Source organism: Brasilonema angustatum, assembly GCF_059505445.1.
Genome location: NZ_JCACKO010000022.1, coordinates 1 through 57,671, shown reverse-complemented (window position 1 = coordinate 57,671; position 57,671 = coordinate 1). Strand labels below are relative to the sequence as shown.

At 41.1% G+C, this 57,671-nt stretch carries 42 protein-coding genes and 1 pseudogene (1 of these 43 running past the window's edge); 27 read left to right on the top strand and 16 right to left on the bottom strand.

Features of this window, described 5'->3' with window-relative positions:
• From AC5JM2_RS05760 to AC5JM2_RS05745, 4 genes are all read left to right on the top strand, one after another.
• Window positions 1-981 carry the 3' portion of a SpoIIE family protein phosphatase gene (locus tag AC5JM2_RS05760; protein ID WP_495833951.1) on the top strand. Its footprint begins 336 nt before the window's first position, so the window shows 981 of its 1,317 coding nt (coding positions 337-1,317); its start codon lies off the left edge, out of view; the stop codon is at window positions 979-981.
• A 73-nt stretch (window positions 982-1,054) separates the two neighbouring features.
• Complete coding sequence (locus AC5JM2_RS05755) at window positions 1,055-1,672, top strand: slr1658 family protein (protein WP_495833950.1); 618 nt, start codon at window positions 1,055-1,057, stop codon at window positions 1,670-1,672.
• A 52-nt stretch (window positions 1,673-1,724) separates the two neighbouring features.
• Window positions 1,725-2,078 (top strand): slr1659 superfamily regulator, encoded by a 354-nt coding sequence (locus tag AC5JM2_RS05750; protein WP_495833949.1) that lies wholly within the window; start codon window positions 1,725-1,727, stop codon window positions 2,076-2,078.
• Window positions 2,079-2,113: 35 nt separating this feature from the next.
• Window positions 2,114-3,784, top strand: coding sequence for a mechanosensitive ion channel family protein (locus AC5JM2_RS05745; protein WP_495833948.1), 1,671 nt, complete (start codon window positions 2,114-2,116; stop codon window positions 3,782-3,784).
• Window positions 3,785-3,791: 7 nt separating this feature from the next.
• On the opposite strand, the gene AC5JM2_RS05740 is transcribed toward AC5JM2_RS05745, so the two are convergent.
• The 3 genes from AC5JM2_RS05740 to AC5JM2_RS05730 form a co-directional block, all read right to left on the bottom strand.
• Window positions 3,792-4,289, bottom strand: a complete 498-nt coding sequence (locus AC5JM2_RS05740; RefSeq protein ID WP_495833947.1) for a chemotaxis protein CheW — start codon at window positions 4,287-4,289, stop codon at window positions 3,792-3,794.
• Window positions 4,290-5,091: 802 nt separating this feature from the next.
• Complete coding sequence (locus AC5JM2_RS05735) at window positions 5,092-6,861, bottom strand: serine/threonine protein kinase (protein ID WP_495833946.1); 1,770 nt, start codon at window positions 6,859-6,861, stop codon at window positions 5,092-5,094.
• Between the two features lie 200 nt (window positions 6,862-7,061).
• On the bottom strand, window positions 7,062-9,122 hold the full coding sequence (locus tag AC5JM2_RS05730; protein WP_495833945.1) for a BamA/TamA family outer membrane protein: 2,061 nt from the start codon (window positions 9,120-9,122) through the stop codon (window positions 7,062-7,064).
• Window positions 9,123-9,281: 159 nt separating this feature from the next.
• Between AC5JM2_RS05730 and AC5JM2_RS05725 the strand changes: the two genes are divergently transcribed.
• The gene (locus AC5JM2_RS05725; protein ID WP_495833944.1) at window positions 9,282-10,652 is read left to right on the top strand and encodes a lipid-A-disaccharide synthase-related protein; all 1,371 of its coding nucleotides are present in this window, start codon (window positions 9,282-9,284) and stop codon (window positions 10,650-10,652) included.
• Window positions 10,653-11,359: 707 nt separating this feature from the next.
• Here the strand turns inward: AC5JM2_RS05725 and AC5JM2_RS05720 are convergent.
• On the bottom strand, window positions 11,360-12,346 hold the full coding sequence (locus AC5JM2_RS05720) for a nucleoside hydrolase (RefSeq protein WP_495833943.1): 987 nt from the start codon (window positions 12,344-12,346) through the stop codon (window positions 11,360-11,362).
• A 64-nt stretch (window positions 12,347-12,410) separates the two neighbouring features.
• Here AC5JM2_RS05720 and AC5JM2_RS05715 point away from each other — a divergent pair, with 64 nt between their 5' ends.
• The 3 genes from AC5JM2_RS05715 to AC5JM2_RS05705 all read left to right on the top strand — a co-directional run bounded on the left by AC5JM2_RS05715 (window position 12,411) and on the right by AC5JM2_RS05705 (window position 15,912).
• Window positions 12,411-12,536 carry a hypothetical protein gene (locus AC5JM2_RS05715; protein ID WP_495833942.1) on the top strand — a complete coding sequence of 42 codons (126 nt, stop codon included), beginning with the start codon at window positions 12,411-12,413 and terminating at the stop codon, window positions 12,534-12,536.
• Window positions 12,537-12,606: 70 nt separating this feature from the next.
• Window positions 12,607-14,133: a ferredoxin:protochlorophyllide reductase (ATP-dependent) subunit B gene (gene bchB / locus AC5JM2_RS05710; RefSeq protein WP_495833941.1), complete on the top strand. Its 1,527-nt coding sequence runs from the start codon at window positions 12,607-12,609 to the stop codon at window positions 14,131-14,133.
• A gap of 525 nt (window positions 14,134-14,658) precedes the next feature.
• Window positions 14,659-15,912: a DUF4336 domain-containing protein gene (locus AC5JM2_RS05705; protein WP_495833940.1), complete on the top strand. Its 1,254-nt coding sequence runs from the start codon at window positions 14,659-14,661 to the stop codon at window positions 15,910-15,912.
• A 92-nt stretch (window positions 15,913-16,004) separates the two neighbouring features.
• Here AC5JM2_RS05705 and AC5JM2_RS05700 read toward each other — a convergent pair whose 3' ends face one another.
• The 3 genes from AC5JM2_RS05700 to AC5JM2_RS05690 all read right to left on the bottom strand — a co-directional run bounded on the left by AC5JM2_RS05700 (window position 16,005) and on the right by AC5JM2_RS05690 (window position 18,178).
• Window positions 16,005-16,430 (bottom strand): HNH endonuclease, encoded by a 426-nt coding sequence (locus AC5JM2_RS05700; RefSeq protein WP_495833939.1) that lies wholly within the window; start codon window positions 16,428-16,430, stop codon window positions 16,005-16,007.
• Between the two features lie 6 nt (window positions 16,431-16,436).
• Window positions 16,437-16,841 carry a hypothetical protein gene (locus AC5JM2_RS05695; protein ID WP_495833938.1) on the bottom strand — a complete coding sequence of 135 codons (405 nt, stop codon included), beginning with the start codon at window positions 16,839-16,841 and terminating at the stop codon, window positions 16,437-16,439.
• 197 nt (window positions 16,842-17,038) lie between these two features.
• Window positions 17,039-18,178, bottom strand: a complete 1,140-nt coding sequence (locus AC5JM2_RS05690; RefSeq protein ID WP_495833937.1) for an acyltransferase family protein — start codon at window positions 18,176-18,178, stop codon at window positions 17,039-17,041.
• Window positions 18,179-18,647: 469 nt separating this feature from the next.
• Here AC5JM2_RS05690 and AC5JM2_RS05685 point away from each other — a divergent pair, with 469 nt between their 5' ends.
• On the top strand, window positions 18,648-20,954 hold the full coding sequence (locus AC5JM2_RS05685; RefSeq protein ID WP_495833936.1) for a TOMM precursor leader peptide-binding protein: 2,307 nt from the start codon (window positions 18,648-18,650) through the stop codon (window positions 20,952-20,954).
• Between the two features lie 28 nt (window positions 20,955-20,982).
• On the opposite strand, the gene AC5JM2_RS05680 is transcribed toward AC5JM2_RS05685, so the two are convergent.
• On the bottom strand, window positions 20,983-21,834 hold the full coding sequence (locus AC5JM2_RS05680; protein ID WP_495833935.1) for an SAM-dependent methyltransferase: 852 nt from the start codon (window positions 21,832-21,834) through the stop codon (window positions 20,983-20,985).
• 434 nt (window positions 21,835-22,268) lie between these two features.
• On the opposite strand from AC5JM2_RS05680, the gene AC5JM2_RS05675 reads away from it, so the two are divergent.
• From AC5JM2_RS05675 to AC5JM2_RS05660, 4 genes are all read left to right on the top strand, one after another.
• Window positions 22,269-22,934, top strand: coding sequence for a hypothetical protein (locus AC5JM2_RS05675; RefSeq protein ID WP_495833934.1), 666 nt, complete (start codon window positions 22,269-22,271; stop codon window positions 22,932-22,934).
• Between the two features lie 203 nt (window positions 22,935-23,137).
• Window positions 23,138-23,794, top strand: coding sequence for a hypothetical protein (locus tag AC5JM2_RS05670; protein WP_495833933.1), 657 nt, complete (start codon window positions 23,138-23,140; stop codon window positions 23,792-23,794).
• A 253-nt stretch (window positions 23,795-24,047) separates the two neighbouring features.
• Window positions 24,048-25,478, top strand: coding sequence for a radical SAM/SPASM domain-containing protein (locus AC5JM2_RS05665; protein WP_495833932.1), 1,431 nt, complete (start codon window positions 24,048-24,050; stop codon window positions 25,476-25,478).
• A 96-nt stretch (window positions 25,479-25,574) separates the two neighbouring features.
• A complete protein-coding gene (locus tag AC5JM2_RS05660; protein WP_495833931.1) occupies window positions 25,575-31,343 on the top strand; it encodes an AAA family ATPase in 5,769 nt (1,922 codons plus the stop codon).
• A gap of 370 nt (window positions 31,344-31,713) precedes the next feature.
• Here AC5JM2_RS05660 and AC5JM2_RS05655 read toward each other — a convergent pair whose 3' ends face one another.
• Window positions 31,714-32,169, bottom strand: coding sequence for a hypothetical protein (locus AC5JM2_RS05655; RefSeq protein ID WP_495833930.1), 456 nt, complete (start codon window positions 32,167-32,169; stop codon window positions 31,714-31,716).
• Window positions 32,170-32,184: 15 nt separating this feature from the next.
• On the opposite strand from AC5JM2_RS05655, the gene AC5JM2_RS05650 reads away from it, so the two are divergent.
• Window positions 32,185-33,540 carry an AAA-like domain-containing protein gene (locus AC5JM2_RS05650; protein WP_495833929.1) on the top strand — a complete coding sequence of 452 codons (1,356 nt, stop codon included), beginning with the start codon at window positions 32,185-32,187 and terminating at the stop codon, window positions 33,538-33,540.
• A 57-nt stretch (window positions 33,541-33,597) separates the two neighbouring features.
• Here AC5JM2_RS05650 and AC5JM2_RS05645 read toward each other — a convergent pair whose 3' ends face one another.
• Together AC5JM2_RS05645 and AC5JM2_RS05640 are read right to left on the bottom strand one after the other, a co-directional pair.
• On the bottom strand, window positions 33,598-35,160 hold the full coding sequence (locus AC5JM2_RS05645; RefSeq protein ID WP_495833928.1) for a hypothetical protein: 1,563 nt from the start codon (window positions 35,158-35,160) through the stop codon (window positions 33,598-33,600).
• Between the two features lie 1,358 nt (window positions 35,161-36,518).
• Window positions 36,519-36,713: pseudogene (locus AC5JM2_RS05640) on the bottom strand (transposase); the annotation flags it as partial.
• A 68-nt stretch (window positions 36,714-36,781) separates the two neighbouring features.
• Here AC5JM2_RS05640 and AC5JM2_RS05635 point away from each other — a divergent pair.
• Window positions 36,782-37,243, top strand: coding sequence for a peroxiredoxin (locus AC5JM2_RS05635; protein ID WP_495833927.1), 462 nt, complete (start codon window positions 36,782-36,784; stop codon window positions 37,241-37,243).
• Between the two features lie 90 nt (window positions 37,244-37,333).
• On the opposite strand, the gene hpf is transcribed toward AC5JM2_RS05635, so the two are convergent.
• Complete coding sequence (gene hpf / locus AC5JM2_RS05630) at window positions 37,334-37,990, bottom strand: ribosome hibernation-promoting factor, HPF/YfiA family (RefSeq protein WP_495833926.1); 657 nt, start codon at window positions 37,988-37,990, stop codon at window positions 37,334-37,336.
• Window positions 37,991-38,528: 538 nt separating this feature from the next.
• On the opposite strand from hpf, the gene lipB reads away from it, so the two are divergent.
• The 7 genes from lipB to AC5JM2_RS05595 all read left to right on the top strand — a co-directional run bounded on the left by lipB (window position 38,529) and on the right by AC5JM2_RS05595 (window position 44,929).
• A complete protein-coding gene (gene lipB, locus AC5JM2_RS05625) occupies window positions 38,529-39,215 on the top strand; it encodes a lipoyl(octanoyl) transferase LipB (protein ID WP_495833925.1) in 687 nt (228 codons plus the stop codon).
• A gap of 417 nt (window positions 39,216-39,632) precedes the next feature.
• On the top strand, window positions 39,633-40,826 hold the full coding sequence (gene speB / locus AC5JM2_RS05620) for an agmatinase (protein ID WP_495833924.1): 1,194 nt from the start codon (window positions 39,633-39,635) through the stop codon (window positions 40,824-40,826).
• 3 nt (window positions 40,827-40,829) lie between these two features.
• Window positions 40,830-41,192: a hydrogenase maturation nickel metallochaperone HypA gene (gene hypA, locus AC5JM2_RS05615; protein ID WP_495833923.1), complete on the top strand. Its 363-nt coding sequence runs from the start codon at window positions 40,830-40,832 to the stop codon at window positions 41,190-41,192.
• Window positions 41,176-41,916, top strand: a complete 741-nt coding sequence (gene hypB / locus AC5JM2_RS05610; protein ID WP_495833922.1) for a hydrogenase nickel incorporation protein HypB — start codon at window positions 41,176-41,178, stop codon at window positions 41,914-41,916. Before hypA ends, hypB begins: the two co-directional genes overlap by 17 nt.
• A 246-nt stretch (window positions 41,917-42,162) precedes the next feature.
• Window positions 42,163-43,200, top strand: coding sequence for an ABC transporter substrate-binding protein (locus AC5JM2_RS05605; RefSeq protein ID WP_495833921.1), 1,038 nt, complete (start codon window positions 42,163-42,165; stop codon window positions 43,198-43,200).
• Window positions 43,197-44,051, top strand: coding sequence for an ABC transporter permease (locus tag AC5JM2_RS05600; protein ID WP_495833920.1), 855 nt, complete (start codon window positions 43,197-43,199; stop codon window positions 44,049-44,051). Before AC5JM2_RS05605 ends, AC5JM2_RS05600 begins: the two co-directional genes overlap by 4 nt.
• A 107-nt stretch (window positions 44,052-44,158) precedes the next feature.
• Window positions 44,159-44,929 carry an ABC transporter ATP-binding protein gene (locus tag AC5JM2_RS05595; RefSeq protein ID WP_495833919.1) on the top strand — a complete coding sequence of 257 codons (771 nt, stop codon included), beginning with the start codon at window positions 44,159-44,161 and terminating at the stop codon, window positions 44,927-44,929.
• A gap of 74 nt (window positions 44,930-45,003) precedes the next feature.
• Here the strand turns inward: AC5JM2_RS05595 and ligA are convergent, their stop codons facing one another.
• Both ligA and AC5JM2_RS05585 read right to left on the bottom strand, forming a co-directional pair.
• Window positions 45,004-47,058 (bottom strand): NAD-dependent DNA ligase LigA, encoded by a 2,055-nt coding sequence (ligA, locus tag AC5JM2_RS05590; RefSeq protein WP_495833956.1) that lies wholly within the window; start codon window positions 47,056-47,058, stop codon window positions 45,004-45,006.
• 457 nt (window positions 47,059-47,515) lie between these two features.
• Window positions 47,516-48,334, bottom strand: a complete 819-nt coding sequence (locus AC5JM2_RS05585) for a class I SAM-dependent methyltransferase (protein ID WP_495833918.1) — start codon at window positions 48,332-48,334, stop codon at window positions 47,516-47,518.
• A 256-nt stretch (window positions 48,335-48,590) separates the two neighbouring features.
• On the opposite strand from AC5JM2_RS05585, the gene AC5JM2_RS05580 reads away from it, so the two are divergent.
• The 4 genes from AC5JM2_RS05580 (at window position 48,591) to AC5JM2_RS05565 (ending at window position 54,806) form a co-directional block, all read left to right on the top strand.
• Window positions 48,591-49,280, top strand: coding sequence for a Mo-dependent nitrogenase C-terminal domain-containing protein (locus tag AC5JM2_RS05580; protein ID WP_495833917.1), 690 nt, complete (start codon window positions 48,591-48,593; stop codon window positions 49,278-49,280).
• 47 nt (window positions 49,281-49,327) lie between these two features.
• Window positions 49,328-49,699: a four helix bundle protein gene (locus tag AC5JM2_RS05575; RefSeq protein WP_495833916.1), complete on the top strand. Its 372-nt coding sequence runs from the start codon at window positions 49,328-49,330 to the stop codon at window positions 49,697-49,699.
• Between the two features lie 55 nt (window positions 49,700-49,754).
• Window positions 49,755-50,789, top strand: a complete 1,035-nt coding sequence (obgE, locus tag AC5JM2_RS05570; RefSeq protein WP_495833915.1) for a GTPase ObgE — start codon at window positions 49,755-49,757, stop codon at window positions 50,787-50,789.
• Window positions 50,790-51,056: 267 nt separating this feature from the next.
• Entirely contained in the window at window positions 51,057-54,806 is a 3,750-nt protein-coding gene (locus AC5JM2_RS05565) for an MHYT domain-containing protein (protein ID WP_495833914.1), read from the top strand.
• Between the two features lie 56 nt (window positions 54,807-54,862).
• On the opposite strand, the gene AC5JM2_RS05560 is transcribed toward AC5JM2_RS05565, so the two are convergent.
• Both AC5JM2_RS05560 and AC5JM2_RS05555 read right to left on the bottom strand, forming a co-directional pair.
• Window positions 54,863-55,993 carry an aldo/keto reductase gene (locus AC5JM2_RS05560; RefSeq protein ID WP_495833955.1) on the bottom strand — a complete coding sequence of 377 codons (1,131 nt, stop codon included), beginning with the start codon at window positions 55,991-55,993 and terminating at the stop codon, window positions 54,863-54,865.
• A 57-nt stretch (window positions 55,994-56,050) separates the two neighbouring features.
• On the bottom strand, window positions 56,051-56,548 hold the full coding sequence (locus AC5JM2_RS05555) for a bifunctional nuclease family protein (protein WP_495833913.1): 498 nt from the start codon (window positions 56,546-56,548) through the stop codon (window positions 56,051-56,053).
• A 340-nt stretch (window positions 56,549-56,888) separates the two neighbouring features.
• On the opposite strand from AC5JM2_RS05555, the gene AC5JM2_RS05550 reads away from it, so the two are divergent.
• Entirely contained in the window at window positions 56,889-57,569 is a 681-nt protein-coding gene (locus AC5JM2_RS05550) for a riboflavin synthase (protein ID WP_495833912.1), read from the top strand.
• The last annotated feature ends 102 nt before the right edge of the window (window positions 57,570-57,671 follow it).

Sequence of the window (57,671 nt, the reverse complement as noted above, 5' to 3'; positions counted from 1 at the left end):
GACAAGGCAGAACTAATCGCTCGCATCCGCTACCATTCTAAAGCATACGCCAACCTTCTCAAGCGACAAGAAGCGGAAGCCATCCTCCAGGCTGATAACCTCCGCATGCGTAAAGAACTGGAGATGTTGCGCCAAATGCAACGGATGATTCTGCCTACATCCGAAGAACTAAATGCCATAGAAGGTTTAGAAATTGCCGGCTATATGGAACCAGCCGACGAAGTAGGCGGCGACTACTATGACGTTCTGTACACAGATGGTCTCGTCACAATTGCCATCGGTGATGTCACTGGTCACGGTCTTGAAAGTGGCATCGTCATGGTAATGACGCAAACAGCAGTCCGTACTCTTAAAGAAATTCGAGAACTCGATCCAGTTAAATTTTTAGATGCGCTCAATCGGACTATTTATAAAAATGTCCGACGGATGAATTCTGAGAAGAATTTGACGTTAGTGGTTCTTACTTATTCAGAAGGCAAAATCAGTATCAGTGGTCAGCATGAAGAAATAATTGTAGTGCGCAATGGGGGTGATATTGAGCGCGTTAACACAATCAATCTGGGGTTCCCGATTGGGTTAGATGAGGAAATTACTGATTTTATTGATCATACCATGATCGAATTAAATTCGGGTGATGGAGTTGTGCTTTATACCGATGGAATTCCGGAAGCGTACAATATTGAGAAAAAACAATATGGAATTGAGCGATTATGCGAAGTTATTAGTCAAAACTGGCATGATTCTGCCGAACAAATTAAGCAAGCGATCGTTGATGATGTGAAGCAATTTATTGGTACACAAAAGGTTTTTGATGACATTACTTTAGTAGTTATTAAACAGAAAAAAATTGAAAATAAGCAAATGTTTGAAAATCAGGAATCATTTGAGGAGGAAGAACCGTTTGAAGAAGAAGAACTATTTGAGGAAATTAAGCAGAATGTGAATAAAAGGAAAAAGTTGGGGTTTTTTCGTCGCAAATGATCTGCTAATAAAATTTACTATTAATAGTAAAAACTCAAAAAAAATGATTGCGTTAATGAGATAACTTTAAGAAATGACAAACATGAACCAAGTTTTTGGAGAATTTCTTGAGGACTTAAGCCGAGAACATAATTCTTTAGAACTGAGCTTTACCTCTCCTTCTCAAATAATTAAACAACAATGGCGCAATATCCGTTTATCAGCTTATTTTGTTGCTGACTATTTTTCGACTTTTCTACCTGATGAACCGGATAGCGATGTCTTACGACAAGCCGCTTCGCGTCTACGCATTAAAGCAATTAAAAACAATGTGAGTTATATCAGCAACGAACTTTTAGAAAATGCCATTAAATTTAACGAAAAAATCAATAATTATCCAGTTAAGTTTGGAATTCATTTTCTGGAAGACATTGAGAAAGTCACTGCAGTAATTTTTACTCAGAACAGTATGACTACTCAAAAAGTTGATAAATTTCAAGCCTTGATTAAGGAACTACTCTCTGCTGATACTTATGAGTTATATATTCAGCAGATTGAAAAAACATCTGAAGACGAACAAAGTGAAGCCTCTGGCTTAGGTTTACTGACCATAATCAATGATTATTCAGCAAAATTAGGCTGGAAATTTGAGTCTGATCCCAGTCATCCACAAATTATCACTGTGACTACAATGGCTCAAGTCGTTGTATAATTTATCTATAATTAATGATTTGGATAACTGAATAAAAAAGTACGAATAACCTATGACAGGTCAAGAAGTTAAAAGCGATGACTATCAGGTTCAATACGATCCAGCATCCACAACAGTTTATTTTAAAGGGCAAATCGCGCTAGGAGGTCCCAAAGATTACGCTCCTATTGTTAATTTGCTCAATGAAGTGGCTGGTTTAGAACCTAAAACCATCACAATAAATGTGAAAGAATTAGCATTCCTCAACAGTTCGGGCATTAGTATGTTATCTAAGTTTGTTCTTGGAATGCGGAAAAAGAAAGGAGTTCAATTGGTAGTGTTAGGTTCAAAAAAAATACCTTGGCAAGGAAAATCATTGAAAAATTTAGAGCGATTGCTTCCAGGTTTAAAACTAGTAGTGCAATAAGCTAAAAATGTGATTGATTTCATGGAGAAAGTAATATGTTAGAAAACCTATTGCATCAATTTCATAAAATGAATACAGGGGGCTTGATCCTAACAAGTTTGCTAATTACGGCTTTAGGAACTGGGTTGTTATATTTATTTTTCTCTTATATCTTGCGCCCCATATTTCGCAAGTTTGAACGGGACATCGCAATCGTTACCTTAAAAGTTTCCACTTATCCTGTCCTAATTATCTTCGCTATCCTCAGCTTAAAAATCACTTTTTGGAAGTTAGCCAAGATTCACATTCTTCCAGTGATAGAACATATCTTGATAGCAAGTATAGTTATAGTTATTACTTATTGGTCTGTCCAAATATTTACCCAAGTTTTCATCTATTACCTTAAAGAGTACACTCAACAAAGCGAAGCGATGTGGGATGACGTACTTCTTCCCATTCTCTCAGGCGTTGTTCCTTTGCTTCTGTTCACACTTGGTGGAGTTGTTGTTATCAGTTCCTTTGGGGTTGATTTAACTGGAATTTGGGTAACGCTAGGTGGTGCTACTTTTGTGCTTGGTTTTGCACTTCAGGATATTTTGGCTAATTTCTTTAGTGGGATTGTTTTACTCATTGATACTCCTTTTCGATTTGGTGACATCCTGCTGCTTGAAGATGGTTCAATCGGAATGCTACGCCGAATAGGTATTAGAGTGACTGAGCTATATATATTTAGTACTCATTGTGATGTTTATATTCCTAACAGTCTATTACAAGGTCAGAAAATCACTAATTTGAGCCGTCCCACCTCTTTATACTATCACTCGATTTCGCTAGAAATACCCTCTGAATGTAATATTGATGAATCTAATAAACTCATAGAAGAAATCGTGTTAGCTCATCCCGATACTCTCGGGGATATGGATATTAAATTGGAAGTGATAGATGAATACTATAATTCGGAAGAAAGTGACCTTAATCTCATTAAACAACAAAAAATTGGTAAATTACGATTACTAGCTGAACAAGAGGTCATTTTAAAACTAGAGGAAGTTGAACAAGCCCTTGAAGCTTTAGTTGTGACAATGCAGTTTGTAGAAAAAGGAGGGATGACGCCAGAAGAAATAGAAAATGTTCAACAGGAATATCAAGGTGTTTTAGAACTCATAGGTTTCCAAGTAATTGAGGATAGTAATAATAATAACCGCACTGTAGTTAATTTTGAGGAAACCAATCAAGAGGGACTGATTGAGTTAATTAGGGAGTGGTATCGATTTGGGATTAAAGATCCTAATTTGCTGGATGAAGATGAATCCTTCATTTCGGATGAGTGGGAGCGAAAGATTAATTTGTTAAAGCGAAGGGTGCAACGTTTGTCTCAAAAAATATCTAATCCTCAAGTTGACGAAACTCGTTTAGATGATGATGTCATGGACTTGCTTAAGTGGGTGAAACATAAGTTAAAAGCGCCGCGCAAGAAGTGGCAAGAACCGCAAATCAAGATGATAGGAATGAAACATGATGGCTCTGACTATTATATTGAATTGGAACTGACATTTTTTGTGGATGAGATAAAATTGGAAGATGGAAAACGAGGCGATCGCGTCAGGAGCCAAATTTATCAAGAAATCTTCCGCCACTTCAAAAACACCTATCTTGATTGGGATGGCATTAAACAGAAAGAAGCGGGAGATAATATTGGAAATACCCTTGATGTCAGCATTAATTAAAATCCTGTCAATAACTTTGCTGTTCAGGTAACAAGAATATTCGCTCTCGTTCTGGCAAAATGTAGTCTAACTGAAGGCATTGAATCATTCCTTGTCCATCAGTAATCATTTCTCCCAAATAAGGAGCAGTATCGACTTTCATTCCTGGAACAAAATGCTGTGTTTCTTGCTTGCGGAATGTGTCGGTAACACGTTCTGCCATCAATCCTAAAATATGCGATTTTGGTTGAGAACCAAAGCTATTTCCCGTAGGTGAATCATCATTGTGAATTTGGTAATTCACCAAGATAATCCGACTACTAAATAGAGGACGACAAGGAGTACCCTGAATTAAACGGCATAAATCAATTACTGGTACAAGACGATTTCGGTAGTTAAATAAACCAGCGATCAAATCAGGTCCATGATGTAGAGTTTTCAGTGCTACCTTAGGCACTACTTCTACAACTCGCTTAGTTTCCAAGGCATAACGCTCATTGTTTACATAGAAAAGCAACATTAACATATAGGAATCCGGTTTTATTAATGAACTTACTCGTTAGGGCGCTTAACAGGCAACAGGGAACAGTCAACAGTTACCAGTTACCAGTGATATCGTGTTCGGTTAAAGACTTATCATTAAGACCGCAGGGGGGGCAGAGGTGCAGAGGGGCAGAGGGGAAGGGTTTTTAAGCTTAATGCATAGATTCGGGAATTATAACTAATTAGCCGAACTTGATATGAACAATTGATCACTGGTAACTGGTAACTGGTAACTGATAACTGATAAAAGTCTACCTAGCTTCGTCAAAAATCAAATATGAGTCCTATAGAATAGATAAAAAATCGTATTTAATTCTAGTCAAGACTGGATTTGCGTTCCCGTGTCAATTTTCAGGTTTTCCGCAAATTGGTATTTTTTGTAATACCAAGTTGCGTTCTGTTGTAGTAATTTGTGGTTGGGGGAGATTGCTGAGTCCCAAGGGGACACGCTGCGCGAACGCTCCACTTCGTTTCGTATGCCCTTCGGGCACGCTACGCTAACGCAATGACAGATGCTACGTTTGATTGCAACTTGGTATAAGATAGATTTTTGTCCAGTATCCTTTGTCCAAAGCACTACAAATGACAGATGACAAATGATAAGTAGATAGGTGGAAATAAACAGAACTATGTTAATAAATGTAAAAACAGCTCAAACCCTTACTAATGACTAATGACCAATGACTAATGACTGCCTTTACTAGTTAACTTTATTTGTACCGACCTACTTAAAAGACTAGTTTCACAAGTTTGCAGTGCATTTTGAATGCACCGCAGCCTATGAGCTAATTATTACCAGTTTCTGAATTATCCAAAGCCTTGTCTTGTGTAGGAACAACAATATCAGGAGAATCAAATTGCTTTGGTTGCGCAATTGATGGCTGTTCTGGTACAACAACAGGAGAATTCTTTGACTGGTTAACTGGTTGCGATGATTCAGACGCACCATGATAAGATGGTCGGTTATTTCCTGAAGATTGTGAAGAGGTATTGCGAGACTCGCGGATTGCTCGTAGTCTCTCTCTGAGTGAAGGTGATGAACTAGTCTTAGGCTCAGTTTTAGTAGATCCAGAAGCTTCCTGCTGTGAGTCTTGTTGGTATCGGCGACGTTGGGATTTTCTTGAGTCGGTTTGAGGCGATTCTTTGCTCGCATCGCTGTTATCGTCCGATTCGTTTGTGACATTCCTCCTATAGGATCTCCTATAAGATTCTCTTGTCACATTGCTGTTATCAGGAGTATCGTCAGTTGAAACGCGACGCAGACGCCGACGGCGTGTTGAAGTTGAAGTTGAAGTAGATGCAGATTTCACTTGCGAGGAAGTATTATCTTCTTTCTGTTGAGTATTAGTTTCTTTTGTAGTAGTGTTAGTTTCTTTAATAACAGGCGATGGTGTTAGGATGACTGTAGGTTTTGCCTCGTTAGGATCATTCTTTTCGACAACAGATTGTGGTTGTGGGACTGATGAGGTTGGTCGGGTTTTAGTCAACAAACTTGTGATACCAAAACCACCTGTAACACCCAAAAGAGCTATACCCGTTGCTATCAGTGCTTTAGGTGATGAGATAATTTTCTTGAATATGGTATTACCTGAAGGTGGTGCGGTTGGCGTGCTCACAGATCGTACTTGTTGTGGCACATTTGGCACATTTGGCACATTTGGCACATCTGGCACGTCTGGGTATGGCTGATTAGATAAATTGATAGTTGGCACTACTGATGTCACAAGTAATTGCTGTGCACCACTTTGAATGTCAGGTAATAGCAGTAACCATTCTCCTACTGTTTGCGGACGAAAGCGAGCGTCAGTAGCCATACCACGAATGATTGCTTGATTGACAGCAGCACTCAAATGGGGTTGTAAGTCTCGGGGGGAAGGCATTTGCTCGCGATCGCGCAGAAGTGCTGGTATAGGCACTTGTGCTGTCAATAAGGCATACAGTGTTGCTGCTAAACCATAAACATCAGTTGCAGGACTACGGGTTGCTTGCGACAGATACTGCTCAATTGGTGAATAACCCTCAGAAACAATACCCGTGTGAGTTTGCCTGACGCCATTGTGAAATTCCCGTGCAATCCCAAAATCGATCAGTATTACCTCTTGCGTTCCTTCACGAAGAATGATGTTATCTGGTTTCACATCCCTATGAAGCAAACCATTTTGGTGTACGACCTGCAATGCACCTGCTATTTGCCTAATGTAATGAATTGCTTTATCCTCTGGCAAAGGTATCCCTGGCATGACATATGCCTCAGCCAAAGTTTCACCAGGAATATATTCCATCACCATGTAGGGTAGTCTGTCTTCGACAAAAAAGTCGCTTACCCGGACAATATTCGGATGGATACAAGTAGCTAATCGTCTTGCTTCGTCTTGAAATTGACGCTCAAACTTAACATAATCAGGATGCTGTCGCAGCTTTTCATTGAGAGTTTTAATCACCACGACCTGATTGAGGAAATTGTGAGTTGCTTTGAACGTAATGCCAAAGCCACCTCGACCGATTTCCTGGTTAATGGTGTACTTACCACTCTGCAAAGTTTTAGTAACTAGCATAGAGAGTCCTGATTAGTAAATATGATTAGTACTACTTTTTTTAAAGATAACCGGGAACTGTAAAAGCTCTGGTTTTGAATCCTGAGTCTAACCCGAATTTTGAGGAATATCAAACCATGTTCAATACTTAACCCACGCAACAGTTTTATTTTTCTTTCGTTATTCCTTATAGTATACTTATCACTTCAAATTATCCACTTTTAAAAGCGCTGACCAATACCAAAATGAACGCGGCTTTCTCCCTGGTCATTCAGCCCAAAGTCAGCCCTAATTAAGCCTAGAGGTGAGTCAAAGCGGACTCCCGCACCGTAACCGAAACCAGTTCCAGGTTTATCACGAACTCCTGCAGGGTTACCCAACACAGACTCACCAGAACCTAAGTCTGAGGCAAAATCAGCAAAGAAAACTCCTCCCAATGCTTGGACAATCGGAAAGCGATATTCTGCCGACGCTAACACATAAGTGCGACCACTACCAACATCACCCTCACCATAACCGCGTACTGAATTGACACCACCCAAGTTGAAACTTTCATAAGGTGGTAAATCACCAAGGACTGTACCAGCTTGGACATTCAAGGCGAAGACTTGTGGTTTTTTGGATTCAAATAACTTTACGGGCATAAACTGGCTATAGTCTGCCTTTATGCGGTTCATAGAAATTTGTCCTTCCCCAAGAGGGATGGATTGTTCGGCACTGAGTTTAAGAATAGAACCATTGGTTGGATTGAAGGGATTATCTCGCTGGTCTTTGGTGGCAGTTAAGGATACAGTCGTCAGGTCATCAATACCAGTCCCGCTAAAAGATAGAGGATTTCCCTTTTCATCAGTAGGGGTCACTTTACCATCGCGATCGCGAAGACTAACACGAGTATAGTTTAAGCCTAAAGAAGTATTCCAACCATCAATCGGGCGCTGCAAGCTAACACCACCCCCAACTCGACCTTCCCGGATTCTATCGCCATTTGCAAATTTGACGTCACCATCAAAAGTTTCAGAAAGTCCCCGCTTGCGGAACGCACTCACACTATAACCAAAGGCGTCTGGATTAGTTTCCCGGTAGGGACTTGTAAATTTAGTATCAAATTGAAAGTCACGCGCACCAACTTCAAGATTAAAACCGAAAATATCGTTAACGCCACCAACATTTTGATCTCGGTAAGTTAATGTACCAACTATCCCTTGATCGGCGTTATAATTACCGCCCACATTAATAGAACGCGCCCCTATTTCCTTAAGTTCGTAAACGACATCCAGTTTTGTCGCATCTCCTTCAAAAGCAACATTGACATTCTGAAATAACCCTGTCTTATAAAGTTGCTGTAAATCTTGTTTAACTAAGTTTTCTTGATAAACTTGTCCTGGCTTAAACTTAAGCTGTTGCTGCAAGAAATCTGTTTTTGTACGTCCTTGGACTGGTTTACCCTTGTTATCAACTGTTTTGCCTTCTTCGTTCACAAAACGAAACTTGATATTGTTGACAACACCTTCAGCAACATTCAAAGTCAGGATTCCTTCAGCACTGGGTCTAATCGATATAACTCTTGCAACTTTATAACCTTTGTCAGCGTACCATTTATTAATATCTTGGACTACTTGTTTGAGACCACTGGGACTGATAACTTTTCCTATTTGAGGTTGAAAGCGTTCCCTGGCGACTTCATAACTCAACACGTTTGCCCCGGAAAGTTGTAGAGAACGCACAACAACTGGTTGTACTTGGTATTCTACATTTAAGCCAGTTGGCGTAGAACGGCTATTAACACGAGCATCCGTAAATAAACCAGTCTCCAAAATTGCTTTAACATCTTTTTGTAACTGACTTTGACTGGTTTTTGCACCGACTTGAGTGTTGATGACACTGCGAATCGCCTGCTGCAATTCCTCATTAGCCCCGACTATGTTCACTTGTGTAGCAGTGACTTTATCACCATTACCACTAGCTGGAGATGAGCCAGATGAGGGAGATGAAAAAGTTATTTCCTTTGTCTGGTCCTCCTTTTCAGTAGTTATCACCACCGGTTTACCACCAGTACTACTTTGCACGCTGCCAGATTTCTGAGAGAATTGTCCAATAACTACTGTCTCTGGGGGTGCGATCGTTTCTATCTTAGCTGGCGCTTCTTCGGTCACTGGCACCACTACGTTATCAGGTTTTTCAGCTTGCTCAGAAGTATTAGAGGGTGCAGCAAATGCTTGCTGATTAGCATTGCCAGCTGCCAAAGTCACTAGAGTAAAAATTGCCGCAGAAGAAACTCGCATAATGATAGTAGCCTTATAAACTGGGAGTTAGTTCGTACTTTCGTACTGAGGTTTAGTAATGGGGACAGTACTAACTTCCAGCTGCATCGCCGATTTATTTATACCCCCATTCAATTCCTCTTGCGGCAAACGACAGTTATTTTGAAGTTTTTGTTTCTCATGAGTGATTTATCACCATCATCGCTAACCTCTGATATCGAAAAAAATACTCCAGGCTTACGGTTACTTGTTTTAAGCAACGGACATGGCGAGGATATTATTGCAGTCCGTATTTTGCAAGAACTTCAGCAACAACCCAACCCACCCGAAATCTTTGCTTTGCCCTTGGTGGGACAAGGATACGCTTACCACGGGTTGGATATTCGCCTCATCGGTTCGGTACGCACAATGCCTTCGGGCGGTTTTATTTACATGGATGGACGCCAATTTGTACGCGATGTACAAGGTGGTTTGTTACAACTCACCGCCAGTCAAATGAACTCCATACGTCATTGGGTAAATACTCAGAAAAAATCAGGCCACAAGATAGCTATATTAGCAGTGGGCGATATTGTACCACTGATATTTGCGCGGTTGAGTGGTGCTAACTACGGCTTCGTAGGCACAGCGAAATCTGAGTATTATGTGCGAGATGACGTGAATTTCTTAAAACGCAAAAATAAAGGAGCATGGTGGGAAAGTTTTTCTGGCTCAATTTACCATCCTTGGGAACGTTGGTTGATGAATCAGCAGCGTTGCAAAGCTGTGTTTCCCAGAGACTCGTTAACAGCAGAGATATTGAAAAAGTGGGCGATTCCGGCTTTTGATTTGGGTAACCCGATGATGGATGCTTTGGAACCAACAATTCCACGTCCAAGATTTTATGGTACTCATATAGAAAAGCAAGAATTAGCTCGACCTTTAGTTGTCACTCTGCTTCCCGGTTCTCGTCCGCCAGAAGCATACGCTAACTGGCAGCAAATGATGATTGCTGTCTCTGCATTGATGGCGCTTTGGGAAGAAGAAAAGTTTGTGGGATATACTTGTGAAACTGTTGTGTTCTTGGGTGCGATCGCCCCCAGTTTACACTTTGACAGTATACGCTTAATTCTCGAATCTCAAGGCTGGCAGCCCCACGCTCAACCTCCAATCAAAATCCCCGACAAAGATTGCTTGACATTTAAGCAGAAAAATGCATTTTTTATTTTATCGCAGAATGCTTATAACGACTGTTTGGATCAGGGAGATTTGGCGATCGCAATGGCAGGGACAGCAACAGAGCAATTTGTGGGTTTAGGCAAACCTGCGATTACTATCCCTGGACATGGTCCCCAATTTACCTATACCTTTGCTGAAGCACAAAGCCGTCACTTGGGGTCATCTGTAATTTTAGTAGAAGAACCAGCAGAAGTTGCTAAGGTGGTGAAGTCACTGTTTGCCAATCCAGACAAATTGCAAGCAATAGCAGAAAATGGCGTACGACGAATGGGTAAACCAGGTGCAGCCAAACGAATCGCTGAGTATTCGATGAAGCTGTTGTGGCAAGAATGAACTCGCTTGTTGGAAGTGAGTTCATTTCTACATGGTGCTGCACAATAAAGTACCGCTCGTTATGCCTGTACAACCCGACGGACGATGGATGGAGCCAACTTTATTGTTAACGTTAAGCGTTTGCGTAGCGCCCCCTTAGGGGCTAGCTCTGCCGTAGGCAATCGCCTACATCAATGTTTCGGTTCGATACACATCTACTTCTCCATGTCAACTCCTACAACTGGACTCTTCCTTTACAACCCTACTCCCACCTGCTTTCGGTGAAATGTTAAGAAAGATCCGGGTAATGGATAGCTCTGGGACGGGGGAGGCTAACGCCAATGGAGAGAATGTAAGACCAACTCGGGGGCGCAAGCTTAAGATGAGGTAATATCATGTCCGGTTGATTACTTATAATTCCTGCTTGACCTCACCCCAACCCTCTCCTTATTAAGGAGAGCCAGTGCGTTGGGCGGCTTTGCCGACTTGAAGCACCTGGCGTGAGGGTGCCGGAGGCGGGTGAGGTTCCTCGTTTTTATAAGTGTTTATCCGGACATGATATAAGACCAGCGCAGCAGGAGGGTTTCCCTCCGCAGGCGACTGGCGTTAGCGCAGCGAGACCGGAGGTCTTCCTTCCCCGGAGGGCATTCCTCCGTGAAGTTGGAAGCCCCCACCATACCCACAAGGGTTGGTGGTGGGTAGTTCACAGCCGATTCCTATATCACTGATCAAACTAGTTGATCGAATAGCCGTAAAAACCGTTCGGTATCCACCTCTAAGCAAGCCTCTACGTTGGGCGGATTGGTTTTCTCATTTGTGCGATCGCGCCGATCAGCTAGTGACATTCCAGTGGTGAATCTTCCTTCGGTTTCAACCATCATATATAGCGATTTTGTAGTTACCAAACTCGGATCAATCGCAACCGCCATAGCTAAAGGATCGTGTAGATAACATCCGTGAAAGTTTTCGTTGTCACGGTGGAAAGCCATATACATTCCAGTGCAATCGGCAATAAACTGGGTAACTTTAGAAGGACGACGCTGTAAATTATCTTCAACAACTTGACGTGCTAGAGGGGCTTTCATCGTCACATCTAAACCAACCAGGGTGAGGGGAATTCCTGATTCCATCACAATCCCCGCTGCATGGGGATCGACAAAAAAGTTAAATTCAGCAGCAGCTGTAATATTTCCGGGTACAGTCACAGCCCCACCCATGATCACAATCCGTCCGATTTTTTTCATGGTTGCGCCATCTTTCTGAATCGCTGTTGCCAGATTCGTGAGTGGTCCTAAAGCAATAATGATCAAACTATCGCCGTATTCTTGAGCTGTTTTGAGAAGCAGCTCAATTGCATTCTCTGTAGATGGCTCAATAGTAAGTTTAGGATAGCGAGGTGTACCATCAGCTTCCAAGAACCGATCTAATTCACCCAAACCGTCTGCACCATGAATCCCCGCTGCATTGAACGGAGGTTTCACCAATGGTTTTTCACAGCCTTTGGCAACGATGGGCGAAGTATCGGGTTCAACAATACTCAGTACACGCAACACATTATTAGTAGCCAGATCTACGTTAACATTGCCAGCGACAACGGTGACTGCTTTCAGGTCTAATTGAGGTGAATTCAATGCCATAATCAGAGCTAAGGCATCATCAACACCACCGTCTGTATCTACTATTACTGGGACGGGCTGATTTGCAAGGGCTATCATGTGAATTGTTGCTCCATAAGAAATTTGCTTAAAAGTTAAGATTCGTATCACTTTTACAACAGAAATGTTGTTTAAATCAGAAGCTCAATCCCAATTAGCCAGCAGGTTTGAGCGATCGCACCTCTATTACAATTCTGTTAAATCCCATTTCTTGGGGCTACAAGTTCTGCGAAAATCAGAAACGATTTAAAAAACAAGCACGCTATAAGTCCACCTATTATCGGATATAGTTCGTTTCAATAAAAGGGAGAACACTAAAGATGAAATTGGCTTACTGGATGTATGCAGGTCCTGCCCATATTGGAACTCTGCGGGTTGCCAGTTCCTTTAAAAATGTTCATGCGATAATGCACGCGCCCTTGGGTGATGACTACTTTAACGTTATGCGCTCTATGCTAGAACGGGAGAGGAATTTCACGCCAGTGACAGCCAGTATTGTTGATCGCAACGTATTGGCACGGGGTTCGCAAGAAAAAGTGGTGGACAATATCACCCGCAAAGACGCGGAAGAACACCCAGATTTGATTGTATTAACTCCCACCTGCACTTCCAGCATTTTACAAGAAGACTTAGCAAACTTTGTGGAAAGGGCATCTCTGGAGGCGAAAGCGGATGTGCTGCTGGCAGACGTGAACCACTACCGCGTTAATGAACTCCAAGCTGCCGATCGCACTCTGCAACAAATCGTCCAATACTACATCGAGAAAGCCCGCAAAAAGGGCCAACTGCCCGAAGGTAAAACCGAAAAGCCCTCTGTCAACATCATCGGTATTTCTACCCTCGGTTTCCATAACCAGCACGACTGCACAGAACTCAAGCGGTTAATGGCTGACTTGGGTATTGAGGTGAATGCTGTGATTCCTGAAGGTGCTTCCGTCCACGAGTTGAAGAACCTGCCCCGCGCCTGGTTTAACCTTGTCCCTTACCGGGAACTTGGTGTTATGGCAGCTCGTTACCTTGAAGAACAATTCGGAACCCCAACCGTAGATATTACACCTATGGGTGTAGTTGAAACTGCTCGTTGTATCCGTAAAATTCAGCAGATAATTAACGCTCAAGGCGCGGATGTTGATTACGAAGAGTTTATCAACCAGCAAACTCTGTATGTATCACAGGCTGCATGGTTTTCTCGTTCGATTGACTGTCAAAACTTGACTGGTAAGAAAGCCGTTGTGTTTGGTGATAGCACTCACGCCGCTGCTATGACTAAGATTCTGGCACGAGAAATGGGCATTCACGTTGTCTGGGCTGGAACTTACTGCAAGTACGATGCGGAGTGGTTCAGCCAGCAGGTGAGCGAGTATTGTGATGAAGTGCTGATCACCGAGGATCATGGGGCAATTGGGGATGCGATCGCCCGCGTCGAACCTTCTGCTATCTTCGGTACCCAAATGGAACGCCACGTTGGTAAGCGTCTGGATATCCCCTGCGGTGTGATTGCTGCACCCATTCACATCCAGAACTTCCCCATTGGTTACAAACCATTCATGGGTTACGAAGGAACAAATCAGATTGCGGATTTGGTCTACAATTCCTTTACCTTAGGAATGGAAGACCACCTGTTGGAAATCTTTGGCGGACATGATACCAAGGAAGTCATTACCAAGGGCATTTCTGCTGATTCTGATTTGGGATGGACTAAGGATGCTCAAGCAGAATTGAACAAGGTTCCTGGCTTTGTGCGTGGTAAAGTCAAGCGCAACACCGAGAAATTTGCTCGCGAGCGCAATTTCAGTCAAATTACTCTGGAAGTGATGTACGCTGCCAAAGAAGCTGTGGGCGCTTAGTTTTTAGAAGCGTGAATTCTCAATTGGGTACAATACACGTTATTTGTAGGGGTAAAGGCTAGCCCATTGGTGTCAACTTAAGCTGAAACTCTTGTTCTTATACCAATTTGAAAAAAGAATGCGACAGATGGAATGCTAAAAGCAATTACCAGTAAGTCTTTTACAATCCAAAATCTAAAATCCAAAATCCAAAATGGTATTAGGTTACCGAGATGCTTTATTCTACTTGCCCACAATTGTCGCGTAACCTCACCCCGGTTTTGTCTTACGCCAAAACTGCCCCTCTCCTTACTAAGGAGAGGGGACGTTAAGCGTAGCTTAACGGGGGTGAGGTTAAATCAACGTGGAATTAAGGCTTGAACGTTAAGTTGACACGTATGGGCAATGCCGTGCCCCTACCGCGTGCGTGTGTGTAGTATGCAAGTAAGAATCGCTATATTTTGTCCTCAAAAACTTCTTCCAACATCAACAACAACCTTTCCAGTGTTAGAAATTGGAAAGAAGCACTTCTGAGGTCGAGCGACAATGAACTCACAGCAACCTCACTCAAGAGTACAGCCGCAAGAGGAATGGATGCATCCAAGTACCAATCCGAAAGATTGGTCATGGTCCTTTTGGGCTGTTGTACCACTTTACCCCTACGGTAAGCGGCGGACAGTGTGTAGAGAAATAGTTAAGGACACTATCTGGACATTCGACCAGCTTCAAGGCATCCTCTACACCATCGTACCGATTCGTATGACCGTCGTAAAGCTCTGGGCAGGGGGTCTACTTGTCTATGCGCCTGTTGCTCCGACGACCGAGTGTGTCCGCCTAGTGAACCAGTTGGTAGCAAAGCACGGTGAAGTTAAGTATATCATTCTGCCAACGAGTTCTGGTTTGGAGCACAAAGTTTTCGTTGGTCCCTTTGCCAGACGCTTTCCAAACGCACAGGTTTTCATTGCCCCGCATCAGTGGAGTTTGCCGTTCAACCTGCCATTGAGTTGGCTTGGCTTTCCCCAAAAACGAACCCAAGTGCTTCCAGAGGACAGCAGACAAGCGCCCTTTGGTAATGAGTTTGATTATGCAGTGTTGGACATTAACTTGGGACGGGGTTCTTTTGCGGAAGTAGCGGTTTTCCACAGGCGATCGCGCACTCTGCTTGTAACTGATTCTGTTCTATCTGTGCCAGAAGAACCACCAGCGATCGCCCAATTAGATCCATATCCCTTGCTGTTTCATGCTAGAGACAATGCCTTCGAGGCGATCGAGGACAACGAAGCAAACCGCCGCAAAGGATGGCAACGCATCTGTTTATTTGCAGTTTACTTTCGTCCAAGTGTGCTAGAGGTAACTGGAATGGTGCAGACGTTTCGCGATACTTTTCAAGCACCAAATCACTCACCAAAGGCGTACTTTGGTTTGTTTCCATTTCGCTGGAAACAGAACTGGAAGCAGTCATTCGATATCCTACGAGAAAATGGGGGTCCTTTTGTAGCACCAATTCTGCAAATCCTCATTCTTCCCCAAGCACCGAAACAAGTGCTCAACTGGGCTGACAAAGTTGCAACTTGGGATTTTGGGCGAATTATTTCCTGTCACTTTGACTCGCCAATGGAAGCTGTTCCACGTCAATTTCGGCAGGCATTTGCTTTTCTTGAGAAGAAACCTTTGGCAAGTGAGAACTCATTTGGAAGCTCAAATGAGCCTCTGGTGGAGGAAGACTTTAAATTCATCAAAGAACTTGAGGCTAATCTGGTTAGGGGCGGAATCGCCACACCAGCTAAAGAGAAGGTGTAAAACATTAGCTACTCTATCCCCTGTCAGCTTTTGTGAGTCAATAGCAGATCCCACTCCTAATTAGCGCACCCTACGCCTAAATTCTATTCTGGTCAATCATCAGGAGGATGCCAACCAATAATTGTCCAACGTCGTCGGGCAACAACTATTACTGGATTATTCATTCGCAGGCAAACAATTGTAGCCCTACCAATAGTAGTTAAACCTTCTACTTTTGTAGCATCAGAACTCCAAGTAAAATGCTCAGACCATCTCTGTGTACGCGGATTAAATAGAGGTGCTATTTCCCCAGTTAAAGGGTCTATAACTTCGATTGAATCAGCTTTAAATTCATTGCAAGAGCGACAGGCTAAACAAATATTTTCAAAGGTCGTTTCTCCACCTTTTGATCGGGGTTGAATATGGTCATGGCTCATCGGAATACCGCTATTCGCTTCTGTTGTTAAGCAATAACAGCAACGTCCTTTATCGCTAACAGCTATTTGATTTCGTAAGCTTTCAGAAATATATTTAGACACAACAATTTAAGGAGTCGGCACATGATGTCCTCGCCAACGGAGTAACACAGCAGCTTGGGCTTTACATAGGATAAAACAGTCAGCTTCGTGACGCAGTTTTATTAGTTCCAATTGTTCTGCATCTGTAATGTTACCACTAGAGTTACGCAAAAGCAGAAAGTTGTATCGCTCCATTTGGTCTGCTGTTTTGCAACTGCGGACTATTTGCCACAAACTATTGTCATTTAGTTTATCTAAAGCCGCGAGGTCAGCTTGGAATTCCTCTGGTACATCATCCCATTCCGGAGGACTACCCACCTGTAAAGCATGAACTATTACCTCTTCAATGGGGCGACGTTGCGCGTGGGCAGTGTTGACTAAACGCTGATAGAGTATTTCTGGGATTTGAAGAGTTAGTGTCTGTGTTGTCATTGTTCAATTCTCTACCCATGCCTTGATTGAACCGTCTTAATTTTAGCGTAGTTCAAACAAGGATAATTATGGCAAAATGCTTTCTTTATTCTATGCAGCTAGAGCGTCTAACGCAGCAGTAATAAAAGCTCTGCTACAGCCAGATACCGATGGTGATTTGAAGACTAACAAATCAACAAATCAATAAAAGCAAGACTTTAAACCTTGAAAAACCATCGCCGCTGATACATCACATAAGCAACTGCCACCCAAAGTAACACAGTGACTATCGCGAACAATAAAGAACCATTCATCGCACCAGCCCAAGACGCAAAGACATTCTGGTAAATCCAATCATAAGTGCTGGGAGCATTTTCCCCAGAACCGATTTTAGTTCTCACCAAGATTTTAATTAGTAATACAGAAGCAACAAAAAGGGAAATGGCATTTAATCCCAGCACTTCAAAAGCTTTATCCCAACGCCGTACCCGCCGCACTTCAATAAGTTCATAACAAGCTGCAAGTAACAATAATGCCCAACCACTAGTGAAAATTACATAAGAACTCGTCCATAGCTTTTTGTTAATCGGGAATGTCCAGCCCCATGCCCAACCAATAATTAAGCAACCAATACCAAATAAGACTAAACCTATGCTTGTACGAGATTTCACTGGCTGAGCGCGTATCCATTGTCCAGCGAAATATCCAGCCAATACACTCACAATAGCAGGAATAGTGCCAAAAAGTCCCTCTGGATCTCCTAAATTCTTAAAACCATCGCCCTTGTAAAGATGTGCTTGAGGAATAATTAAGCGGTCTATATAAGCACCGATATTTCCCTCCCGCGTCGTCAGCACTCCAGCACCATAACCGGGAACGGGCACATACATCATTGCTAACCAATAGCCGATGAGTAACACTCCTGCTAATATCCATTGTCCTTTACGTGGGAGTTTAAGGACGGCAATAGAAGCAAGGAGATATGTCAAGCTAATGCGTTGCAACACTCCCATAATGCGGATAGTACTCAAATCAAAAGTCCAAGGACCTTTATTCCAAAAACCATTGAGTAATAATCCTAAAGCGAATAAAATCGCAGCGCGACGCAAAATACGCAAGTAAACAGGCGCTGTGGGTTTATTGTCGCCAGTGTACTTTGACAAGGAGAAAGTCATCGCCACACCAACAATAAACAGAAAGAAAGGAAAGACTAAATCAGTTGGGGTACAGCCGTGCCAATCTGCATGGAGTAGTGGAGGGTAGACATTAGGAGGTTCGGTAACACCCGCCATGTTAACAAGAATCATGGCTGCAATAGTTATGCCGCGAAAAACATCAAGCGAAGTAAGACGACCCATAAGCGGAGTTTTGGATGAAGTACTATAAAATACTCCGCTTTGTACAGATAATCAAGATAAATTTGTACAATGAAATACAAGTTAAAATTTTATTCAACACCTGCCAGTGTAGGAACGCCCCAGGACAACTCCTGTCAAAATCTCAGAGGTCGTTCTTTTAATGGATTTATTTCTAGTAGTTTTACTACCAATATTGTTCTATTTTTTGAGTATTCTCTTGATTTTATACCGGGATACTTTGGAAACAATACATAATTTACTATTTGAGCCTTCAGTGAACCGTATGGCGCTAGAATTCCACTGGGATTAGTAAACTCAGATCTTGCAGCAGTATCAATAACGAGGCAGAGCCTCGACATCTCGTTCCCAGGCTCAGCCTGGGAACGAGGGTTGGGAGGCTCCGCCTCCTAATTATTGAGAATGGGTGCAAGATCTCAGTAAACAAACAACTAATAACGAGCAACGAGCAATGCAACCTAAACCCCAATTCAATCCTTGTTACTCAGTTGAAACTATAGAAACAGACAATGTATTTTTGTTGTCTGAGAGAGAAAAAGTTTGGTTAAGCGATCGCCTTTCTTGTAGTTTAGCTGCTTTGATAGATGGCGATCGCAATATTGACGAAATTATAGATACCATTCAACAGTCGCTACTGCAAGACCCAAAATCTTTACAGTCAGCTACCACCTTCTTCCAAGAAGTTCTCAATATAAGTATTAAAGCCCAATATGCTTTATTCCAAATGCAACAAAAGGGCTATCTTGTTCAAGAAGATAACTCTGTTCCATCGCACTTAAGCATATTCTGCCATCATCTCAATGTTGCTCCCACAGTAGCCCATCAAAGATTGCGATCGACTAAAGTAGCAGTAAAAGCTAATGGTTCAGTTGCGGCATCTGACTTGATTGCTGTGCTTGAGTCTCTCCAAATTCAAGTAGCAGACGAAGGTGATTTGACAGTAGTTTTAACTGATGATTATCTCAATCCTGAGCTAGATAAATTTAATCAACAAGCCTTAAAATCCCAATCTCCCTGGATGCTGGTTAAGCCATTAGGGACAATAGTTTGGATTGGTCCTTTATTTCATCCTCAGAAAACAGGTTGTTGGAACTGTTTAGCCAAGCGTTTGCGAGATAATAGACCAATTGAAGGGTTTATTCAGAGACAAAAGCGCATTTCTTCCCCTTTAACTTCTCCTTTGGGATTTTTGCCATCTACAGTACAAACTGCATTAGGAATGGTAGCCACAGAGGTGTTTAAGTGGATTGTCCAAGGAGAAAATAAACAATTAGAAAGTAATTTGATTGCTTACGATGCGATCGCACTGCAAACTCAAAATCATACCTGGGTGAAGCGTCCTCAATGTTCTAGCTGTGGAGAGATGGTAAATGGGTTAACCAACAACCCCCTGCCTGTTGTTTTAGAACACCGCCAGAAAACCTTTACCGTCGATGGAGGACACCGTATTTGTTCGCCACAAGAAACTCTCAAGAAATATCAGCATCATATTAGCCCCATTACTGGCGTTGTGCGAGAACTAAATAAAATTCCTGGGAATGGATTAACTCATAATTACATTGCCAAACATCATTTTCTCAGTATTTTCGACGATTGCGCTAGTTTGCGCCAAAATTTGGGGGGTAGAAGTGCAGGGAAAGGTAGGACTGACTCTCAAGCTATGGCTAGCGGTTTCTGCGAAGCGATCGAGCGATATTCTGGGGTGTTTCAAGGGTATGAAATTAGAGAAAAAGGCATTTACCAACAAATGGGGGACAAGGCGATCCATCCCAATGTTTGTATGAACTTCAGCCAACAGCAATATCAGAATAGAGAGCAATGGAATGCTGAGTGTCAAGGCTGGTTTCAAAAAGTCCCCGAACTTTTTGATGAAGAAAGAGAAATTGACTGGACTCCCGTTTGGTCTTTAACCCATCAAGAATTTAAGTATCTGCCAACGGCTTACTGTTATTATGGCTATCAACCGTCTTATAAACCCGACTGTTGGGCTGATTCTAATGGATGTGCGGCGGGTAATACTCTTGAAGAAGCAATTCTGCAAGGGTTTATGGAGTTAGTAGAGCGCGATGCTGTCGCGTTATGGTGGTATAACTCCCTGCAAAAGCCTCAAGTGGATTTAGATAGTTTCGACGAGCCTTATTTTCAAAGCCTGAAGCAATATTATCAAACTATTAATCGGGAACTTTGGGTTTTAGATATTACCAGCGATCTCAACATTCCTGTCTTTGCTGCTATTAGTCGCAGAAGCGATCGCCAAGTAGAAGATATTGTTTTGGGTTATGGCGCTCATTTCGATGCCAAGATTGCTATTAGTCGAGCCTTGACTGAAGTTAACCAAATTTTACCTAATGTTTTATTAACGCAAGCCGATGGCAATACCCAATATCCTCCATCAGCAGATCGCTTGGCGGTAGATTGGTGGACAACTGCGACTTTGACAAATCAATCTTATCTAGTTCCCGATAATCGAGTTGCTGCTAAAGTCGCAGTAGATTATCCTCAAATTGCCAGTGACAATCTTTTAGAAGATATTAAGCTGTGTCAACAAATCGTCGAGAAAAACGGTATGGAAATGCTGGTTTTAGATCAGACTCGTCCTGATATCGAACTGAAGGTAGCTAAGGTAATTGTTCCGGGGATGAGGCACTGGTGGAGTCGGTTAGGTGGAGGGAGATTATATAAGGTTCCGGTCAAAATGGGTTGGTTGAAAGAAACCTTGACGGAGGAGGAACTTAATCCTTTCCCGATGTGGATGTAAAAATTAATTAAACTAAACTTACCCCAGATTAGAAATTCATACGTCTCGCAGTAACGAGATAGTGATTAAAAACACTTGAAGTTGGACTCGATACAGGGGAAGTCCAACGACCGTAGTTTGCTTCTGCTTCTCCCAGAACTACAATCCTTGGTTGCCTTGGCTGCCATCCATAGTGCAAAATGAATTGCTCAGGATTGGAGACACCAAAATGCCAAGGACATCCCAGTTTTCTGAGCTTAGAGAGAAATGGTTGTGCATAGGGAGAGTTTAGAAGCTGTGCTTCAACGAAGTCCATTCCAAGCCAGCTACCTGGACAGGCAAGACTTTGTAGTGTCTCAAGCACAGTCGCTACAGTCGCGGGTTTTAGGTAAAACATCAGTCCCTCGAACAGAAATGCTGCGGGTTTATGTCGGTCAAAGCCAAAGTCGGTAAGAGCAGTTGCCCAATCCTGTTCCAAGTCTGTTACTACGACCTTTCGTACACACTGTGCTCTAGCATTCAAATTTAGAAGGATAGGCTCCTTGTATTGAAATATTTCTTGACGATCTACTTCAAATAGTTGAACGCCATCCATCCAGGGCAAGCGGAAAGCACGGGCATCCATTCCGGATGCTACCAGAACAACCTGCTTGAGAGATAATTCATGGACAGCCATCAGTAAAGCATCATCAAAAAAACGAGTCCGAATAGAAATACCAGGATGTGGATCATTAGCTGACAATCCCGGGGAAAATGCCCTCAAATCTGAGAACAGTGCAAACCCCCTGTCACTGGCAAAAGCCCGAGCATATGTATCTACAAACAACCGTTGTCGATACTCAGTTTCATATGCTCGTGCTGCTGCAACATATAGCGATGTAACGCCGACAGAACTCAACATAAATACATTGATAAAATTAGTTCATCATGGTAATATCAGGGCAATACAACAAAGCAATTTACTCTTTATTGCTCATTATTTTAACGAGTCACTAGCGAGAATGAATATTTTACTCTCTCTAACTGATAGTTAAAAGCCTGATTCTTTCATAATTGCCTAGTCGTGTATTAACTCTCTCCTAAGAAATCGCAAGGTTTCCTTACATCCATAAGGCGAGATCGCGCTTAAACAGCTTTTAAGAAATATTTCTGTTTCTTTGTATCGATTTTGAATGTGATCGCTTTCCTTGAACGCTCTTGTCAGGCTGGGTTATCAAATTTGAAAATGCAGCCAATTAAAGAGCATCACTGGTTATGGTTTTCATGTAAGATGAGTGATCTCAAGATTTTTCATCACATCAACATTTAGTGAATTTATGAAAATAGGAGATTGAAATGGAATCCCAAGATTTACGTGATACATTTTTCGATCGTTTTTTATTACAAGCTAAGCTAATTTCTCAGCTCGTTACATTTTGGTGGACATATAGTGAGGAGGATGAGGAGGATGATAATAATGATCAAGATAAAACAAAGGCAGCAAATATTCTAGGACAATGTTTCTTTCCAGGTTTTTCTGAAGTAGATCCTTTCATAGCTCCCCCGAAATTACGTTATCTATTTTCAGCCGACCCCAGACAACACCTTCAGGATATTAATAATGGTTCTCCTACTGATTCATTTGGCAATACTGATGAAAACCCTCTGGGACTACATGTTAGTACGCTTATTACAGTCTTTGGTTCAGACCGTATTAACAACCAAGAAAAATATCTTTCTCCTATATTCACTTCTACTGAACTAGGGTTAGACAAAGACAAAAATAATTCTCCGTATTACGAATTTAGAATTGATAATAGCGGTACAAAATTTGGCCGACTTACTGATCCTGAACTGGTTCCAACGGACGAAAATTTAACAATAAAATATATATATACTATTCCAATTCCTCCACGCCATCTAGATCCACACTATCCAAAACATAAGCGGATCTATGAAAAATGGATCTCAGATCAAGAAAATACATATCCTCCTAGTATGCATATACCCTTTACTACTTAATGAAGGCGTTAGAAGCCAATAATCCTAGTATCGATTTTGAATGTGATCGCTTTCCTTGAACGCTCTTGTCACGCTGGGTTATCAAATTTGAAAATGCAGCCAATTAAAGAGCATCACTGGTTATGGTTTTCATGTAAGATGAGTGATCTCAAGATTTTTCATCACATCAACATTTAGTGAATTTATGAAAATAGGAGATTGAAATGGAATCCCAAGATTCAATATGTGATGATTTTTTAAAGCGTTTTTTATTACAAGGTAAGATAATTTCTCAGATCATTACGTTTTGGTGGCGATATGATGATAACGAGAAAGCAACAGGAGATGATCCAAAGAAAATAGAGATAGCAAAGCTTTTAGGAGAATATTTCTTTCCAAACGAGCCCGCTAGTTCACCAGGTAGGCTTTCCCCCTCTCAATTTTTAATTGAGCTATTTAAAACCGAAAGTAGGCTTTCCCCGTCTCCATCTTTAATTGACCTATTTAAAGCTGATCCCAGATTACATATTAATGAAGAAAATCCGGAAAAATCTGTTGAGGTGCTAATAACGATCTTTGGCCGAGATCGTATTTCTAACAAAGAAACATATCTTTCTCCTATATTCAATTCTACTGAACTGGGCTTAAACAACAGAAATAATCTTGCACGTTACGAATTTGAAATTGATATTAACGGTACAAGATTTGGCAAGCTTACTGACCCTAGAATAATAATAGAGAATGACAATTCACTGTTGAAATATATATATATTATTCCAATTCCTCCACGCCCTAGAATAGATAATATGATCTATGAACAATGGATCTCAAATGAAAATGACAATTATCCTCCTAACCAATTAATACCCTTTACCACTTAATAAAGGTATTAGAAACCGATAGCTTTAAGCTGGAATAATTATTATTCAGCACTATTATAGGGTTTCTTAAGCAACTTAGACACACCTAAATCTTTTCTAGCAAAAGAAGCAGCTTTAAAAACATACCTCACCAGGTTGGGAATCGTTATAAGTTAAATATTGATTGACCCACAGCTAGGAACTGCTTGTGGGTTTTTATATAGATATTGCCACTAAAAAACGTAGAGATAGATAATATCAATAGGTAATAATTATGATTATTAAAGATCCCCAAAAAATGTTACCAAGTCAAATTAAAGTCGAGGGGGAAATGCGGGACATGATACTGGAAATTCCTCCCCATAATATTCCCTTACATCCCAAAAGTATAGAAAAACTTTTTGCCGCCATCAAATTTGGAGAGCAAGCGGTAGCTTTCAGACCTTTCATACCAATTGCATCAGACTTAGGTTTATGTCCACCCTATCCTACGTTAGCCTACTTATATCCTCAAAAGTTAAATCATAACGAAGATATTGAGAAGCAGTTGTTACAGAAATCTGGCAAGATAGCACAGAATACCCTTGATGCTTTAAATCAATTTACCCTGATTTCCCAAATTGATATTGAGGAGCAGCTACATTACTTTGGTGATTTCTATGGAATAGCGGCAAAGCCATCCTATATAAGAGTTGTCGTGAGCAATACCTGTAATCTCAAATGCGTCATGTGTCCTTATCACAGCACTTCGCTGAAATTAACTCATACAACAGACTTCTTTAAGAGCAACAAAACAATGTCTTGGGAAATGATGGAGCGTCTCGCCAAAGATTGTGGAGAAGCAAAAATCATGATTATTCTTGGGAACGTCGAAGAACCAATGCTACACCCCAACCTTGTCAAATTTGTCGAACTTTGTCGGCAGCAAGGGGTTCCTGGGGTTCATCTGACGACCAATGGTCAACTCCTAGATGAAAATCGAGCTAGGTCTTTACTGAAAGCGGGCTTAACCAGTATTGATATTAGCATTGATGCCGCAGATCCAGATACCTATCTCAAGATTCGGGGTGCTGACCTCAAGCGAGTTGAAACAAATGTCTTCAATTTTTTGAAGCTGCGGGATGAATTAGATATTCCCTGTTATGTAAGAACATCTTTTGTGAGAAATCAAAATGTTACACTGGATGAAGAAGAAAGATTCCGAGAACGTTGGCTTGCAAAAGCTGATGGCGTATTTATCAATAACGTAGCTCAATATAAAGAAACTAATACGCGCCTCGGTAAAACTAACCAGACTGTACAAGCTTTACTAAAACACTATCTGAAAAAAGCTCAGGGACGTTGGCCATGCCTGTTTCCCTTTACTGAAATGGCTGTTTTACCCGATGGCAGAATTTATTACTGTGTTGAAACTTTATTTAGATTGGGCTTTGATCAGACTCTTGAAAGTTTAGGAGATTATAATCAACAAACATTACAAGAGATTTGGCATGGGGAGCTATTCAAGCAGCTTCGACGAGATTTGCTCCTTAATCAGTTAGAACATAGATCAGCCTGTAAAAGTTGTGAACTATGGATGGCACAGGTTTTGTCTAGAGAGTCTAAAAATGGGTTTGAGGTTACGACAACCACAATAACCGAGATTTATCAGTCTGGTTTTAGGCAACAGAGAACGGAAAACGGGGAACATAAATCTTCAAATTAAGTGCAATATCTAAGATCAAACTGTAACTTCATGACTCCAAGAAACGCTATACCATACAATCAGAAATAAAGAGATTGGTGAGTTAGGAGTGTTAGTATGAGAGCGATGGCAGAATATCACATTAGTCAGAAGATATATGAAAGTTATAATTCGCTAGTCTATCGGGCTAATCTCAAGCGAGATAATCAACCAATTATTCTTAAAATTCTTAAAGAGAACTATCCAACTCCCTCAGAATTGACTCGATATAAACAGGAATATGAAATCACACGACATCTGAACGTAGATAGCATTATCAAAGCCTACGACTTACAGCGATATGACAATAGCCTAGTCATGTTCTTAGAGGATTTTGGCGGGAAATCCCTAAAACTGTTAATGTCTGAACGCAGGTTCAGTATAGAAGAAATTTTCATCATTGCCATTAAGACCTCTGAAAGTTTAGCTGCTATTCATGCAGCCAATATTATCCATAAAGACATTAATCCCTCCAATATTGTCTATAATCCAGAAACTAAACAACTGAAGATTATTGATTTTGGCATTTCTACCCGTTTATTCCAAGAAAACCAAATCCTTTGTAACTTAAATCAACTAGAAGGTACTTTAGCCTACATTGCACCAGAGCAAACTGGCAGAATGAATCGAGGAATAGATTACCGCAGTGACTTTTATTCCCTTGGTGCAACCTTGTATGAACTCCTAACGCATCAACTCCCCTTTGCAACCACTGATCCAATAGAACTGGTTCATTGCCATCTTGCACAACAAGCAAACCCGCCTCATGCACTCATCCCTACTATTCCCTTGACGGTATCCAAGATCGTTATGAAATTGTTAGCTAAAACCCCAGAGGAACGATACCAAAGTGCTTGGGGGCTAAAAGCTGATTGGGAAATTTGTTTTAAACAGTGGCAGACTCAGGGACAAATCCTGCCCTTTCCACTAGGACAGCAAGATATTTCCGATAAGTTTCACATTCCCAAAAAACTCTACGGACGGGAACAAGAAGTTTCTCAAGTGCTAAGCACCTTTGAGCGAGTTAGCCAAGGTACCACTGAGATGATATTGGTTGCTGGCTATTCAGGGATTGGTAAATCTGTCTTAGTTCAGGAAATTCACAAACCAATTGTAAGGCAGCGAGGTTATTTTATAACTGGAAAATTTGACCAATTCAAGCGAGATATTCCCTACGCTGCTATTAGCACAGCTTTCCAGGACTTAATCCGTCAACTCTTGAGTGAATCTGACACAGATATCGAAATTTGGAAAGCACAAATTTTGGAACTCTTGGAACCTAATGGGCAGGTCATAATTGACGTAATCCCTGAACTAGAAAAAATTATTGGTAAACAGCCGTCTGTTGAAAAACTTGGAGCTAATGAAGCCCAAAATCGATTTAACTTATCTTTTCAAAGATTTATTAGCGTTTTCAGTCAACAAGAACATCCTTTAGTCATTTTTCTTGATGATTTACAGTGGGCAGATTTGCCTTCACTGAAGTTAATTGAACAGCTAATTACCGATTTTGATAGTAAATATTTATTGATTATAGGAGCTTATAGAGATAATGAAGTCAACCCCACTCATGCTTTAATTCTGACGTTAGAATTAGTTAAAAAAGCAGGTGTTAGGGTCAATGAAGTCATCCTAACTTCCTTGAGATTAGAGCACATAAATCAATTACTTGCTGATACACTACTTTGTTCTACAGAGATGTCAAAACCGCTAGCAGAGTTACTAACAAACAGAACTCAGGGCAATCCCTTTTTCTTAACTCAACTGCTAAAATCTCTGTACGATGAAAACCTTATATCGTTTGATTATAATGGACAATCATGGTGTTGGAACATTGAGCAGATTTTAAAAACAGGCATTACTGATAATGTCATAGATTTGATGGTTAGTAAAATTAATAAACTCAGTGAGAATACCCGGAATGCTTTAAAGTTAGCAGCATGTATTGGTAATAGATTTAACCTAGAACTACTCTCCGGCATTAGAGACAAATCTAAAACCTCCATAGCTCAAGATATTCAACCAGCTCTTCAGGAAGGGTTAATTGTCCCACTGAGTTATGATTACAAAATTCCCTTGCTTTGGGAACAAGGAGAAATTTCAAGTGATTCTTCAGCCGTCTCTTCTAATTTTATTCCTAGTTTTCCTTCAGTTATTCCCTACAAATTTTTACATGACCGAATTCAGCAAGCGGCTTATACTCTAATTGCAGAAGGAGAAAAGAAGCTCATTCATCTGCAAGTCGGAAGACTTCTGCTGAAGAATATGAGAAAAGATAAAAGTGAGGAAAATATTTTTGATGTTGTCAATCAACTTAATGAAGCAGCATCTCTCATCACTGATCAATTAGAAAGAGATGAGCTAGCTCAATTAAATCTTTACGTAGGTAAAAAAGCTAAGGCATCAGCTGCTTATGAACCAGCATTGAAATATTTAGAGACTGGATTAGAACTTCTAACAAAAAATAGTTGGGAAAGCCAATATGAATTGACTATAGAGCTTTATTTGGAAACACTTGAGGTGCTGTACTTCAACACCAAATTTGAGAAAGTAGAAGAGCTTTCTATATTTATTCTGCAACACACTCAAGAAATTCTTGATAAAGTAAAAGTGTATCAAGTAAATATACTAGTATACAATTCTAAATCCCAGGAGCAACAAGCAATAAATACTGCTCTTAAAGCTTTAGCAGAACTAGGTATAGAAATATCTCAAGAGCCTAGCGAAATAGAAGAGAGAATCAAGCAAGAACAAATATTTCTAGATATATTTTTGAAAGAAGTACCAGTTCAAAGTTTAGCGAATCTCTCTCCAATGACTGATCCATATAAATTAAAGGCTATACCATTATTGCAACAAATTATAGCCTCTACAATAATCACTAATTTCCTCTTGCATATTGAAGTTGTTTTAATTCAACTTAATCTTTGCCTAAAATATGGTAACCCTCCTCAAGCACCCTGTCCTTATATATTTTATGGAACGTTTCTCTGCAAGGGAATAGAAAATATTGGTTTAATGAGAGATATTCATTTAGGCAATGAATTTGGAGAATTGTCTATTAGTTTACTATCCGAATCTCAACTTCCTGAACTAGAGACTCTAGTTATTCATATTTACTATGCATTTATATATCAATGGAAGAACTCCCTCAGAAATAATATTGCATTAGAAAGATTAATCAAGGCTTTTCAAAGGGGATTAGAGACTGGGGATTATCAATATGCTTGTTTTGCATCTGCAAGCATTTGTCTTATTAAATTCTTCGGAGGGTATCATCTAGAAGAAGTTTCTCAGGAGCTTGCAAAATATACTAGGCTAATGAAGAAATTAAAACAAGAATATACTTACTCTTCTGTAACTATATATGAAAAAACCACGATTAATTTAATTGAAGGATATGAAAACAACTTTTGCTTGGTAATTGGTCGTAATCAAGAAGAAGAAGAGGAATGTATAAAAACTGCTAATATTTGGCTTTTATGTTGGTTGTGTATTGCCAAAATAATCACACATTATATCTTTAAGGAAAATAACTTTGCTATTGGTAATGTATTGAAAATTGAAAACTATGTTGAATATCTTAGTTCACATTTAAATTTATCACAATACAATTTTTTCTCTTCTCTATCACTGCTTGCTAATTATGAGATTATAGATGTATACTCACAAAATAAGTTTTTGAAGCTAGTAGAAAAAAACCAGGAAGATATGAAAACCTGGTCTAGCTACTGCCCAGAAAATTTTCAGCACAAATCTGATTTAGTAGAAGCAGAAAAAGCTAGAGTATTAGGACAAAATTGGCAAGCAGAAGAATTGTATGAAAAAGCAATTCAAGGTGCTAAAAAACATGAGTTCATCCACGAAGAAGCCATAGCTTACGAACGTGCAGCAGAATTTTATCTTGCCTTGGGTAGAGAAGAAATAGGGAAACTATACTTAAAAAATGCCCATCATTGTTATAGTCGCTGGGGCGCAAAAGCCAAAGTTCAAGCCCTAGAATCGGAGTATCCACAGTTTCTAATGGATATAAACAACCGAAAAGAAGACCAAACCATTAATACAACTGAATCTACTGATGGTACAAATCCCCAAGTACTCGATCTCATCACAGTCACAAAAGCATCTCAAGTATTAGCTAGCGAAATAAAACTAGACCAACTGCTGGCTAAGTTAATGAAAACTGTAATTGAAAATGGAGGTGCTCAAAAAGGCTTTCTGATATTGGAAAAAGATCATCAATGGGCGATCGCAGCTGAAAGTACAGTAGATTCTGATGAGGTTACTTTACCGCGATCGCTTCCCATTGATTCTATAGATGGCGATACGCAGACACCTATCTTACCAGTTGCGATCGTTAACTATGTTGTCCGTACTCAAGAAAATGTAGTTCTTAATAACGCTACTGAAGAAAAACAGTTTATCCGCGATCCCTATGTCGTCGCCACTCAACCAAAATCGATTCTCTGTACTCCTTTGTTAAATCAAGGCAAACTAAGCGGTATTTTATATTTAGAAAACAATTTAGCCACAGGCGCATTTACCAGCGATCGCATTGAAGTTTTAAGAATTCTTTCTGCTCAAGCTGCTATCTCCATTGAAAATGCCCGTCTCTACGGACAGTTAGAAGATTATAACCGAAATCTAGAGCTGAGAGTCGAAGAGCGCACTCATGAACTCTCACAAACCCTAGAAGTTCTTAAAGCCACCCAAGCCGAACTGCTGTTTGAAAACGAGTTACTCAAAAGCGCCGAACAACCGTCTACCTTTGACTATCAAGTGGGAGGAAGTTTGCCGATGGATGCTCCCACTTATGTTGTACGTTCAGCAGACCGTTATCTCTATAAGGCGTTGAAGCGCGGAGAATTTTGTTACACTCTCAATCCTCGGCAGATGGGCAAGTCAAGTCTGATGGTACGCATGATACATCACCTCCGGCATGAGGGATTTAGCTGTGGGGCGATCGATCTGACTCGGATTGGTAGCGAAAACGTCACGCCTGATCAATGGTACAAAGGCTTAACAGTAGAGCTATGCCGAAGTTTTGGTTTACTAAGAAAGATTAATTTAAAAACTTGGTGGCAAGAGCAAGGAGATATTTCTCCGGTTCAGAGGTTGAGTCAATTTATTGAAGAAGTTTTGCTAGTTGAAGTTGCTAAAAATGATAATACTATCTCTAAAAACCTGATAATTTTTATTGATGAAATTGATAGCTTCTTAAGTTTAAATTTTCCAGTTAATGACTTTTTTGCGTTAATTCGCTCTTGCTATAATCAGCGTAGTATTAATCCAGAGTATCGACGTTTAACCTTTGCTCTTTTTGGAGTAGCTACCCCTGGTGACTTAATTACTGACCACCAAAGAACGCCTTTTAACATCGGTCAGACTATTCAATTGGAAGGGTTTAAAGAGCATGAAGCCCAGCCTCTACTTCAGGGATTGGCAGAGAAAGTGAGCAATCCTCAAACAGTTTTAAAAGAATTGTTAGCCTGGACTAATGGTCAGCCCTTTTTGACCCAAAAACTCTGTAAAGTCATCCGCAATTCTTCATCTCCTATTCCTACCAACAGAGAAGCCGAATGGATTGAAAATTTGGTGCGAACTCAGGTAATAGAAAATTGGGAATCACAGGATGAACCAGAACATTTAAGAACTATTCGCGATCGCCTCCTTAATAGCAAACAATCCGTTCGGCTACTAGAACTTTATCGACACATTTTGCATCAAGGAGAGATTGTTGCAGTTGATAGTTCAGAGGAAAGAGAATTGCTTTTATCGGGTCTAGTAGTCAAGCAACAGGGAAAATTGAGAGTTCAGAACCGTATTTATGAATCTATTTTTGTTTGATTTACGAAAACATTTGTTTGATCTGGAAAGTGAAAGAAGAGGTCTACTCCTAAGAAACACAGGGGTGTAGGGGTGTAAGGGAGCCAGTACTTGATGAGGGTCTCCCGACCTAGGTATCTGGCGTGAAAAAGGTGTTTCTTTCATATTTTGCTGGCTGCGAAGCCGCTAGTCAGAGGCTCAGATCTTGCACCATACTTTTCGTCCGCCAAGAAATAAATTTCTTGGCTCAAAGTCCAAGTCCGTTAAAACTGACATCTTGCACCATTCTCAACAAGACCTAAAAAAACCGGGTTTCTGAACGGTAAATTAAGGTTTGCAAATGTCATCATTCTCAAGAAACCCGGTTTTTGACCCTGGTGCAAGATCTGAGTTAAAACTGAGATCTTGCACCATTCTCAATTACTGTAGGGTGGGCACTGCCCACAACGTAAAAATAAGGTTTTGAGCGAACTATAGGCAGTGCCCACCTTACAAAAATTGCAATAACGCAACTGGTGCAAGATGTAAGATAAACCTTAATTTCTGGTTCAGAAACCCGGTTTTTTGGGTCTTGTTGAGAATGGTGAGCCAGCGCGTTGCGGTGAATCCAGCGCGAATGACGGCTTTCCCGACAGAGGCGACTGGTGTTAGCGCAGCGAGACCGGAGGTCTTCCCCGAAGGGGGGTTCCCGAGCCACTGCGTTGGGCGGCTGTGCCGACTTGTAGCATGTGGCGTCCCGTTGAAGCACCTGGCGTGGTTTCCCCGATGAGCGACGCAATACTTTTGTACTAATAAATGGCAGATATTGTGTTACTTGCGCAACTCCTGTTATCTTAATTAGTAGCATTTGTCTGTAATCTCTATGAACCTTGATTGTCTCTTTGAGATTGTTGACCGCCAATTAATTGAGAGCCACAATCGCCCCCTTAATTCCGCAGAAAACCTGATTCTGCATGGCATTTGGCAATATAGAACTTATAACCAAATGGCGATAGAGGCAGGTTATAGTCCCGGCTACTTTACCAATGTCGTTGCCCCAGAGTTGTTTGGGCGACTCTCCGAGGTCATTGGTCAGCGCGTGACCAAAAAAAACTGTCGGGTGTTGCTGGAGTCTTATGCCATCACCAAAGAAGCCCCAAAAACAATACCAAAAAGACAAGACCTGACGCAATTTCCCCCCATACTTAACCAGGATACGTCACCTTGCTACCCCAGCGGCTCAGTTCCTCTTGACTCTCCTTTTTACCTCAAACGTTCTTACCTTGAGGAGCAAGTTTATCAAGAAATTAAGAAACCAGGAGCGTTAGTCAGGATCAAAGCTCCCAGAGAAATGGGCAAAACTTCACTGCTGCTGAGAATTCTTGATTATGCGAACCTCCAGGGCTACCACATTATCCGCTTGAATCTAGAACAAGTCGAGCAGACAATTCTGAGCGACTTGAATCAACTTTTGCGCTGGTTGTGTGCCAATATCGCCCGCCAGCTTCAGCTTCAACCAATGTTAGACGAGTATTGGGATGAAGATTTGGGAAGTAAAGTTAGCTGCACCGTCTACTTTGAAGAATATCTACTAGAGTCAATTCATACTCCCCTGATCTTGGCGTTGGATGACGTGAACCATATTTTCGAGCATCCCCAAGTAGCGAAGGATTTTCTACCTCTGTTGCGTTCTTGGTACGAAGAAGCGAAAAGACTGCCCATTTGGCAAAAGCTTCGTCTACTCGTGGTTCACTCAACAGATATTTATGTTCCTCTCGAACTTAATCAGTCTCCTTTCAATATAGGGTTACCGATTCAGTTAGACAGCTTTAGCCAAGAAGAGGTAGAGCAGTTAGCCCAACGCTATGGACTCAATTGGACAGATGGGGAAGGAGCCAGACAATTAATGACAATGGTCGGGGGACATCCGGCACTAGTACACTTAGCACTCTATCATCTAGCTCGAAAGGAGATAACTCTGTCGCAACTGCTAGAAACTGCTCCCACTGCTAGCGGAATTTATTTTCATCATTTGCAGCGTCACTGGGCAACCTTGCGAAAACAGCCTGAGTTAGCACAAGCTTTTGATATCGTTGTGAATGCCAATGAAGCTGTTTCTTTAGATCCCATTTTAACTCACAAGTTAAGCAGTATGGGGCTGATAAAACTTTCTGGAACTCAAGCGATCGCAGGTTGTGAATTGTATCGGCGATTTTTTACGAAAAAGGGAGAGTTATAGTTTAGCAAAATTTCATTTACACGACGCACTGCTGTATCGATACCTTCTCCACGCTTCTCAAAACGTGTGTTGGATCACTTCTCCCATCTCGTTTAATTTTTGGCGAACTATTTGTGCATAGGGACTGGTCATCAAACGATTTGTACCTGCTTGAATTTCATTGCTTGCTGCTTGAAAAACCTTATCATCTACAAATACTTCGATTTGTTCAACAAGATTTTTGAGAGAATTTGGTTCAAGAGGTATTTTAATTAAATCTTCTTTTTGTGCTTTGCTTAAAATACGTTCTAGTAAGTTTTGCACAGTCTTTTGGCGGACTTTTGCTAGGAGTTCCCCGGGATTTAACACCCTTCGAGCTTGATCCCAACTGGACATTTTGAGAATTTCCGTGATTTCTCTCAAAGATTTTCCTTGCTCGTAGTAAAGTTGCAATGCAGGAATACATTTTCCTGCTAAAGGTGCATACTTCCTGCTCGTTTTTAATTTGCTGATATGATTTTGAAGTTCTTGTTCGATAACTTGATTAAAAGTAAGCTGAAATTGGAAGTGTAAAAATTCCAAGAGTTCGCTTTCTTCGATATCAACTTTGCTCATTGATTTAGAGAGTAAATCACCTTTCAATGAATACTCTCCAATCTCTAAGTCTTGAAATTCTAGAGATCCGCGATAACTCCAAATGTCGTATTGTCTCAGTTGTTCTGCTACGTATTTGAGAGCTATCATCAACTCAGTAGTGTTGTTGATAGCTATACCCCGTTCCAGAAGTAGCGCTAGCATTTCTTGCAGTTGAGCATTGGTAGGATCGGGACATTGCTTTGCTGTTTGTCGTTGTTTTAATCGATCGCGACGGTAAACTGCATGAAATATTTCGACTAAATTACTATCGTGTGTTGATAACTGTTTGATTTGGTTGTGTCGAGTCCGATTCAATAATGCCCAATCGCTGAAATGTTTAAATCCAAACTCTGATAAAAATTTTCTCAGTTCTGGATGCTGCTTAGTTTGTAAATATGCCCAGTTTTCCAAACTCATTAATTCTGGTTTAAATGTTTGCAGCACTCTCACTGTAAAGTATTGATACGCCGCCTCCGTTGTCTGAGCATCGTGATTGACAACAAGCTGTTTTTTACGCTCTCTATCTAAAATTATCAAATTTTGACCATCATCATTCAAAACCAACCCTAATAAATCTTGATATCTAAAACTTTCACCACCAAAAAGATGGGTGATTTTTTTACAAGCTTTTAATATTGCTTCGCTAACATAGCATCGCAAACAAAGTCCTGCATAAGCTTTCACTAAGTTATCAACAGAATTATCGCCATAAAAGTAATTTAATAGAGTAACTTGTAAGCTGTCACCGGAAAAAGCATCAAGTTGCTGAGTGAAGAAATTTTGTGCAGTTTCCACAGGATGAAGTTTGTATCCAAGTCCTTCACTACTAAAATCAATTAGCCACATATTTCCATATCTAGAGAATGGATATATTGGCGATAGCCTTTGTGGAAATTTAGAATTTGGATTTTCTTGAATTATACTAGATGTCTCAAAACATCTTTTTATTTGTTCTGTGTATTGCTGTTCATAGTTTTGAGTTTGATTTTGTCTATCTTTAGCCATAATTAGTCTCCACTCATTCTTGTGTATTGAATATAAGGTTGGCTTCTTTGTTTTATTTTCAAACAGATTTACAGTGTTGAAAATACAGCTAAGATTGATAAAAGGGTTAATTTTTAGAGCATTCCAAATATGTTTTCACCATCACTATTTTTGTCTATTTTGAGTTGTCAATTGTCTCATGAGGGCTCTTAACAGGGAACAGGGAACGCTTAACAGGAATTGTTTATAAATGATTTAGGATTGCCATATCAGTTTTTCTTGGTGCAAGATGTGAGCGCCCAAGGGGCGCGATTACACGCCCGCAACGAATGAAAGAAACACCTTTTTCACGCCCTTCGGGGAAGACCTTCGGTCTCGCTGCGCTTTAGACCTCTGGGCGTGCGCTTTGCGCATACGCCAGTCGCCTACGGAGGGAAACCCTCCTGCAGCGCTGGTCTCACCAGATACCTAGGTCGGGAGACCCTCATCAAGTACTGGCTCACGCCACATGCCTCAACTGAGATCTTGCACCATTATCAATCACCGTAGGGTGGGCACTGCCCACAACGTAAAAATAAGGTTTTGAGCGAACTCTAGGCAGTGCCCACCTTACAAAAATTGCAATAACGCAACTGCTGCAAGATGTGAGTCAACGCGCTTAACCCTCGCACGGCAGTGGCTCCCCTACACCCGTGACCCCCCTACACCCCTACACCCGTGACCCCCCTGTGTTTCTTGAGAGAAGATCTATTTTGACTTTCCACTTTTTGACTTACGTTTTGATATTAGCTTTGCTCTTAGTCTCTTAATCTCATAAAACTTATTTCATAACTCATTAACAATCTCATACAAAAACTCATGAAAAAATATAAAAAATAAATCAATGTATCAATTGAGGTTATTTAGTACCTTTTATGCTGAGAATTCCACTGAAGAAGGACTTACGAAGACAAAATTCAGAATATGTCCTACGGACACGCTACGCGAACAGAATCGAATCGATGGTACTTGCAATATTGACGAAATTATTGATACCATTCAATAGTAGCTACTGCAAGATTCTAAATCTTTACAATCAGCTACTACCTTCTTCCAAGAAGTTCTCAATGCGAGTATTAAAGCCCAATATGCTTTATTACAAATGCAACAAAAGGGTTATATCACATCTTGCACCAAGAAAAGTTAATTAACTTTTAACACTCACCTGCGTTGCCTCAAGCCTTTATTCTTACGAAAAAAGACAAGAAAAACCGTGTCACTTTCTTGCGCTGCTTTTCACTAAGTCTGGGCTTATACGGAAAGGTGCAAGATTTAAGTTATCTTGTTCAAGAAGATAACTCTGTTCCATTGCACTGAGAGACCATTTATAAAGTAAATCTTTAGACGACAAGGCGACGCAGCATGATAGGAGTCATAACAGCATATATGGCAGCTTGACTCGTTTGTAGAAGACGTTCGTAATCTTTACTGAGACGATGGTACTGGGTGAACTACCCAAATGTTCTTTCTACTACCCAACGCTTGGGTAAAATCTCAAACTCTTTTTCTGTACGGCGCATCACTTCAACATCAGCTAAATTAATTCACACTCACAAATAATTCCGTTAATTTGTACATATAGTTAATTCTGAACTTTAAATCTATGCCAGTTAAAGTAGGAGACACAGCCCCCAATTTCACATTACCGTCCCAAAACGGTACACCTGTGAGCCTGCAAGATTTTCGCGGTAAACCAGTCGTCCTGTACTTTTACCCCAAAGACGACACACCAGGATGTACGGCGGAATCGTGTGCTTTTCGCGATCAATACGAAGTTTTTAAAACAGCAGGTGCAGAAGTCATTGGTGTGAGTGGTGACTCACCCGAGTCTCACCAGAAATTTGCCGCCAAGTACCAACTGCCTTTTACCCTTTTAAGCGATAAAGGCGACCAAGTGCGCAAGCAATACGGCGCAACTACAGCCTTCGGTTTGATTCCGGGTCGGGTGAGTTATGTTATTGATAACCAAGGAGTTGTACAGTATGTCTTTGACTCAATGTTTAACTTCAAAGGTCACGTCGAGGAAGCAATCAAAACATTGCAACAACTGCAAACAGCCTCATAGCAGCGATGTTAAAGAGTGAATAAAGTTTTTTAAATAGGGTAAGTGGAGCGATCGCCTAAAGTGCAATCGCTCCACTTACCTTACTTGCTCCTACATCTTATTCTGGAAAGTCTTCTCCGGCATAGCAACGTGACCATTGGTTGTCTTGCCGTTCTTGCCGTTAGTATCACCATTATTGGTATGACGTGGTTGAATCACGCCATAACCACCGTGATTGCGTTCATAAATAACATTGATTTCGCCAGTATCCACATTGTGGAACATATAAAAGTCGTGTCCTACCAATTGCAGATGTTCTAAAGCTTCTGCCATCGTCATCGGAGGCATGGCAAAATATTTACAACGGACTACTTCTTCAGGTAGTTCTGGAGTGCGATCGCCAATTAAATCTGTGACTACTGCCTCTTGAACAACTCCTTCAATTGTTTCTTGCGCGTGTGTTTTCTTCTCTTGACGGCGCTCTTTATATTTACGCAGCCGACGGGCTATTTTGTCTGATACCAAATCTATACTGGCGTAGAGGTTCTCGCTACTCTCCTCAGCACGAATAACACTGCCATTAGCATAAATCGTGACTTCAGCCGACTGCCTGGGATTAATTCGGGGATTACGAGCTACGCTCAGATGCACATCTACTTCATGGGTGATGTTTTGATAATGACTTGCCGCCTTTTCAATTTTTTGATGCACATAATCCCTAATTGCATCGGTGATTTCAATATTTTTGCCGTGGATGACAAGCTTCATGCAAACTCTCCCGCTCTATATTTTTTGTGAATTTTGTTTCGGATGACAAGGAAATGCGGTAAGGTCTATGACTGCCGCCAGAATCTATCGTGAACGGATTTAGACTGACTACATCTAAGTTTTTGTGAGGTTTGGCTCATCTTTACCTTACGAACCTCTGCTGTGATTCCAATCGGTTGAAAAGCAATCAGAGATTACGCAGACTTCTTTGGTTTTCTGCTTGGTGAAGGCTTAATCGTTTTTCCTAAAATACACAAGTCTTTTTGCTATTCTTAATTTTGTATTTTCTGTCAACCATTGTTTAGGCGTCATCAGCCAGTAGACTTATTACTCTGTTGTTGGCGTGACAGTTCTTGCAGAAAATTCCTCCCAACTCCATTGAGGTTATATATTCAAAATTAGCATCTTGTATTTTGGAAAACCAATTCCTTGACTTTCCTTTAAAATCCTTTGCATAGCTTGACATTTTTCACCCCATATTGGTTACAAGAGATACATTTTGCTCTGTATTCTCGTTGATTTTTTCTTTGTTTGTAATATGTCTTTGCACAAAAATCGATGTTTGCTATATAACCAAGTAGTGATACCATACTCAGATGCGCTGATGTGGCAGCGCACGCTTCTAGGTGAGCGCATTCAAAACCCAAGCCTGGAAGATGTGCTAATCTTGCTAGAACATCGGCCTGTCTACACTTTGGGGCAAGGAGCCAATTCAGAATTTCTGAAATTTGACCAGACTAACAGTACCTATGAAGTGCATCGAGTTGAACGAGGTGGCGAAGTCACATACCATTGTCCTGGTCAACTGGTAGGATACCCAATTTTAAATTTGCAACATTACCATAAAGACCTCCACTGGTACTTGCGTCAACTAGAAGAAGTCTTAATTCGCACACTCAAAATGTATGGCTTACAAGGAGAACGCAATCCTGGTTTTACAGGTGTTTGGTTAGAAGGGCACAAAGTTGCTGCGATCGGGATTAAAGTCAGCCGTTGGATAACCATGCACGGCTTTGCATTAAATGTCTGTCCTGACATGAGCGGATTTGAGCGCATTGTACCTTGTGGTATTGCTGATAAACCTGTGGGCAGTTTAGCTCAGTGGATTCCGGACATTTCTTTGTTGGAGGTGCGCGCCCATGTGGCAAAGTGCTTTGCGGAAGTTTTTGAGGTTGAATTGGTTATTGGTGATGTGAATGCAAGTTCCATTCTATACAATAGCTGAAGAGAATTTAGCGATTTTTTGGAAGACGAAAAAGCTGCTGGTAACGGAGGCAGCAAAAATGAACGTGGAGATTTTACTTATCAAGAACTTAGCTCGACTTTATCCATTGAAAAATAGCTTATTGTATGTGTAAGATACAGTTTACCAGTAGTAAATAGCAACTAACATGATGTAAAGAATTAGCCCAGTAGAATGCCTAAATCAGTAGCGTTAGTGTAGATGAAATCAAAGCAGAATCTCTAAGGACTTGCAGAGAAATAAGATACCAGATAATGTAAAGGGTTAACGACCCAAAATGGGTCTAAATAAATAAACAGGGTCATCAAAGCAGAGCTATTTCATTCATGGATTATTGTTTTATGGTTTATCTTGCCAATAATTTTGCCTTGCAAATCTCCAAACTTCATTTACCGAAACATGACTGAACAATCTTTTACTGATCCTAATTCTCATTTTCAGCCAAGTTCTACGCAAGCAGGACGTGCGCTGGAAAAAGAAGCCCGTTTACCACTAACAGGCTGGCAGCAGGAAGTTTCTAGAGGACTAGAATTTGGGTTAGAGGCAGCAGACAGTATACGCGATCGCTCGATTCCTACCTTTTCTCGTGGAGAACTTCCTCACTTTGCCGGGATTAATACTTTCTTAAAAGCACCCTATTTAGAAGATGTGCGGAAAGTTGGTGAATACGACGTTGCGATCGTCGGCGTACCGCACGATTCGGGAACTACGTATCGACCTGGAACGCGTTTTGGTCCTCAAGGAATCCGCCGAATCTCCGCATTATATACCCCTTATAACTTTGAATTGGGTGTAGACCTGCGCGAGCAGATTACTTTATGTGATGTAGGTGACATTTTCACCATTCCAGCTAATAATGAAAAGTCCTTTGACCAGATTTCCAAAGGCATTGCACATATTTTTAATTCAGGTGCATTCCCCATAATTTTAGGAGGCGATCACTCAATAGGCTTTCCCACTGTTCGTGGTGTTTGTCGTCATTTAGGCGATAAAAAAGTCGGGATTATTCACTTTGATCGTCATGTGGATACCCAGGAAACAGATCTAGATGAAAGAATGCATACTTGTCCCTGGTTTCATGCCACAAATATCAAAAATGCTCCAGCAAAAAATTTGGTGCAATTGGGAATTGGTGGTTGGCAAGTACCGCGTCAAGGTGTTAAAGTTTGTCGAGAAAGAGCCACAAATATCTTAACAGTGACAGACATCACTGAAATGGGACTAGATGCAGCCGTCAACTTTGCCCTAGAGAGAGCATTAGACGGTACAGATTGCGTTTATATCAGTTTCGATATTGACTGTATTGATGCAGGATTTGTGCCTGGAACTGGTTGGCCCGAACCTGGTGGATTATTACCGCGTGAGGCACTATATTTGCTGGGTAAGATTGTCCAAAACACACCTGTTTGTGGATTGGAAGTTGTAGAAGTTTCACCACCTTATGATATTAGTGATATGACATCATTAATGGCGGCGCGAGTAATTTGTGATACTATGGCACATTTAGTTGTATCAGGTCAATTACCGCGCAAAGAAAAACCTGCATATATTCATCCCGCAACACAACCAGAGTTAGTGGAGGAATGGAGGTAAAGTTTGCACGAAACTGATATGACAAAGGCACTAATTTTAACAGTAAAAGATTGGTGGGAATCCCAACCTGAGCGCCCAGTAATTTCTCAAGTTCACTTAATTGTTGGTAAATTCACTTGCGTTGAACCTGCAAGTTTGCAATTTGCTTTTGAAGTACAAACGCGCAATACTTTTTTAGAAAAAGTCAAATTGATAATTCAAGAAACACCACTAATTGCCTTTTGTCATCGTTGTCAACAAGAATATTCACCTCAAATTGGTTTACAGTACGCTTGTCCTGAGTGTAATACCTCAATGGAGGATATTCGCTCAGGTAGAGAATTAAAAATTGACAGAATTGAGTACGCTTATGCATCAAACATTTGACGCGGCATTAGGAATTAACTTGCTCCATGCTAATCAACAAGGCGCGGATCACAATCGAGCGCATTTTGACGAATGGGGAATTACTTGTTTCAACATCATGAGTAGTCCTGGTGCTGGGAAAACAGCTCTACTAGAGCGTACCCTTGCGGTTTTAAGTAATGAGCTAAAAATCGCTGTCATTGAAGGGGATATGACAACTGATTTAGATGCAGAACGGCTGCGCAAATATGGTGTTCCTGTAATTGCAATTAATACGGGTCGTTCTTGTCATTTAGATTCCAAAATGGTAGCAGGTGGAATTCATCTGTTGCAACACGAATACAATCCTTCAGACTTTGATTTAGTGCTGGTGGAGAACGTTGGAAATTTAGTTTGTCCTGCTGAGTTTGAAGTGGGAGAACACGCCAAAGTGGCTTTACTAAGTATTACTGAAGGCGAAGATAAACCACTGAAGTATCCGATTATGTTTCAAGAAGCGGATTGCTTGCTGATTACAAAAATAGATTTGGCTCCCTATCTAGATATTGATATTAGCCGCATTGAGGCAAATGTCCGTCAGATGAATTCCGATGTTGAGATTATTCCTATTTCTACTAAAGCAGATCAGGGATTAGAAGTTTGGTTTAATTGGGTGCGTAGACGCGTAGCGGCTTATCAACAGACATCGGAAGTTTTAAAGCCACAGCCAAATTCTATATCTACAGCATCAATTCTAAATGTTTAATCTACTCTTGATAAATTAGTAGCATTTCTGAACTTCAACAATAGGTCGCTGTATATAAATAAACTGTATTTATATACGCTATTTGTTAACCCTGCGACCTATTATTAAAAACGATTTACTATAAGTTTTTATCATTTCTATTTCCTAACTTTATAAGTCGATTTTACTTAACTCTATAAAAACGTCAACGCAATTTTCTCAGAGTTTAACTTATTTCCAAAAAAACTGAAGTCCAAGTTAAATACAATGAATATTCGCAAGTTATCATCTTTATTTGCAGTTTTTTTTCTCAGTCTTGTTATCGCCGTCAGTTGTACTCCCAACCAGCAAACTTCTACGCAGCAAAATTCTACTACCCCAGTTAGCACTGTACCAATTCAGCTTGGCTTTAGTGCTTGGCCAGGTTGGTTTCCTTGGCAAGTTTCTCAAGAACAAAAGTTATTTGAGAGCAACAAAGTTAATGTAGAGTTGAAGTGGTTTGATGGCTATTTAGATTCTATCAATGCTCTACGAGCAGGTCAACTTAATGCCAATACCCAAACATTAAATGATACGATTAGCTCTATAGGGGCAGGTTCTGATCAAGTCATTGTTTTAGTAAACGATAATTCAACTGGTAACGACAAAATTATTGTCCGGGAAGGAATTAAGAGCATTGCTGACCTCAAAGGTAAAAAAGTTGCTGCTGAAGAAGGAACAGTTGACCATTTTCTGTTATTGCTGGGTTTGAAAAAAGCAGGTTTAACTCAAGCTGATATTCAGTTTCAGCCACTAGAAACAGGTGCCGCAGCAGCAGCTTTTGTTGCTGGTAAAGTTGATGCAGTCGGAGTTTTTGCACCTTTCACTACAAAAGCTTTATCACGTTCTGGCAGCAAAGAATTATTCAGTTCCAAAGACTTTCCTGGTGCAATTCCTGACCATTTAGTCGTTAGCCGCAAACTCATTAATGAACGTGCGCAAGATGTACAAGCTTTAGTGAACACTTGGTTTGCTACTTTAGATTTTATCAAAGCAAATCGAGACAAAGCTTACGAAATTATGGCGAAACGCGCTGGTGTGTCAGTTTCAGAATATAAAGCATATGACGCAGGCACTAAAATTTTTTCAATAGAAGAAAATTTGAAAGCGTTTAGTCCTGGTAAAGACATGACATCCCTTAGTTACGCTGCTGGAGAAATTAGTAAATTTCTTGTTGAATCTGGTTTATCAAAACAAGCGCCTAACCTTAACCAAATCTTTGACGATCGCTTTGTCAAAGCCTACGCTGCGAACCATAAATCATGAACCAATACGCTGAAGACTCGCAGGAAGTAAACTTTAAGCACCCTCATAAAATATTACCACAAACCGTTTTTTGGCGCATTGCTGAGGATATCCCTCAAAACTTGGCTTGGACTTTAATGTTCTTATCCATTACTGTGCCTATACTTCTGTGGTGGGTTATTTCTAATACTGGATTAATCCCATCTTTATTTCTTCCTACTCCCAATCAAGTATGGGGTGCATTTCAAAGGCTTTTAGCAAGTGGCGATTTGCAAAAAGATATTGCCTTTAGCTTGTTTCGCGTTGTGGCTGGGTTTTTACTAGCGGCAATAATTTCTATTCCTTTAGGCACTTTAATGGGGACTTTTGCCAGCTTTCGGGCATTGCTAGAACCAATTATTGGTATTGTGCGCTATATGCCAGCCCCGGCTTTTATCCCCTTACTAATTTTATATCTGGGACTGGGAGAAACTCCAAAAATTATGCTGATTTTTATCGGCACGCTGTTTTTTAACACCTTAATGGTAATGGATGCAGTGAAATTTGTCCCTAAGCACTTATTGGAAACTACTTATACTTTAGGAGGTCAAAGAAAACAAGTTTTACTGCAAGTCATTTTTCCATTTATTCTGCCTAATATTATTGATGCTTGTCGGATTAATATGGCAGCATCTTGGAACTTAGTGATTGTTTCTGAATTAGTAGCAGCTACAGAAGGTTTAGGTCGTAGGATTAGTGTTGCCCAAAGATATCTCAAAACTGATGAAATATTTGCTGGGTTGATTGTTATTGGCTTGATTGGTTTAACAATTGACCTTTTGTTTCGGTTGTTACTACGCGTTTTTTGTAAGTGGGCTGAGGATAGAGTATAAAGACAGTAAGAAAGACTAGTAAAGGGGAGACTAAGCTTATGCACCTTCTTAGCCTGCAGTGAGAAATTGAAAATATAGATTTGACATTCATCTCAAATTAGTTCTTTATGCATTTAGAAGTTAATCAACTCCATAAACAATTTAAAACTAAACACGGTTTGTTGACTGTACTTAAAAACATCAAATTGCATGTAGAACAGGGTGAGTTTGTCTGTGCAGTAGGAGTCAGTGGTTGTGGTAAGTCAACATTGCTACGATTAATTGCGGGGCTAGATACTCCAACAGCAGGGGATATTCTGGTTGATGGAGTACCCGTGACTGGACCAGGGTCTGATCGGGGGATGATATTTCAAAGTTACACTCTCTATCCGTGGATGAGTGTGATGGAAAACGTAGAGTTTGGCTTAAAGTTGCAAGGTGTGCCTAAAGTACTAAGAAGACAACAAGCCGCTTATTATTTAGAAGTTGTGGGGTTATTGGGATTTGCTAAAGCCTTACCGCAGGAACTTTCTGGTGGGATGAAGCAACGGGTAGCGATCGCCCGTGCATTAGCATCAAAACCCAAAATTTTACTCATGGATGAACCCTTTGGTGCGTTGGATGTGCAAACCAAAGAAGCAATGCAGCAATTTCTACTAGAAATTTGGCGTAGCACAAACACCACAATTTTTCTGATTACTCACGATTTTGAGGAAGCAATTTTTCTATCTCAACGCATCTACGTATTAAGCGCACGACCAGGCACAATTAAGCAAGAATTGCAAATCCAATTGCCAAGCAAATCTGATCCTCAAGTCAAACGTCATCCCATATTTCAGAAATATAAGGATAAACTGACGAGTATATTACGTAATGATGGAGAGCAGTTATACGGCTAGAATTTGCGTCAACGAATGTTTACTCTGCTCCTCTTCTCCTCCTCTGCGTCCTTGGCGTCTTGGCGGTTCGTTAGTTAATCCAACATCTCCAACAATTCCCCTTCACTCAACTGACGAACACCCAACTCTTGCGCCTTTGTCAACTTAGAACCCGCCTCTTCCCCCACAACTAAATAATCTGTTTTCTTACTCACAGAATCCGTCACTTTACCCCCTGCTTTCTGAATCAACTCCTTCGCCTCATCCCGCTTCAAGGTAGGAAGCGTACCAGTAATCACAAAAGTTTTCCCAGCAAACTTTTGATGTTCATGACTTACTCGTGTTTGTTCCACAGCACCAGCAAATTGCAACCCAGCATCTTTCAACCGAGAAATCAAAGTTTGATTTGCACTGATGTGGAACCACTGGTGTACAGATTGGGCAATTTCCTCACCGATACCGTGAACAGTTTCAATCTCTGCTTGCGTTGCTTGCGCCAACTGTTCCACTGTGGGAAACTTCTGTGTCAACAATTGAGCATTGACGCTACCAACGTGACGAATACCTAAACCATACAACACGCGTGACCAAGGTTGATTTTTTGATTGGGCGATCGCCTCCACCAACTTCTGTGCCAACTTTTTCCCCATTCGTTCTAATTCAGACAACTTTTCTTCTGTCAAGTTATACAAATCGGCTACAGAATGCACCACTCCTCTATCCACAAGTTGATGCACCAGTTTTTCGCCCATACCTCTGATATCCAAAGCATCGCGACTCACCCAATGTTCGATCGCCCCCTTGAGGATAGCTGGACAAGAAATATTAACGCAGCGAGTCACCGCTTCTCCCATTTCCCGAACCACTGCACTTGAGCAAACTGGACAATGGGAAGGCATAACAAAGCTTTGAGCATTCTCAGGACGGAGTTCCTTAAGAACCCGCACCACTTCTGGAATAATCTCCCCAGCTTTACGGACAATAACTGTATCACCAATCCGGATATCTAATTGAGTAATACGGTCAGCATTATGTAGGGTAGCACGAGAAACCGTTGTCCCTGCGAGTAGCACAGGGTGCATTTGAGCAAGAGGAGTCAGCGCCCCCGTTCTTCCGACGTTGACAGCAATATTTTCTACACGGGTGGGTGCTTCTTCTGCTGCATATTTTAGGGCGATCGCCCAACGGGGAAACTTTTGCGTAAACCCCAGTTGTTCCTGTAGCTTAAAAGAATTCAGCTTTACCACCACCCCATCTGTCATGTAAGGCAAATTCAGCCTTTTGGTGTCCCAGTATCCATAATACTGTGCAACATCTTCCAAAGAAGGACAAAGTTTATGGTTAGGGTTGACGCGAAACCCCAACTTTTGTAACAATTCCAGAGCTTCCCACTGAGTATTAGCGATACTAGCATCATCTCTACCAGGAATATGTAGCGTGTAGGCAAAGAAATCTAACCGTCGTCGGGCTACAGTTCGGGAGTCTAATTGTCTGAGGGTTCCAGCAGCAGCGTTTCGAGGATTAGCAAAGACTGCTTCACCGACTTTTTGCCTTTCTTCATTGATTTGTTTAAACACTTCCAAAGGTAAAAACGCTTCACCTCGCACCTCTATCCTCTCTGGAAGAGAGTTTTCACGTAACGTCTCAAGATTTAACCGCAAGGGAATTGAGCGAATAGTCCGCACATTTTGGGTGATGTCTTCACCCATAACTCCGTCACCCCTAGTTGCACCTCTGGTGAGAATACCATTTTCATAAGTTAACCCTAAGGCAGAACCATCAATTTTCAGTTCGCAGACATACTCCACCTCACCTATATTCGCTGCTTGTCGCCGCCACCGTCCCTCCCATGCCTTTAACTCGTCAATGTTAAACGCATTTTCTAAACTATAGAGTGGAACATTGTGCCGAACTGAGAGAAATTGAGTTGCTGGTTTCTCTCCTACCCGTTGAGTAGGGCTATCAGGTGTTACTAATTCTGGATACTGATTTTCCAGTTGTTGCAATTCTCGATATAACTGGTCATAAACTGCGTCCTCCATGATGGGAGAATCAAGGACGTAGTAGGCATAGCTCGCTTTTTGTAGTAATTGTCGCAGTTCTTGAACGCGCTGTTTGGCTTCTGTGTTTATCGCTTGCACCACATCCATCTCCATCATTTAATCGCTACTAGCTTGCAGCTTTCAGCATTCTGCCTTTTGAGGGATGGAGTAGGTTGGCTATTTATCCTAACACCCAAAGAGCACCAAAGCTACAGCTTATAGCTTAATCAAATTCACCAAGCCTTGCCCTCTACTTCTTAGTAGAAGTACGTTCTGTCAGAACTGCTATAGCAATCCTATTTGAGTTGTAAAAAGATCGAACCGCCAAGACGCCTTAGACGCGCAGCGGCGTGCCGCAGGCTAGAACGCCAAGAAAAGAGAGAAAAGAGAATTTTACAAATGATTTAGGATTGCTATATCTTTGCCCTTGTGTCAACTTGAAATATTTTGAACGTATTTCGCGGCAGTCCCCACCCTCAGCAAAGCGGGGTGGGGAAGGATAGCTACCCAGAAGAAGTGTCAGAAACCGCTACCTCAGCCGCAGGCGGGTAGCGTGTAGTTCATTTCAACCTAATTTCACTAAAGCCAAGCGATAAGAATTTCCTAGAAAAGCAACATACGAAAATAGCAGGCGAAATATTAAGGGAAAACGCTGAAAATATTTTGCTGGCAGATCTGCAAACCCACAAGCTTCCATCACTTGATATCGGGAATCCCAATGTTGAATCTGGCGAATATCTGAGATACCCCAAACCATCTTTGCCGAAGTGTACTTAAGCGCTCCATGTCTATTTTGATTCTTAATCCAAAACGGCGACACAGAATCAAAGGCAAACCAAGAACCAGGAAAATGCTGTAAAAGATTAGTAAATAACTGTTTGACTTGCTGTTCGTTAAAATACATCAAAACTCCTTCTGCTACAAACAAGCAAGGTTCTGTACTAACTGCTTTTACACTTTCTATCCAGTCTGTCTCTAAAGCAGAAGCAGTGATAAACTTACGGCGTTCAGTTTCCTGAAAAAACTGCTTGCGCAGTAACATTGAATCTGGTAAATCTAAATCAAACCAACGCACTTCACCGTTATCCACTCGTTCAAAGCGCGTGTTCAGTCCAGCACCAATCTCGACAACCGAACCTTGGGGATGCTGCTTGAGGTAGGTACGTACCCAATTGTCAAGAATCATCCCTCGCAGACAAACACCTATCTGAGAGTTTTTAGCAGGAGCAAATTTATTAAAGTTGTAATCAATTGCCTCAAGTATTTCAGCCGATTTGGGATCACAAATGATAGGCTCGGTTTGCTGTAGTTCAGCAGCTCTTGCCCAAAGAGGGATGAATAGTGTTTCTTGTACGATACCTAAGTCAACTTTGGTTTTAGTCATTCACACCTCGACTAGTTGGCTTAATTGTTTGTTTGATTAGTAGAAATTTTTATCAATGATTTTTTGTAAATGATTGTAGCGCAAGATAATGCCGAGTGCGGAGTACTAAGTAGTAAAGTACAAAAATGATCGAAAAATTACTCAGAACGGCATTACCCAGCAATCAAGACTCTAAAAAGTTTTCCCAACAAGCACCATACTTTGTCATCTAACCACAAGTTAGTATAGACTTGAGAGTTGCTTAAGGCGTCGGTTTATGACAAGTGCTGTGAAATCTCCTTATACCAGCGAACAAATTGCCGCTTGGCTGCGTGGACTCCTCACTATTGCTTGGGCTGATGGTGACTTCGATGCCCAAGAACAGGAATTAATTACCACCATCACTGAGGATGAACTCGCTCCTGGCATCAAGATAGAGCCATTTGATCCAATAGAACCAGAGGAATTAGCTGCAATTTTGGGCAAAGGTACAAAAACAGCAGAAAATTTCTTACGGACAGCAGTGTTAGTTGCGATCGCAGACGGTATATATTCCCCCAGCGAAGACTATCTGCTGCACCAGTTATGCAAAGCCCTAGAACAACCAGAGGATCTCTTAGAAGCCCTCCGCCACACACTCGAACACCCACAGCAGCTCAGTTCTACAACAACTCCAGTTCCTTTACAAGCTGCACCCACAAAGCGTCAAATTGATGCACTGCGCCCCATGCGCAACTGGCTTGACAAGCTAGATATCCATGACCCCAGAGTGGCTCGTTTTCTATGTAAAATGATACCTTCACAGTGTCCTTTTGAGCGTGATGTCAAGCTGTTTAAACGTAAAGTTGTTCACATTCCGCCATTGTGCAAACTCAACCCACTTTATGAACAACTTGTAGGCTTGCGTTTTCGCGCTCTATCTTATCTTGCTGATGAGTGTGGTGAGGACGTTTCGCCGTATATTTAGTCATTAGTCATTGGTCATTAGTCATTAGTCATTGGTAAAGATGAAAAATGTCAAGTAGGAGGTTTCAGGAATTGCGGGTTTATCAATTGGCAGAACGATTGGCTGATGACATCTGGAAAATTGTTGAGCAATGGCAGTCATTGCCCAAAGATACAGTCGGTAAACAAATTATCCGTGCAGCAGATAGTATTGGCGCAAACATAGCAGAGGGTGTAGGAAGAGGCTCTTATCAAGACAATCGACGATTTGTAAAAATAGCAAGAGGATCTTTATACGAAACCCAACACTGGCTTAGACGAGCATATAGTCGTAACCTGTTAACAGGTGAACAGGTAAATGCACTAAAGCTAATCATCAATGACCTAGCACCCCAATTAAATTCCTACCTGAAGTCAATAGGCAATATTCCAGAAGACTAATGACTAATGACTAATGACTAATGACTAATGACTAATAACTAATGACTAACTAACTATGCAATTTATTGATCAAGCAAAAATTGAAGTAGAAGCAGGAAACGGAGGCGATGGTATTGTCGCCTTCCGCAGGGAAAAGTATGTGCCAGCAGGTGGTCCGTCTGGTGGAAATGGGGGAAAAGGCGGAAGCGTGTTGTTCGTTGCTAAAGAAAACCTGCAAACGTTGCTTGACTTTAGATACAACCACCTCTTTAAGGCAGAAAACGGTTCTCGTGGTGGACCAAATAATTGTACAGGGGCAAATGGCAAGGATTTGATTATCGAAGTTCCCTGCGGAACCGTTGCTTATAATGCAGAAACTGATGATATCATCGGAGACTTAGTTGAACCAGGACAAACTTTGCTCGTTGCTCAAGGTGGTAAGGGTGGACTGGGAAATAAGTATTTCTTGAGTAACCGTAACCGCGCCCCCGAATACGCCCTTCCTGGATTAGCAGGGGAAATCAAATCACTTCGTCTGGAGTTGAAACTTTTGGCCCAAGTCGGGATTATTGGGTTACCAAACGCCGGAAAATCGACTTTGATTTCAGCTTTATCCGCTGCACGCCCGAAAATTGCCGACTACCCCTTCACAACTTTGATTCCAAATTTGGGTGTGGTGCGCAAACCCACTGGAGATGGCACAGTTTTTGCTGATATTCCCGGACTTATTGAAGGTGCTTCTCAAGGAGCCGGTCTGGGACACGATTTTTTACGTCACATTGAGCGCACACGTGTATTACTACACCTTATTGATGCAACCAGTGAGGATGTGATTGCTGATTTTAACATAATTCAACAAGAATTGCAAGTATACGGACGGGGTTTAGCAGAACGTCCCCAAGTTTTGGCGCTGAACAAAATTGATGCGGTTGATAGGGAAACAAAGGATTTGGAAGCGCTGGCAACGCAATTAAATCACCTTTGTTACTCTCCTGTTTTCCTGATCTCGGCTGTTACCGGTAGTGGTTTAGAAGCAATGTTACAGTACATTTGGTCAATACTCGATCAACTCAATGCTCTTGAAGTTAGCGAGAAGATTAGTACAGAATGAACAAAATACGTAATCTTGCTTATTTTTTCTGAAAAAGAAATAATTTGCTTATTCCTTGCTCACTTAAAATTAACTATAAAATTTACATTCTTTACTTAAGAGTAGAGATGTGGACTATAAAATGAGCTAAAGATTGTAGCTTGTGGATCTGACTCATTTGCTTCTTTGAAGGCATGTTGCTGCATCTTTCGAGAGTTGCAGTATTGTACTTTATAAAAAAGAGTCAGTTCACATTTGAGTAGTCTGTTGGGTAGACGCAGAAAAAATATGTATAGCGAATTAACAGGCACATATAAATTAGAATTAGTCGGACTTTCTTTTGCGATCGCAGTTATTTCTTCATACACAGCCTTAGACTTATCAAAAAGAGTCCAGCTTGGTTGCAACAGGCGTTTGCTTTGGCTGTTGGGGGGAGCGAGCGCAATGGGAATGGGCATTTGGTCAATGCACTTTATTGCCATGATCGCTTTTGAATTACCTGTGCCTGTGAGTTACGATGTGTGGATGACCCTGCTGTCTCTGCTGTTTGCAGTGCTTGCTTCTAGCATCGCTTTATCGTTGTTGAGCCGTTCTATGTCAACAGCAGTTTTAATTGGTGGTGGGGTTTCCATGGGACTAGCCATTGCTTCAATGCACTACATGGGCATGGCAGCTATGCGACTTCAAGCAAAGCTCGACTATAACTTAAAGTTAGTCAGTTCATCGGTGATGATTGCCATCATTGCCTCTTTCGCGGCTCTTTGCCTGGCGTTTAGACTGAAAAAAAATCAAGAGTTGAAAGGGGTGAAATGGCAGAAAGTTGGCAGTGCCTTTTTAATGGGAATTGCCATCAGTGGAATGCACTACACAGGAATGTGGGCAACTCACTTTATGCCCTACAAACATTTATCAAAACTGCAATCTCCGGTAATTAATCAGTTGTGGCTAGCTGTTGTTATCGGAATTGCGACATTATTCATCTTAATTTTAGCCTTATTAACTTCTTTTTTCGACCAATCTTTAACAGAGCAGTTATTACAACAAAAAGCTTTAGAAGAAAGTGAAAAACGCTTTCGGATGCTGATCAAACAGATGCAAGTGGGAGTTTTATTGTTAAATTCCAATGCTGAAATCCTGATGAGCAATCAAGCAGCAGACAATCTCCTGAATCTAAACTCCGACAACAAACAGCGTGGAGTACTTGGTGTTGACTGGTTCTTCTTGCGTGAAGATGGTACACGTTTTTCAGAAGAAGAATTTCCCGTACAACAAGCAATAGCTCTACAAAAACCCATTCACAATATAGTCATGGGATTTGAGTATCTACCACCAAGCCAAAATCAACGCTGGCTACTAGTTAATGCAGAGCCCCAGATCGGAAATGATAATCGTGTAGAGAGGGTTGTCTGCACTTTTAGTGATATCACTCAAAGAAAGCAAGTTGAAGCCACACTGCAATTAATTGTTGAGGGAACAGCTTATACAACTGGTGATGAATTCTTTCGCTCATGCGTACGCTATCTTGCCAAACTGTTACAAGTTCCTTATGCCTTTGTTTGTGAATTTAGGAATGATAGCAAAACTCAACTTGGTACTCTAGCATTCTGGAATGATGTTGATTTTGGTGAAAACTTTGAGTACGACATAACTGCTATTACCCACGAACACTGTAAAGTCGTCTTTGGCGGAACATGCTGCTGCCATTTTAACGATGAATTATCAATACTTTTACTTAGAAACCAAGATGTCGCCCACTTGAATCTTCAAAGCTATGTGCTTCCCCTAGTCAACTCAAACAGCGAGACTATCGGTTATTTGGTGGTGATGGATGTTAAGCCTCTAGAGATTGATTTGGGCAAAGAGTCAATTTTGAAAATTTTTGCTGATCGTGCAGGGGCTGAACTAGAACGTAAACTAGCAGAAGAATTGCTTGCTAAGAGTGCAGAACGAGAAAGAGCAATTTCCTTTGTGATTCAACGTATGCGTCAAACTTTGGAAATTGACCAAATTTTCAGTGCGACAACACAAGAGTTGCGACAAGTCTTAAGCTGCGATCGCGTCCTGGTTTATCGCTTTCATCCTGACTGGAGTGGAGAAATTATCTCTGAGTCAGTAGCAGAAGGTTGGAAAGCACTTATTAGGTTACAAAATAATCAATACCAATTCACACAAGTCGCGGTTAACCAAAGCGATTGTGTGATTAAAGAATTAGAAGAAGATATAGATCAGATAATACAAGACACCTATCTGTACGACACCCAGGGCGGTGATTTCCATTCTGGTACCAATTATCGGTGCGTTCCGGATATTTACAAAGCTGGATTTGACTCTTGTTACGTTGAATTGTTAGAACAATTTCAAGCACGCGCATATATCATAGTTCCAATCTTTTGCAGCAATAAACTTTGGGGCTTGCTAGCAACGTATGAAAATTCTGCTCCTCGTCAATGGAAAGAAGCAGAAATCAAAATCGTCCTTCAGATTGGAGCACAGTTGGGAGTAGCAATCCAACAGGCAGAATTGTTAGTAAAAACACAAAAGCAATCTAGCGAACTCAAACAAGCTAAGGAAGCCGCTGATAAAGCAAATAATGCTAAAAGCCAATTTTTAGCAAATATGACTCACGAGCTGAGAACACCACTCAACGCGATTCTTGGCTTTACCCAACTGATGAACCGCGACACTTCCCTCAATGCAGAGCATCATAAATACCTGAGTATTATTAATCGTAGCGGCGAAAATCTGTTGGAGTTAATTAACGACGTTTTAGAGATGTCTAAAATTGAAGCAGGAGGTATCACATTTAATAAAAATAAATTTGATTTATATCACCTGCTTGAGACTTTAGAGGCAATGCTCAAACTCAAAGCTCAATCCAAGGGCTTAAACCTGGTATTTGAGCGTACGCCTCAAGTCCCGCAATATATCACAACTGACGAAAGTAAATTGCGTCAAGTTTTAATTAACTTACTAGACAATGCCACTAAATTTACCGAAAAAGGAAGTGTCACTCTTCGGGTGTCAGTGGAGCAACACAGCCCACTATCGCATCTCCTGTTTGAGGTAACAGACACTGGTCCTGGGATTCATCCCAATGAATTCGATAAATTATTTCAAGCCTTTGAACAAACTGCAACAGGGTTAAAATCTGGTCAGGGCAGTGGCTTGGGTTTATCCATCAGTCATAAGTTTGTGCGAATGATGGGAGGACAAATCAAGGTTAGCAGTACTTTGGGGGTTGGAACTCAGTTTAGCTTTTCTATCCCTATCGAGGAGGCAATAGAAACGAAAACACAAACTCCTGAGTTCAGCACTCACAAAGTCATTCGCTTAGCTTCTGGGCAACCTGCTTATCGAATTTTAGTTGTCGATAACCAGCCAACCAATCGTATGCTATTAGTCAAGCTGTTAGATAACCAAGGCTTTCAAGTACACGAAGCCAGCAATGGTCAAGATGCTCTCACTCTCTGGGAAATATGGCACCCGCACTTAATTTTTATGGATCTACGCATGCCGTTGATGGATGGCTATGAGGCTACTAGCTTGATCAAGGAAATGGAAAGGAACACACCCCAGCATTCTCATCAAACCATCATCATTGCTACAACAGCAAACGTTTTTGAAGAAGAAGAAGAAAAAGACAAAATTTTGAGTGCTGGCTGTGATGATATCTTAAGTAAACCCCTTCAAGAACAAGATATTTTCGGAAAAATAAGCAAATATTTGGGCGTACAATTTCTTTATCAAGAAAATACCACAAATACAAATATGACTTCGCCCATTCGTAAGGTCGTTACCAATTCTTCTAACTTGGCTTCTGTGATGGAAACTATGCCTACCGAGTGGATAAAACAGCTTCACAATGCTGCTTCTGGTGGCAACGATTTGCTAATTCTTCAAATTATGGAACAAATTCCAGCAGACAAAGTAGATTTGATTGAGACTTTGAAAGTTTTGGTTGAAGATTTCGACTTTGAACAAGTCATAGAACTGACCGAACAGAGAACTCAGAACGGGCTGCGCCCTTCCACTCTGTAGAACGCAGAACTCAGTAATTATAAAAGGATACAAATTCCCAACTTGTGGTATCATAACTAACCCCACAATCGCCGTCCTGATGATCCATTTAGCCTACTATGAGTATCTTGTAACAAAGCTGGTATATCCAACTCTTGGGGACAGCGGGGGAGACAGTCGCCGCATTCTGTACAACGGCTAGCTTTCATTCCACCGAACCAGTGACCAGCATTTTCAAACATTCTGTAGCGATATTGCCCAAAATCATCCATGTCATATGCAACTGCAAGATTGCGTAGTCGCAACACTTCTGGAATGTTGATATTTTCTGGACACGGTAAGCACGCATAGCACTGGCTGCATTTGTCTGTTCCTAAAACAGTCTTTTGATGATTTTCCAAACGTTGAAAGATTGTTATTTCCTCTGGAGTTAGCTTGTGATCACAATCTGCAACCTGCAAAGGTTCTGTTAATTCATCTGGGTTTGCCGGTCCCACACTGAGAGTCGTGATTCGAGAATCACTTAGTAAAAACCGATAGTTTAACTCTAAGGGTGAAAGAGGATAACATAAATCTTTCAAAGTTTGGGGTGGCGTGTACAGGCGTCCTCCCTTATCAGCAGGAGAAATAATAAACACACCCATATCTTTCTCAAATGCTTTCTGAATTGCCTCTGCGTTGCGTTGAAAGAAATAGTAATAATGCAGATTGACAAATTCAAATAAATCTGTATCTATTGCCGCCAAGATAATCTCTAAAGGCGCGTGGGTAGAAAAACCAACGTGTCGTACCCGACCATCAGCAATAGCTTCCTGCACCGCCTGCATACAGCCACCCTTGGCTTTTACCAAGTCAAGATGTTCCCATGTGTTTAAACCGTGAATCCCCAGGCAATCTAGATAATCCAATTTTAATCGTTCCAGAGATTCATCGATATACCGACGCATAGTGTCAGCATCCGCTGTTGGTGGAATTTTGCTGGTGATGTAAACTTGGCAACGCTTAACTGGTAACCCAACGGAAATTGCTTCACCAAGATACTGCTCACTCTTTCCGTATCCTCTAGCAGTTTCTAAATGATTAATCCCCAACACTATAGCTTTGTGGATGGTTTGCCATGCATTTTCCTCTGAAGCTAAGTAGCGCATTGTCCCCAAGGAAAAGACAGACAAGCCTAGATTTGTTTTCCCAAAACGTCGGTATTTCATTTTTAACAGAGTTAAGAGTTTAAGCAAGTCACTCATAACTCATTGTTTATATCTCATTTATGTTTCGCTACCACCAAAACGCTTAATCAAATCTTCAGGTCGGAGATTAGAGATAAATTCCCGAAAGGCTTGCTGTTCGGCTTCATCTGCATCCCGATCTACAGGGATAGAAGCATCCGCAATCACTTCTTCCATGACCCAAATAGGAGTATTTGTACGGAGGGCGATCGCGATCGCATCACTAGGACGCGCGTCTATTTCTTTCTTGACTTCGCCTTGCTTCACAATTAAAGCTGCATAAAATGTATCTTTTTGTAACGAATGAATGATGATCCGTTCCAAAACTATGTTCCATGCATCCAGCATATTCACAATCAGGTCATGGGTTAAGGGTCTTGGAGGTTTTTGATTCTCCAGTGCGCCCATAATTGCCCTAGCTTGTTCTTGACCAATGTAAATTGGTAATGCACGGCGGTCTGAAGCATCTTTCAACAGTACAATCGGGCTACGGGTTATGGCATCTAATGCTATGCCAGCGACTTTCATTTCAAGCATTGGCTAAGCCTCTAAAATCCTTTGATCGCTAAAGTAACGTGTAACAAATAGTACTTGTATTGTCATGATTTTGGGGTTAAGATAAACATAAGTCTTCATTCTCTATAATTGCTTCTATTAAACTCCTAAATGGATGTGAACACCAGAGTAAGTCAAACAAGCCTAATTCGACAATAATCTACTTTCCTAAAGGTGCGCTGTCATAAATATAAAATTTTTGAACTTTTGACATAACGTGTGGTCTGAAATTATACTTAATTTAAATCAAATTTTGTGAGAATTACTGGCTGTTTTTGGGCAAAAATAAGCAATAGAATAGAGTTAGTTTTGCAAAAAAGCCGTGTTTACAGGAATAATCCAAGCATTAGGAACAGTAAAACCTCTGGATGGGGATTCTTGGCAAATCACTTGTGTGACTCAGCCATCTAATGTCATTATGCAAGATTTAGCGACGGGTGACAGCGTCGCTGTAGATGGCATCTGCCTAACGGTAGAAAAAATTTTAAAAGATGGATTTATTGCTACGGCTTCACCAGAAACCTTGCGCCGTACAACACTAGGACAAGAAGAAACACAACAGAGGTACGTTAACTTAGAAGCATCCCTAAAAGTGGGGGGTAAAGTCGGCGGTCATTTCGTTATGGGACACGTGGATGGTATTGGTCAACTTGTGTCAGCACAAGCGACACAAACCTCTTGGGAATTGATTTTTACCGCTCCAGGTGCGATCGCCCGCTATATGGTCTCCAAAGGAAGTATTGCTATAAATGGCATCAGCCTGACAGTAGCCGATTATCAGCCTGAACTATCGCAGTTTAAAGTAGCAGTGATTCCTGTCACTTACGCCGAAACCAATCTCCAACACATCAGTCCGGGTAATTGGGTGAATTTAGAGGGAGATATTCTTGGCAAATACGTCGAAAAATTCCTTTGTTTTGGCAATCCGGATCTGGAAGAAGCTACACAGACAATTCCAAATGACATAACACCCGGATTCTTAGTTGAACATGGGTATTTGTAAGTAAAAACTAGACAAGGAGAAAGAGGAGCGAGGGACAAAGCAAGATAAAAGGTGCGATTCGTTGTTAGCTGAATCACGGCAACCAGTCCGTACATAAGCTAA

What these genes read in the sequence shown, in the direction of transcription:
- AC5JM2_RS05675 (WP_495833934.1), top strand. Translation starts at nt 22,269, where the DNA reads ATGGAATCCCAAGATTTACGTGATACATTTTTCGATCGTTTTTTATTA.
- AC5JM2_RS05670 (WP_495833933.1), top strand. Translation starts at nt 23,138, where the DNA reads ATGGAATCCCAAGATTCAATATGTGATGATTTTTTAAAGCGTTTTTTA.
- AC5JM2_RS05565 (WP_495833914.1), top strand. Translation starts at nt 51,057, where the DNA reads ATGTATAGCGAATTAACAGGCACATATAAATTAGAATTAGTCGGACTT.
- AC5JM2_RS05655 (WP_495833930.1), bottom strand. Translation starts at nt 32,169, where the DNA reads ATGCTACTAATTAAGATAACAGGAGTTGCGCAAGTAACACAATATCTG.
- AC5JM2_RS05685 (WP_495833936.1), top strand. Translation starts at nt 18,648, where the DNA reads ATGCAACCTAAACCCCAATTCAATCCTTGTTACTCAGTTGAAACTATA.
- AC5JM2_RS05575 (WP_495833916.1), top strand. Translation starts at nt 49,328, where the DNA reads ATGTCAAGTAGGAGGTTTCAGGAATTGCGGGTTTATCAATTGGCAGAA.
- AC5JM2_RS05690 (WP_495833937.1), bottom strand. Translation starts at nt 18,178, where the DNA reads ATGGGTCGTCTTACTTCGCTTGATGTTTTTCGCGGCATAACTATTGCA.
- AC5JM2_RS05595 (WP_495833919.1), top strand. Translation starts at nt 44,159, where the DNA reads ATGCATTTAGAAGTTAATCAACTCCATAAACAATTTAAAACTAAACAC.
- bchB (WP_495833941.1), top strand. Translation starts at nt 12,607, where the DNA reads ATGAAATTGGCTTACTGGATGTATGCAGGTCCTGCCCATATTGGAACT.
- AC5JM2_RS05560 (WP_495833955.1), bottom strand. Translation starts at nt 55,993, where the DNA reads ATGAAATACCGACGTTTTGGGAAAACAAATCTAGGCTTGTCTGTCTTT.
- AC5JM2_RS05745 (WP_495833948.1), top strand. Translation starts at nt 2,114, where the DNA reads ATGTTAGAAAACCTATTGCATCAATTTCATAAAATGAATACAGGGGGC.
- AC5JM2_RS05650 (WP_495833929.1), top strand. Translation starts at nt 32,185, where the DNA reads ATGAACCTTGATTGTCTCTTTGAGATTGTTGACCGCCAATTAATTGAG.
- AC5JM2_RS05555 (WP_495833913.1), bottom strand. Translation starts at nt 56,548, where the DNA reads ATGCTTGAAATGAAAGTCGCTGGCATAGCATTAGATGCCATAACCCGT.
- AC5JM2_RS05715 (WP_495833942.1), top strand. Translation starts at nt 12,411, where the DNA reads ATGTTGTTTAAATCAGAAGCTCAATCCCAATTAGCCAGCAGGTTTGAG.
- AC5JM2_RS05750 (WP_495833949.1), top strand. Translation starts at nt 1,725, where the DNA reads ATGACAGGTCAAGAAGTTAAAAGCGATGACTATCAGGTTCAATACGAT.
- AC5JM2_RS05585 (WP_495833918.1), bottom strand. Translation starts at nt 48,334, where the DNA reads ATGACTAAAACCAAAGTTGACTTAGGTATCGTACAAGAAACACTATTC.
- hypB (WP_495833922.1), top strand. Translation starts at nt 41,176, where the DNA reads ATGCATCAAACATTTGACGCGGCATTAGGAATTAACTTGCTCCATGCT.
- AC5JM2_RS05725 (WP_495833944.1), top strand. Translation starts at nt 9,282, where the DNA reads ATGAGTGATTTATCACCATCATCGCTAACCTCTGATATCGAAAAAAAT.
- AC5JM2_RS05600 (WP_495833920.1), top strand. Translation starts at nt 43,197, where the DNA reads ATGAACCAATACGCTGAAGACTCGCAGGAAGTAAACTTTAAGCACCCT.
- AC5JM2_RS05605 (WP_495833921.1), top strand. Translation starts at nt 42,163, where the DNA reads ATGAATATTCGCAAGTTATCATCTTTATTTGCAGTTTTTTTTCTCAGT.
- AC5JM2_RS05730 (WP_495833945.1), bottom strand. Translation starts at nt 9,122, where the DNA reads ATGCGAGTTTCTTCTGCGGCAATTTTTACTCTAGTGACTTTGGCAGCT.
- AC5JM2_RS05705 (WP_495833940.1), top strand. Translation starts at nt 14,659, where the DNA reads ATGAACTCACAGCAACCTCACTCAAGAGTACAGCCGCAAGAGGAATGG.
- lipB (WP_495833925.1), top strand. Translation starts at nt 38,529, where the DNA reads ATGTCTTTGCACAAAAATCGATGTTTGCTATATAACCAAGTAGTGATA.
- AC5JM2_RS05645 (WP_495833928.1), bottom strand. Translation starts at nt 35,160, where the DNA reads ATGGCTAAAGATAGACAAAATCAAACTCAAAACTATGAACAGCAATAC.
- AC5JM2_RS05755 (WP_495833950.1), top strand. Translation starts at nt 1,055, where the DNA reads ATGACAAACATGAACCAAGTTTTTGGAGAATTTCTTGAGGACTTAAGC.
- obgE (WP_495833915.1), top strand. Translation starts at nt 49,755, where the DNA reads ATGCAATTTATTGATCAAGCAAAAATTGAAGTAGAAGCAGGAAACGGA.
- AC5JM2_RS05740 (WP_495833947.1), bottom strand. Translation starts at nt 4,289, where the DNA reads ATGTTAATGTTGCTTTTCTATGTAAACAATGAGCGTTATGCCTTGGAA.
- AC5JM2_RS05660 (WP_495833931.1), top strand. Translation starts at nt 25,575, where the DNA reads ATGAGAGCGATGGCAGAATATCACATTAGTCAGAAGATATATGAAAGT.
- ligA (WP_495833956.1), bottom strand. Translation starts at nt 47,058, where the DNA reads ATGGATGTGGTGCAAGCGATAAACACAGAAGCCAAACAGCGCGTTCAA.
- AC5JM2_RS05735 (WP_495833946.1), bottom strand. Translation starts at nt 6,861, where the DNA reads ATGCTAGTTACTAAAACTTTGCAGAGTGGTAAGTACACCATTAACCAG.
- AC5JM2_RS05635 (WP_495833927.1), top strand. Translation starts at nt 36,782, where the DNA reads ATGCCAGTTAAAGTAGGAGACACAGCCCCCAATTTCACATTACCGTCC.
- AC5JM2_RS05580 (WP_495833917.1), top strand. Translation starts at nt 48,591, where the DNA reads ATGACAAGTGCTGTGAAATCTCCTTATACCAGCGAACAAATTGCCGCT.
- AC5JM2_RS05720 (WP_495833943.1), bottom strand. Translation starts at nt 12,346, where the DNA reads ATGATAGCCCTTGCAAATCAGCCCGTCCCAGTAATAGTAGATACAGAC.
- speB (WP_495833924.1), top strand. Translation starts at nt 39,633, where the DNA reads ATGACTGAACAATCTTTTACTGATCCTAATTCTCATTTTCAGCCAAGT.
- hpf (WP_495833926.1), bottom strand. Translation starts at nt 37,990, where the DNA reads ATGAAGCTTGTCATCCACGGCAAAAATATTGAAATCACCGATGCAATT.
- AC5JM2_RS05665 (WP_495833932.1), top strand. Translation starts at nt 24,048, where the DNA reads ATGATTATTAAAGATCCCCAAAAAATGTTACCAAGTCAAATTAAAGTC.
- AC5JM2_RS05695 (WP_495833938.1), bottom strand. Translation starts at nt 16,841, where the DNA reads ATGACAACACAGACACTAACTCTTCAAATCCCAGAAATACTCTATCAG.
- AC5JM2_RS05680 (WP_495833935.1), bottom strand. Translation starts at nt 21,834, where the DNA reads ATGTTGAGTTCTGTCGGCGTTACATCGCTATATGTTGCAGCAGCACGA.